The sequence below is a fragment of the Desulforamulus putei DSM 12395 genome (genome assembly GCF_900129195.1).
Lineage (GTDB): Bacteria > Bacillota > Desulfotomaculia > Desulfotomaculales > Desulfotomaculaceae > Desulfotomaculum > Desulfotomaculum putei.
This window is the reverse complement of record NZ_FQUY01000005.1, coordinates 1-57,671: the sequence shown is the minus strand read 5'-3', so window position 1 is coordinate 57,671 and position 57,671 is coordinate 1. Positions and strand designations below refer to the sequence as shown.

Sequence of the window (57,671 nt, the reverse complement as noted above, 5' to 3'; positions counted from 1 at the left end):
GAGATGTGCGACAACATTGCCATCCTGGAACAGGGGCGGCTGGTGGCCAACGGCACGGTGGAAGAGGTCACCGCCGCCCGGCAGGGAGCCAGGATCTTAAAGATCGACGTGGCGGAAAAATTAACCGAACTAATCGAGTTTCTTAACAACCGGCCCGGTGTGGCCAGCGTAGACGGAGAACCGGGCTGGGCCAGGATTTCCTTCACCGGAAATAAAACAGCCCAGGGCCAACTGCTGCGTGACATTATGGACCGGGGCTGGACTGTCCTGGAGTTTGCAGAGATCAAAGGAAACCTGGAAGACGCCTTTATGGCCATGACCGGGGAGGTGGAATAAAATGAGGGAATTAAACCCTGTATTGCTCAAGGAACTGCGGCAGAGATTTCGCTCTTATCGTTCTCCCCTGGTGGTAGTGCTTTACCTGATGGTGTTGGGCGGCTTTTCCCTGGGATTTATTTACCTGCGCTGGCGCAGCGCACCGGCCTTTTTTCAACCCGGCAGCAGTAAAGAAATCTTTACGGTATTAAGCATGGCCCAGTTGGGACTGCTGGCCTTCGTGGTGCCCGGCCTGACCGCCGGGGTGATCAGCGGGGAGAGGGAACGGCAAACCTTAAATGTTTTATTAACCACCGAACTAAGTCCCCTGAGCATTGTGGTGAGTAAGATGGTTGCCGCCTGTTCCTTTACAGCTTTACTCCTGTTTGCCAGTTTGCCCCTGTACAGCCTGGTGTTTATGTACGGCGGTCTGGCGCCCGTTCAAATCCTGGGGGTTCTGGCTTTCTTTCTGGTTTCCATGCTTTTGTACGCTGCCATTGGTGTCAGTTGCTCCACCTATTTTAAAAGAACCGGCGTCAGTACCGTAACATCCTACGGCATTGTCTTTTTCCTGGTGGTCGGCACCGGCTTCCTGGGGGGCTTTATCTACGAACTCTACCAGCACCAGGCCCGCATGGCCATGACCAACCTGCAGGAAACACCCTTCATCGTGCAGTTGCTGCAGGACACCAATCCGGTGATGGTGATGCTGAGAATCCTCGGCGAACAAGCCACCTTCGGCCCCGGCCGGGACATGTGGCTGCCCTACTGGGGAACCTATGCCGTAACCTGTATTGTTCTTAGCGTTCTCTTAATTCTCTGGAGCGGCTGGAAGCTGAATCCCATGAATCATAATCGGAAGCTGTTCAGGTAACAGCATGGCTGAGAAATAAAAAAGAGGGTCACCTAATGATCTCCAGGTGACCCTCTTGTGCTCATCTGAACTCAGGAGACAGCAGTAAAATGTACCATTGAAAAAGAACAGAAAGGTGGCGCCCGCCGGATAGGACCTTTACCGTTCCTTACCGGGGGTAAAACCTCAAGGCTTTGCCGTTTAAGTAGTCACATTTCTTGCCCTGCCAGGTGTCCCTTTCCACCAGTGTTTTCTCAACGGTCTGCTTAATTTTCCACCAACTGGTGTTCCAGTTGGAGAACAACTGGTTGTCCTGCGGGCCCTTGCCCACCAACCGCTGGATCACGATGCGGGGGTCCAGATATTCCAGGAAGGTGACCACCCGGTTGATGTATTCCTCCAAGGGGATGATGTGAAATTCTTCCCTTTGATACATGTCTGCCAGCACCGTACCCTTTACCACATAGAGGGAATGGAGTTTAACATAATGGACCCCCAGGGCCGAGAGGATTTTGGCGTTTTCAATGACGTCAAGGCTGTTATCCCAGGGTAAGTTCAAGATGATGTGAACGCAGATTTCAAAGTTTCTTTTTTGAATGCGCTGTACGGCATCAATAAATTCTGCCAGGGTATGACCGCGGTTTACCTTCACCAGCGTATGGTAATTAACGGTCTGCAGCCCCAGTTCAATGTTGATATCCAGCCCTCGCCGGGCCTGCAGTTCCTGCAGGAAGTCCAGGCAGGCGTCGTTAATGCAGTCCGGTCGGGTGGAAATCGAGATGCCCACCACATCCTCTTCATCTGCTGCGGCCAGAATATTTTCCTTAAATTGCTCTAGGGGCAAATACGTATTGGTAAAGGCCTGAAAATATATGATAAACTTTTTGGCGTTAAACCGGCGGATAAAAAACTCCCGGTTTGTTTGAATTTGCTGTTTCACACTCATGGTGTTGGGAAGGCATTCAAAGCCGGCCCCATCTTCATCACAGAAAATACAGCCGCCCCGGCCTACGGTGCCGTCCCGGTTGGGACAGGTGCCGGGAAGATTCACAGGAAGTTTATAGACCTTCTGACCAAACTTTTCCGTTAGATGATCGGAATACTGGCGGTAACGGGTTGATTTCTCAAACATGCTGCATCCCTCAACATTACACCATCTTTCAAAGGCCAATGGCCAATAGCCAATGACCAATGGCCTTTTTATTGGCTTACCTTACTTCTAACATCTCACATTTCATAATAGCACAGGTAAACTGTTCCGAACAACTTTTTAAAAAATGTCCTTTAAGGCAGGAGCTGCGTTACTTTAATAGTATATATACAAAAAGCCTTGCGGAGGAAACTATGGATCTTAAGAAAACACGTGTTGATATCCACCGTTTGCGACGCCGGTGTGATGCGGCCGAATTGGATTTTTGCTGCACCTCGGCAGATGTGCCGCCGCTGCATGATTTTATCGGTCAGGAAAGGGCGGTGCGGGCCATGCAGTTCGGCCTTACCATGAAGGCCTTCGGGTATAACATTTTTGTGGCGGGACCCGCCGGCACCGGTAAAACCACCTATACCCAAACCGTCGTGGCCCAGGCCGCAGCCAGAGAAAAAACCCCCGGGGACTGGTGCCTGCTTTATAATTTTCACAATCCCGATGTTCCCCAAGCGGTAAGCCTGCCGCCGGGATGGGGGAGCAAATTCCAAAGGGATATGGCAAATTTAACTACTGAAATGAAAAACGCCATTTCCAGGCTGTTTGAGGGAAAGGAATACAGCCAGAGAAAAAGCGCTATTCTGCAAGAGCTGCAGCAAAAATTGGATCGTGACCTGGAGCAATTGAAGGAAGATGCCAATGCGGCAGGTTTTGTTATGAAAGTGTCCGAACAGGGAATCTTTTTTATTCCCGTTAAAGAGGGCAAACCCCTTTCCAAAGAACAGTATGATGAGTTATCAACCGAAGAACGACAGGTCCTTGAAGAAAGTTTAAAGAAACTGCAAGGATGCACAGAGGAACTGGCCTTTAACGGCAAGTTGATGGAAAAAGAAGCGGACCGGGTGATAAAGGACCTGGATAAACAACTGATCCTGGAAACCATTGTTCCTTTGGTGAAAAATGTGCAGGAGCAGTACAAGGAGCATGGGAAAATTGTTGCTTACCTCAATGACCTGGTAGAAGACATAACGAACAACATTGACTGCCTTACCGGAATGGAAGGTCAGGATCAGGAGAAGCCTACGGATGACCCGTACAAAAACTACCGTGTTCACCTGCTGGTAAACAATGCTGACACCACAGGGGCGCCGGTGGTGGTGGAAACCAACCCGCATTACTATAACCTGTTTGGCAAAGTCGAATACCGCAGCCAGTTGGGTACTGTAAACACCGACTTTACCATGATTAAACCCGGCGCCATGCACCGGGCCAACGGGGGGTATCTGATCCTGCAGGCCAAGGACCTTCTAGCGGACGCCAATGCCTGGGAAACGTTAAAAAAGGCGTTAAAGAACCGACAGGTTATTGTGGAAAATATCGGGGAACATTACCGGTCTGTACCCACCATCAGCTTGAAACCGGAACCCATACCGTTGAATGTCAAGGTCATCCTGATTGGATCACAGAGGATTTACCACCTGTTACAACAGTTGGACGAAGACTTTGGCAAGCTCTTTAAGGTCATGGTGGATTTTGAAGTGGTGATGCCCCGTACCCCGGAAAATTTAAGGAATTATGTTGCCTTTGTGGGTTCGGTGTGCCGCCGTGAAAACCTGCCTCATTTTGACAAGTCAGGCCTGGGTGAGATCATTGAATACGGCTCCCGGCTGTCCGGCAACCAGAATAAGCTTTCCACTCAGTTTAATGAAGTGGTGGAAGTGATCCTGGAAGCAGCTGCCTGGGCCCAGGCGGCAGGAGCAGAACTGGTAGGGGCTGAACATGTCCGCCAGGCCATCAATGAAAAGATCTACCGCTGCCGCCGGGTGGAGGAACGGTTACAGGAGCTTATTTTGCGGGGCAAGATCCTGGTGGATACCGAGGGGGCTGTGGTGGGACAGGTGAACGGCCTGGCTGTCTTGGATGTGGGTAACTACGCCTTTGGCAAGCCCTCCCGCATTACTGCCAAAACCTACATGGGGCATGAGGGACTGGTGAATATTGAACGGGAAACCGAAATGAGCGGCAGTATTCACTCCAAGGGCGTTCTTACGCTAACCGGTTATCTGGGCAGCATGTTTGCCCAAAATAAACCCCTCACCTTATCGGCCCGCATCACCTTTGAACAGCTCTATGAAGGGGTTGAGGGGGATAGCGCTTCCAGTGCGGAACTCTACGCGCTGCTCTCCAGTTTGTCCGGGGTCCCTGTCAAACAGTGCCTGGCGGTGACCGGTTCCGTGAACCAGAACGGGGAAATTCAGCCCATTGGCGGCGTTACGGAAAAAATCGAGGGTTTCTTCGGGGTCTGCCAGGCCAGGGGCCTCACCGGGGAACAGGGGGTCATCATCCCTGTACAAAATGTTGACAACCTGATGTTAAGTCACGAGGTGGTGGAGGCTGTGGAGCAGGGAATGTTTCATATTTATGCCATCTCCAGGGTGGAAGAGGGCATTGAATTATTAACCGGGGTACCGGCCGGTGAACGTCAGGAAGACGGCGGGTACCCGGAGGGAACCATTTTTCATCTGGTGGATAAAAAACTGCAGCATTATGCCGATGGGTTATGCCACTTTGACAAATAAGAAAACGGCCTCCAAAGAGGCCGTTTTTAGTTGCCGATGACAGCCTTTTCATTTTTCACTGCGGACCTGCCAAACAAGCAGTAGGAGATAAACATCAGAGCCAGCCAGCCTGCGCCGCTGTATAAACCGACCCGGAAGAAATCATGGAAGTAGAAGGTGATCATGATGGCAACCAGCAGCGCCAAGCCAATACCCGGTAGAACGGGGTGCAGTGGCATTCTGGTGGGCAGCGGTTTGCCGCCTTCCCGTTCCCGGGCAGCCCGGAAGAAGAAGAAGGTAACAATCACCATGGCCCAGACAAACAGCGCGCCAAACAAGGCAATGCCGAAGGTATAAAGATATGCTTGTTCATCCCCTAGGGTTTGCAGCAGTACAGCTAGGGCGATACCGCCGGTGGATGCCAGCAGGGCATTGACAGGGGTACCGGCTTTGCTCAATTTACCCAGGAAGGACGGGGCGTATTGACCACGGGCCAGAGAAAACATCATCCTGGAGGTCAGATACAAGTTGGCATTCATGCTGGAAAGGGCGGCGGTTAACACTACAAAGTTCATGATGCCGGCAGCGTAAGGAATGCCGATGGCGCTAAACACTTTAACAAAGGGACTTACCTTACCGCCTGCCTCCACCCAGGGAACCACGCAGAGCATGATGACAAGGCTTAACAGGTAGAACAGAATCAGGCGAATCACCATGGTTCTCATGGCTCTGGGAACAGCCTTTTCGGGTTCCCTGGCCTCACCGGAAGTTACGGCCACCACTTCAACACCGATGAAACTGAAGATTGCCATCATGACACCCATCCAAACCCCCTTAAGGCCCAGGGGCAGGAAACCGTCGTGTTTGGTTAAATTGGAGAAGCCGATGGGCTCGGTGCCGATGCCGAACAGAACGGCGGCGCCGGTGATAATGAAGAAGACAATGGCGGTTACTTTAATTAAAGCAAACCAGTATTCAAAGGCGCCGAAATTGGCCACCGAGCGAGCGTTAATATAGACCATGGCTGCGGAAAAGGCCACCATCCAGACCCAACTGGGGACATCGGGGAACCAGTACTGCATGTAAATAGCTGCCGCTACAACCTCTCCGCCAATGGCAATGACCTGGCAGGCCCAATAGGTGTAACGAACGGACCATCCCGCAAAGGGACCGATGTACATCTCCGCATAGGCTCCAAAGGACCCGGCTGTGGGGTGCGCCACCGCCATTTCAGATAAACAGCCCATCATAATCAGGGCACAAATGGCCGCAATCACATAACTCAGGATCACACCGGGGCCGGCCAGACTGACGGCAAAGCCGCTGCCAAAGAATAGCCCGGTGCCAATGGCGCTGCCAAGGGCGATCATGGTCAGCTGTCTTTGGGAAAGCTCCCTGTGCAGCCCCTGTTCTCTTTCCACCACATCAATTTTGCTCACTTTCTCTACTCCTCTCACCTAAATATAAAAAAACCGCTCCAAGGCGGAGAATTGCCAACGCTAACTCCCCTCAGCTATTCTCAACTATCCTCAACTATGCTCATGTATTTGTTTTTATAAATAATGCCCTCTGCTCAGAAAATAAAAATTCCGTCCTCTGGCGGAGATCAGCTGACACTGCGCTTCTCTCGGCTCAACTCATCTCCTCTCTTCTACTATATTTTTTGGGAACCCTCTGCTAAACTCTTGCTAAAGCTTATTATACATGGATTTTTAAAATCCTGCCAGTAAAAAAAATCTGGAAGATTTTACATTTACAAAAGATTGGCCTTTCCGTTACCATTATAAAAGGTGGTTTTTAAAATGAATTTAAGGAGCGTTGCGAAGGTGTTTGATTTACGGGTTGTCGTGGAGGAAGTCCGTGGGTTTTGCGATTTACCCATGCGTCCCGGAGATTACTTCGAGGTTAAGGGTGGGAGAATTACCATTCCCCAGGGCAAGCATATCTGCATGTGGGCCCTGGCTGCCATGTTGCCGATGTTTCCCGCCAAGCAGAGAAAAATAGACGAGGAAAACGACTGGCTGCCCAGCACCCGGCACATGTGCTGTCCCGATCCCAACGGGATGGTGATTTATCGTATTGAGAGGATTCCTGCCGGCGATAACAGGGGTCCTAAAGTAAGCACAAAAGAGGTTGATGACAGGGAGAATAAACCCTTTCCACGCATGTTAGTTGACGAAAAGGTTTGTTCCGGTTGCCGGTCCTGTGAACTGGCCTGCAGTTTTTACAAAACAGGTTTGTTTTCTGTTGACGAGGCCAGCATCCGGGTGGCCAAAGATGAAGTGAACGGCATGGATCGCCCCCTGGTTTGCCGCCAGTGCGGCAATGCCCGTTGTGTCCAGGCTTGCCCGGCCGGGGCCTTGGACCGTCACCCGGAAACTCATGCAGTGAGGCTGTATGCTGAGGTTTGTACAGGATGCGGGGCCTGTGCCGAGGCTTGTCCCTTTGGTTCCGTCCATTTCCGGGAGGGTAAACCCCTGTTTTGTGATCTTTGCGGCGGGGACCCCCGGTGTATCGAGCGTTGCGCCACCGGCGCCCTGCGCTATGGCAGGGCCGGAGAGCCGCCCCTCAAGGGCGGCCCCAGAGCAGCCATAAAGGGGGGCAGATGAACATGACCTGTGGCTATGCAGGCAAGGTAGCAAGGGTGAATTTAACCACCGGCAAGGTTACCGTTGAGCCGTTGGAACAGCAGCTGGCCAGGAACTATTTAGGCGGCCGGGGCTTTAACATGAGAAGACTTTACGACGAAATCCCCCCTAACTTGGATGGTTTGAGTCCTGAGAATAAGCTATTTTTCTCTGTGGGGCCGCTGGTGGGCACCTTCTTTCCCGGGGCCGCCAGATTTAACGTCAGCGCCAAATCCCCCCAAACGGGAATTCTGGGGGACTCCAATGCCGGTGGTTTTTTCGGGCCGGAATTAAAATTTGCCGGTTACGATCAGTTAATTATCGAAGGCAAGGCGCCAAAACCGGTTTATCTTTTTATTTGTAATGACAGGATTGAAATAAGGGATGCGCAGCACCTATGGGGGCAGGATGTCTGGGCCACCCAATCAGCCATCCTCCAGGAATTAAGGGATGCCAGGGTTCAGGTGGCGGCTGTGGGCACCGCAGCGGAGAACGGCGTTCGTTTTGCCGGCGTATTTGCCAACCTGGTGCGGGCTGCTGCCCGAACCGGTATGGGTACGGTTATGGCATTGAAAAACCTGAAAGCCATTGCAGTGAGGGGGAATCAGCCGGTGAGGGTGGCGGACCACGCAGGGTTTGCCGGATTGATGCGGGAGATTGACCGCGCCATTTATGAACACCGTGAATATCCCGCCCGGGCCCTTATGGGTACCACCAAACTGGTGCATGCCCTCAATGAGGCCGGCTGTCTGGCCACCCGCCATTTTCAGACCGGGCGTTTTGAAGGGGCGGAAGCTGTCAGCGGCGAGGTCCTGGCCGAAACGGTAAAGGTAAAGTCCAAGTCCTGCTTTGGCTGCACCATCCCCTGCAGCCGGTTTTTCCAAATATCCCGGGGGCCCTTTGCGGGTCTTAAGAGTGAGGGTCCGGAATTTGAAGGACTGGCCGGTTTCAGTTCCCGGGTGGGGGTTGCGGACCTGGCCGCAGCCCTGAAGGGAGTCGATTTGTGCAACCGTTACGGGTTGGATGTAATTACCACTTCCGAAGTAATTTCCTTTGCCATGGAACTGTACCAGAGGGGAATCCTCTCCCGGGCTGAGGCCGACGGACTTGATTTGACCTGGGGCAATGTGGATACCGTTCTGACCCTCATAGAGAAGATTAACCGGCGGGAAGGCTTTGGCGATGTCCTGGCGGACGGGGTAAAGGCGGCAGCACAGAAGATTGGCCGCGGTTCTGAAGAATATGCTTTCCATGTCAAGGGTCTGGAGCTGTTCCAGGCAGATCCCCGGGGACTAAAGGCCTATGCTCTGGGTTACGCTGTGGCCAGCCGGGGTGGGGACCACCTTCGCTCGGAACCCTCCTTTGAGTTCAGCGGCGATGCGGCAGCCGGGCAAAGAATGTACGGTCATCCCGACGCTGCCTTCCGCTTAAAATATAAGGGTAAGGGCCGGGTGGTTAAGCATTATGAAGAGTGGTCCGCACTGGCTGATTGTTTGGAGGCCTGCAAAAATACCATCGTCAATATGGAGATCGTGGATTTTGCCATGGCAGCCAAACTGATGAGAACAGTAACCGGCTGGGATATTGACAGGGAGGAAGTGCAGGCCATTTGCGAGAGAGTGGTGAATCTGGAAAGGGCTTTTAACACCAGGGAGGGTCTCACCAGGAAGGATGATACATTACCCAGGCGCTTTACTGATGAGCCGCTGCCGCAGGATGCCGGGCCGTCCGCCGGCAGTGTGGTAGAATTACAGCCCATGCTGGATGAATATTACCAGGCCAGAGGGTGGGATACTGCCACGGGAATTCCCACCTTCAGCAAGCTCAGAGAACTGGGCCTGGAAAAAGAGGCTCGGGAATTGAAGGAGCGTGGCCTCATTCATGACGAAGCCTGACAAAGTCAGGGTTACAGTACGCTACCTGGGTGTTGTGCGCCTGATGTCCGGGCGCCGGGAAGATGTGCTGGTATTCACCGGGCCGGTTACCGTTGCGGCAATCTTATCCAGGTTAAAAGCGCTGTTACCAGGGGAAGTCTATCAAGAGATACAACGCCAGTCCTTGCTCCTCTCGCCCCGGCCGGGGGCGCCGGGTGTTGTTTTAGCGATGCCCGGCGATGAGGGGCAAATGTTGGAAGACGGCCATTGTCTAACCGTGGTAACCCCCGTCACCGGGGGATAATGCCCGGTTTTTTTGGTACATAAACAGGGAATGTGCCCTGTGATCAGGAAAAACCTTGTGGAGGGAAAATGTCTTGAAAACCTGTTCGTCCGTACTGGAAGCCATTGGCAATACCCCCTTGATCGAACTGGCAAGGATAGGCAAGGATTTGCCGGGCAAAATATTTGCCAAAGCGGAGTTTATGAACCCCAGCGGTAGTATGAAAGACAGAATTGCCCTGAAAATGATTGAGGATGCTGAAAAGGAAGGGAAACTGAAACCGGGCAGCATCGTTTTGGAAGAAACCAGCGGCAATACCGGTATTGGCCTGGCCATGGTATGCGCCATTAAGGGCTATCGTTTTGTGGCTGTCATGTCCGAGGGAAACAGTCCCGAACGGCGGCAGGTTTTACAGGCCATGGGGGCCAGGGTGGAATTGGTACCCCAGGCGGAGGGGGGCAAACCGGGGCAAGTTACCGGTGAAGACCTGGCTCTGGTGGAAGAAAGGGCCAGAGAACTGCAGAAAGAATTGGGCGCCTTTTGGGTGAATCAATTTCATAACCCCGGCAACTGTGCGGCACACTATGAGACCACCGCCCAGGAGATCTGGCGGCAGATGGATGGCAAGATCGATTATTTTCTCGATGTGGTGGGCACCTCCGGCACCTTTACCGGCATCGCCACCGCCCTCAAAGAAAAGGATCCCAACATCCAATGCTGGGCGGTGGAGCCGGCCACCGCTCCGGTGCTGGCCGGCAAGCCGGTGACCAATCCAAAGCACGTTCTGCAGGGCTCCAGCTATGCAAAAATACCGGACCTGTGGCAGCCCCGGGTGTGTGACGGCTATATAACGGTCACCGACGGGGAGGCCATCCGGGCGGCCCGCCGCTTGGCCACCGAAGAAGGACTGCTCTGCGGTTATACCTCCGGGGGCAATGTGGCCGCGGCCCTGAGACTGGCCGGCTGGTGTGACCCCGGGGCGAGGATTGTTACGATCCTTTGTGACGGCGGTATGAGATACCTGAGCACTGACCTGTTTAAATAAGGCCGTTTTGGCCATTGGCCTTTAGTCTGTGGTGCCTAAAGCTGAAGGACAAAAGCCAAGGGCCAAGGCCAATGGCCAGGTACCAATTTTGTTTTTGCATAACATAAGTGATATAATATATATTGGAAAAATAAACTAGAATTTATGGGAGGTTGTCAAATGGCTGGAGAAGTAAAATTGTCCATTGAGTACTGCACTGCTTGAGGCTACCTGCCGAAAGCGGCCGGTCTGGCCGAAACCTTGTTGCGGACGTACAAAAATAAGATTTCTTCCTTTGAGCTGATCCCTTCCGGCGGGGGAGTCTTTGAGGTAAGGAAAAACGGGGAATTGATTTTTTCCAAAAAAGAACTGGGCAGATTTCCCGAAACGGAGGAAATTACAGCCAAACTGGGGCTATAATAAAGTCCTCGGCAAATATCTTTGCCGGGGACTTTATTTTTTTACCAGGCCCTTGGTATGAACCCCGGGGCCCACGGCGATGACTTCAGGTTCCGGGTCCACAACGGTTTGGGAAATCAGGCGCCGCTCCACTTCTTTGTCATTTTCAAAAATGACTTCGTAGGTTTTCAATTGATAACCGTCCCGTCCCGGTCGGCGAACCACCACCTGACCGGGGACCAGCCCCTCCTCTTGCACATATTTTCGAGTGGGTTTGGTGATCAACCGTTCTGTTTCAATCTTAATTAACCGGGCCGAGGCCCCTTGCCGGTGGCCAAAAATGCTAACCAGGAGCTTTCCCTGCTGCACTTGACTGCTTATTAAGACGGGAAAATCGGTATTGTTAAGAAACTTAAAATCGATGAAATCACCGGCGATGGTGGCGTCCTTTCCTGCCGGAGCATAGGGAACCGGCAGGGAATGGGGGACCCGTTCCACCACCGTCAAACCTGCCAGTGACACGGCATTATACAGGGTGGTAGCCACCTGGCAGACGCCGCCGCCAAAATCGCTGGTTAACTTATTGTTTATGATCACCGGCGCCTGGAGGTAGCCCCTTTCCCGGTTACGGGGACCCAAAACCTTATTAAGAGAAAATACTTGTTTGGGTGGTACAATCACATTGTTAATTAATTTACTGGCCAGTTCAATATTATGGGAACGGGCCCTGTTGGTGGGGTCGAATTGGGTTACAAAGATGGACAATCTGGAATTAATTCCGTTAAAATCGGAGATGCGAATGTCAGGCTCAACGGTCTTGAACCGGAGTACCAACCGGTGTTCGTCAACAGGAAGGTCCATCAACTGCTTGACGGTCCCTTCAGTGTCCAGTTGTCTGCCTTTGCTGTCCTGAAATAATATGACATTATTTCCATTGAACGCAAACTGGGCGTTCCGGGCCGGGACATTGTACTTGTCCGATAATTTGTCAAGAATTCTGGTAAAGGCAACGTTATCAAAAGTTTTGACCAGAGGCAAGTCACAGCCATGGTGCATGGCGCCAAACAAGGCGCCAATATTGTTCCAGGCGGCAGTTTTTTGGCTGTGCCGCAAGGCTTCCTTTACGGTTACATGATAATCGGCCCGGTAGTCAATATCACCATAACGGATATGGGTGGGTTGTCCCTCCGGGTCCACCAGCATTAAAAGACTTTCCGGACTGGGCCAGGGCAGAGCGTCCCTTAAAACCTTCTCGGCCTCATCAGCCTTTAACCCGCCGATATCAACGCCTTGGACAGAGGTTCCCGGTAAAACGGTGTCCCGGTAATAAAAGGTGATTGCCGCACTGGACAGGCCGACGCTAACCAAAAGTTGAAGACCTAGGGCAAGGGTAACATAAAAGGTCAGCCTGGCTTTATTCACGGGTGTTCAGGGTCAGCTCCACAAACTTATCCGCAGCCACAGCCTTGTCCACCATTTCCTGGGTAACCTTTTGGCCCTGTTCAGCGATAATCTCTCCGTCATCTGACAGAATGTCGGTGGTTACGGTACGACCGATTAAATATTGTTTTTGTTTATCTTCAAAGAACTGTAAAGGATCCTGAGGACCCTGTGCCGTTGCCTTTTCCACCACAGGTTTATGTACAGCATCTGTGTGAATTTGGGAAGCGTTTTCTACCAGGGCAGCATCGAAGTCTTCCTCCACCACCAGCATTCCTTTACCAAAGGTAACCACCAGATTGGCAGGAATGAGGCCGGTTTTGGCGCCATCCCCGGCTACCCAGCGGCAGGCGGAAATTTTGCCTGTTTGCTCATCCACCAGGATCTCGTCAATGGATCCGTTCAGGCGGCCCTTTTTGGTGATAACCTGGGAGCCCACAACTTTAACTTCCTTTTTTAACAATTCAATGGCAGCCGGCACCGAGGTGATGTTGACAACATTGGTCCTGGTTTCCGTAGTCAGGGCATCTTCGCCAATACCGGCGACATCCTGAATGGCAATCAGCCTGCGTTCCATGTACCACTGTTCGGGTTCAACAATGAGAAAATCCACAGACCCGGTATCCGGGTTAATGACCAGATCCTCAACCTTTCCCAGTGAGGCTACCTCAACAATGCTTATGACAGGCAAACCTACAATTTGGCTTTTTAACTTCACGTAAATAACCCCTTCCGTTTATGAAATTAAATGTTTTATATTAAGAGAGTTGTCAAAGGCCTCTCTTCGTACTGCTTCAGGAACCTGTTCATAGGGAATATGACCGTAACGGTCCCTGCTCAGCAAATCCATCAGGCACCGGATAAATCTTGCCTTTTGCTTTAGGTTGGCCATGCCCGGATGTTCCTTGAGAGACGGGTGTTCGGCAAAGGCGTTGATGATCTCCAAGGCCATCGGGTAGAGGCCGAGATGCTGGTAGATGGAACTTAACTCGCTGATGGCCAGGTATAACAGTTCCGGGTCGGCCCCGTAAGCAACCACCTTGTTGAGGTGGCGGACGGCCTGGGCATACTGCTTGCACTTGGCCAGGCGCAAACCTTCGACCAGCAGAGATTTAGGAGATTGACTGCTTTCCCCGGTTGTCGAAGCCGCGGGCAAATCTTCCGCAAGACCGGAAGTTTGAGAAGCGTCCTCGGCAATGTCTGTCTTCAAAGAGGTATCCGGTGTGTGTTCAGTCTCTTGTAGAGTTTGTATCAGGAGACTGTCTTCCCGGGAAACATCTTCCGGATCCCGGGTATCCCCGGAAATGTAGTCCGAGGTCTGCAACGGTTCAGGAACATCCGGTTCAAGAACATCCCTTGAGGGAGCAGATTCCTCGGCAACCACCGTTGGCAGGTTATCTTCCCCACCAACCATAACAATTTCCGACGGCTCTTCTTCAGGTGAGACAACCGCTTGTTGTTTACAAGGCTTCATCTCTTCATGGGATTCCCCAGGTGCAACCGGTTCGGCCTGTTCCTCAGACTTTACTGTCAATTCGCCGGTACCGCAAACTGTTTCTCTGCCCTTGATTTCTTCCGGTACCGTTTCTTCTTGCACGACGGGGTGTTGCATGTCCGGCATCCCGCTGCCGACCCATTCATTACCCGTAGTATCCGGCGACCGGTTGGTTTGACTCGTTTCTTCAGGTTCTTCGGCGTCCCAGTATGGGTGATTTCTTGCAATGGTAACCCCTAAAAACAGCAGCAGCAATCCTATGGAAAAAAATGTTTGTGCTACCGAAAGCTTAACCTGCAGCAGGGGATAAATCATACCAATAATGAAGGTAGCAATAGAAGCCCGGAGGGCCACAGGCTTGGTAAAAAATTTTTTATAGGGAAAATAAAGTACGATGGATAAGGATCCGAGGGTAAGCCAGTAAACCCACATTGAAATCCTCCGTTTTCCGTTTATTATGTAAAATCCTCGCCAATTCATTACGAAATATTAAAATACGTCATATATTGCCTTAAATCCTCTCAAAAAACCAGGGTTTGAAAAAAATATCTGAAATTGTCAAAAGCCTGCAGAATAGAGTAAGTTTTTCGTTTTACGCATAGCTGCAGGGCATTGTTTGGCAAACTAGGTATAGATCTGACTGGAATGCTGGTTTCAAAGATGATGTGACAGCAGTATTTTTTTCTTTCGTTGGACAAACCTGACGTTCTAACAAGGTTGGAGGGAAAGCCATGTTTTATTTTCGCACTGTCACAGTAAGCCCATCTATACCGGAGAGGATTGGCAGGCTGAAGGAATTATCCTATAACCTTTGGTTCAGTTGGCATCCGGAGGCGCTGGAACTTTTCAGGCGAATGGATGAGCCAAAATGGGAAGAGTTAAATCACAATCCGGTGAAAATGCTGTTGCAAGTAAATAACGACAGCCTGCAAAGGGCCGCCGCCGACCCGGACTACCTGGCGCTGTATGATAAAGTGCTGGCGGACCTGGATCGTTATATGAATGCCGATACCTGGTTTAAAAACAAATATCCTCATTTAGCGGATAAGCCCATCGCTTATTTTTCTGCCGAATTCGGTCTTCACGAGTCTTTACCCATTTACTCCGGAGGGTTGGGTGTGCTGGCCGGGGACCACTGCAAGGCCGCCAGCGACATCGGTTTGCCTCTGGTAGGTGTTGGGCTGCTGTACAAGCAGGGCTATTTTACCCAGAGAATTAACCGGGAAGGCTGGCAGGAAGCCCATTACCCGTTCCAAAACTACAACGAAATGCCCGTGAAGCCGGCGCTTAATGAAGAAGGACGGGAAATTATTATTCCGGTGGAGTTGCCCGGCAGAACCGTTCACCTGAAGGTATGGCAGGTGCAAGTGGGCAGGATTAAAATCTACCTTATGGATGCGGACATCACTCTGAACAACGATCATGACAGGCAGTTAACCGCACAGCTCTACGGGGGAGACAAGGACACCCGGATCTCCCAGGAAATGCTGCTGGGTATCGGCGGTGTCAGGGCCCTCAGACAATTGGGCATTCACCCCGTGGCCTGGCATATCAACGAAGGACACGCGGCTTTCCTTTGTTTGGAACGTTTACAGGAACTGGTACAGGCAGGCGTACCCCTGGCCACCGCCAGGGAGGCTGTCAGGGCCAACACCTTGTTTACCACACACACGCCGGTACCGGCCGGCCATGATGTTTTTGACGCTGATAAGGTAGATTACTATCTAAACCGTTATTACGGAGCCCTGGGTGTGGATCGCAACGGCTTTATGAGTTTTGGTTGGGACTCTCGGAAAAACAACTTTAACATGACCATTCTGGCCATGAATTTTGCCGCCTACTGCAACGGTGTCAGCAAGCTGCACGGGGAAGTTTCCCGCAAAATGTTTCACTACCTCTATGAACATATCCCTATAGAAGAAGTGCCGATTTTTTCGGTGACCAACGGTATTCACACGTTAACCTGGTTGTCCAAAGAACTGGCGGAGTTATTTAATGCTTACCTGAGCCCCGGCTGGACTTCCCGTATCTGTGATGCCAACCTGTGGCAGTCCATCGACAACATTCCGGACGAAGAACTTTGGGATGTCCACAGATCCCTAAAAAAGAAAGCCATTTACTTCTTCCGCGAATCTGTAAGAAAGCACAAATACCGCAATCAGGAACCTGCTGAACACATTGCCGAAGTGGATGAGTACCTTAACCCCGAGGCCTTCACCATCGGTTTTGCCAGACGGTTTGCTACCTACAAACGGGCAACCCTGCTGTTTAGGGACATGGAGAGGCTGGCCAGGCTGTTCAGCGACCCGGAGCGGCCTGTGCAAATTATTTTCGCGGGCAAGGCTCACCCGGCGGACCGCCCGGGACAGGATTTAATCAAAAGGATTTATGAAATATCTCAACAGGAACCCTTCCGGGGAAAAATCATTTTTATTGAAAACTACGACATGAATGTGGCCAGGCATATGGTACAGGGGGTAGACATGTGGCTCAATACGCCCCGCTGGCCCATGGAGGCCAGCGGTACCAGCGGCATGAAAGCGGCAACCAACGGGGTCATTAACTGCAGTGTCCTGGATGGCTGGTGGCCGGAGGGATACAATGGTGAAAATGGTTACGCTGTCGGCCGGGAAACCGGTTATCGAAGTGATGAAGAACAGGATAGGGACGACGCCTATCACCTGTATTCCCTGTTGGAAGAACAAATCATCCCTGCCTATTATGATCAGGACAACGGTTATCCCCGCCGCTGGATTAAAATGATGAAAAACTGCATCAAGACCATTGCGCCGGCCTTCAGCACCGAACGCATGGTCAAGGAGTATACCGACCGTTTTTACAGCGAAGCTGTCCGCAGGGGTGAGCAATTTGCCTCCAATCACTTTCATGTTGCCAGCCAAGTGCAGGATTTCAAGCGGTATATGAAGGATAACTGGCACCATGTGGCAGTCAAGCACGTTGATGCAAACGCGGTTAAAGGGAAAGAATTAAAGGCAGGGGAAACTTTGGAGTTGGCTGCGGATGTTTACCTGGGGCCCATTGCCCCGGACAACGTGGTGGTAGAAGTGGTGCATGGATGTGAAGGAGACCACACCCTGGTGGGAATTAAAGCCACTCCCCTCAAGGTGGCAGGCCAAAAGGGGGAGGGAATCTATCACTACCGGGGAGGGTTTACCCTTGACCAGGGCACCTGCGGTTTTACCGTAAGGATCAGACCGGAACATCCCTTGTTTGCCACCAAGTTTGAACTGCCGCTGGCAAGCTGGGCGCATAATTTTTAAAGAACCCTTAGACCCGCCGTAACATGTTTTGACGGCGGGTTTTGAAATTTTATTTTCAAATATCTGGTGGGTATGGTATTAAAAAAACCTTACATTCGTAATTTTTCTTACAGCAACTACAGGAAAATTTGATATAATCTATATCGAGTATTTTAAGTTTTATATAAGTTAATAATGTGTTTTTGTAGTTTTCTAAAATATTAAACCAGATAGTGTGAGAGGTGATGAGTGGTGCATATTCTTGTATGCGTAAAACAAGTCCCCGATACAACCGAAGTCAGGATTGATCCGGCGACCAATACTTTGGACCGCTCCAGTGCACCGGCCATTATCAATCCCTACGACAGCCATGCCGTGGAAGAGGCGGTCAGGATTAAAGAGCAATTTGGCGGCAAAGTAACCGTCATCTCCATGGGACCTCCCAATGCGGCAGAAGTTATCAAGAGATGCATAACCATGGGCGCTGACGAGGGATACCTGTTAAGTGACAGGATGTTTGCCGGCTCCGATACCCTGGCCACCAGTTATATCCTGGCCAAGGGCATTGAGATCATTAGCCGCCGGGAACCCATTGATTTGATTTTGTGCGGCAAGCAGGCCATTGACGGTGATACTGCCCAGGTGGGGCCGGGCATTGCCAGGAGATTGGGGCTGCCCCAGTTAACCTATGTCAACAAAGTGGCGGAGGTGGAGCCGGACAAGGGAGAGATCAAGGTCCACCGTAAATTGGATGATGCTTACGAAGTGGTGATAGCGAAACTACCCTGTTTGATTACGGTGGAGAAGGAAATCAACGAACTAAGATATGCTTCCCTTCCCGACATGATTCGGGCGGCCCGTTATCAGCCCGGAGTTCTTGGGGCTGCGGACCTGGAGGCGGATGCGGCCATGATGGGTCTTAAGGGTTCTCCTACTTCCGTGACAAGGATATTTGCTCCCACCCAGCGGGGGCAAGGGGAAGTGCTTAAGGGAGATGTTTCGCAGGTGGTTAGCCAACTGATTGACAAGTTGTCAACAAAGATTTCACAGAACAATTAAGACAGGGGTGATAAGATATGGCGGTAAATGTATCCTCCACCTGTATGGGCTGCCAGGCATGTATTCCTGCCTGTCCATACGAAGCCCTTTATATAAATGAAGAAGGTTTGTGCCAGGTGTTGCCGGAAAAATGCGTAGAATGCGGCGAATGTATTGAAGTTTGTCCGGTCAGTGCCATCAATTTGCCTTCTGCACAAAAGACGGTGGATACCGGAGCAACTGCGGGTAAAACCCAGCTAAAAGAAACAGGTTTTCCGGATTCTGAAAGCAAAGGGGAAGCCCCTGTAGAAGTGGCTGCAGAGTTGACCGGAGACCTGGCCCGTTACCGGGGCGTCTGGGTGTTTATTGAGCAAAGAGAAGGGGAAATTGTCCCTGTGTCCTTGGAACTGCTGGGAGCTGGCCGTCAACTGGCGGATAAACTGGGGGTAGAGCTGGCCGGTGTGCTGCTGGGGGACAAAGTCTGCGGTTTGTCGGACAGGCTTTACGAGTACGGCGCTGATAAGGTTTACCTGGCAGATCACCCGGTGCTGCGATACTATCGCACCGAGACCTACATGAAGGTTTTTGTCAAGCTGGTTCAACAATACCTGCCGGAAATCATCTTAATGGGGGCCACCACCACCGGGCGGGATCTGGCCGGGGCTGTGGCAACCGAGTTGAGCACCGGCTTAACGGCGGATTGTACCGTCCTGGATATCGATCCCAAACAGCGTTTGCTGCTGGCCACTCGGCCTGCCTTTGGCGGCAATATCATGGCCACCATTGTCTGCAAAAACCACCGTCCCCAAATGGCAACGGTACGTCCCAAGGTGATGAAAATGGCGAAGCCTGTGCCGGGGCGTCGGGGTCAACTGGTAACCTGGCAGGTTGATCTCAAAGAAGAGGACCTGTTAACCCGGGTGGTGGAAATTGTTAAGGAGCGCGGGGAACAGGTAAATCTGCAGGAAGCGGAGATCATCGTGGCCGGCGGTCGCGGATTGGGAGACCGGGAGGGTTTTCGTAAAATATGCTTCGGGCTGGCCGAAGCCATCGGCGCCAGGGTGGGGGCCTCCCGGGCTGCCGTTGAGGCGGGCTGGATTGAACAAAAATATCAGGTGGGGCAAACAGGTGTCACTGTGGCGCCGAAAATCTATTTTGCCCTGGGGATTTCCGGCGCCATCCAGCACCTGGTAGGCATCCGGGGTTCCGATATCATCATTGCCGTCAATACAGACCCCGATGCACCCATCTTTAAAGAATGTACCTATGGCATTGTCGGGGATGTCTTTCAAGTTGTTCCGGCCTTAATTGAACCTCTCAAGGAGTTATTGTCCAAGCATAAACGTGACAGCGAAAAAATGACAGGCAAAGGGGGGATTCACTGTGCCTGAGAAATTTGATGTGATTGTGGTGGGGGCCGGCGTGGCCGGTCTGGCCGCAGCCTATAAGCTGGCCAAAGAAGGCCTGTCCGTTATAGTGATTGAGCGGGGGGACTATCCCGGCGCCAAAAACGTGATGGGCGGCGTCCTTTACCGGGCCATGATGGAAGAGATCATCCCTGAATTCTGGAAGGAAGCGCCCTTGCAAAGACCGGTGGTGGAGCAAAGGTTCTGGCTGATGGACGAAGAATCGGTGGTCACCACCGGCTATAAGGGACAGCAGTGGGCCCGGGAGCCATATAACTGTTTTACGGTTTTCCGGGGGCAGTTTGACCAGTGGTTTGCCCGCAAGTGTACCGAAGCCGGGGCCGTCATTATCAATGAAACGGTGGTTGAGTCCTGCATCGTGGAGAATGAAAGGGTTGTCGGCGTCAGAACCAACCGCCCGGACGGCGACCTGTATGCCAACGTAGTGGTGCTGGCCGACGGGGTCAACTCCCTTTTAAGCAAGCAGTTGGGTTTTCATGATGAGTGGAAGCCCCAGCAGGTGGCCCTGGCGGTGATGGAAGAACTCAAATTGCCCTCCGAGGTCATTGAAGAACGGTTTAATTTGGAGCCGGGTATGGGAGCCACCATTGAAATCTTCGGCAGCGGCACCCTGGGCCTGGTGGGTACCGCCTTCATTTACACCAACAAGGAGCATATCTCCATTGGTGTGGGCGCCTTGCTGTCCCAGATCAGGCAGATGAAAGTACGTCCCTACGACCTGCTGGAAAACCTGAAAAACCACCCCATGGTTCGCCCGCTGATTCGCCAAGGGGAACCGGTGGAATATTACGCCCATTTAATTCCCGAAGGAGGGTACAATGCCATCCCCAGGTTGGTGGGCAACGGTGTGGTGGTGGTAGGGGATGCGGCCCAACTGGTGAACGGGATTCACCGGGAAGGCAGTAACCTGGCCATGACCTCCGGCCGGCTGGCCGCGGAAGCCATTATCCGGGCACACCGGATGGGTGAATTCAATGAAAGGTCCCTGTCCCATTACGAAGAACAATTACGGAACAGTTTTGTCATCGAAGACTTGAAAAAATACAAGAATACCTCTCACCTGTTTGAGGTGAATCCTCAATACTTTAACAAGTACATTCCGGCCACCAATATGGCCCTGCACGAAATGCTGACGGTGGACGGTGTCAGCAAGAAAGACAAGCAAAAACTTATCCTGCAAAGGCTGTTAAACGGCAGTTCTCTGTACTCTCTGGGCAAAGACCTCTATCAGGCTTGGAGGGCGGTGAAATAATGGAAAACAAGTTGGATAAACGAATGAAATATGTGAAAACCGAAGTTAATATCGACGATAAACTATATTTAAACCGCTGGAAACCGGACCACCAATCTCACCTGGAAATCATCGACCCTGCCGTATGCGCGGAAAAATGTGAAGGGAAGGACTGCACCGTCTTTTGTCCCGCCAGGGTCTATGAATGGAGGGATGGCCGCATTGCCGTAGGCTATGAGGGCTGCCTGGAATGCGGCGCTTGCCGCATCGGCTGCCCGCACGGCAACATCCGCTGGCGCTATCCCCGGGGCGGTTACGGGGTTCAGTTTAGATTGGCCTAAGGATTAAGAAAAAACACCCACTTTGCCGGTTATGCCGGGGAGTGGGTGTTTCATTTTTAAAGCTCAGGATTTATTTCCATTAGGTTCTTTATGCTTAATACTGATAAAAAAAACTTTCCTGAACCCATTTTATTTGATGAGGTTATTATATGCCCTCTTTTGGCAAAATAACTTTGAATGTGAGGTGAGCATGTGGTATTACGGGTGATGTTTCTTTTGCTTTGGCTGCTTTGTCCTAAAATTTCCTGGGCTGGTGATACATTGGGAAAGGTTGTGATTGACCCTGGACACGGTGGCTATGATCCTGGCGCCATCCGCAAGGGGGTAATGGAGAAACATATCAACCTGGCCATTGCTCAGGAGATAGGTAAAATACTGAAAGAAAACCATGTCCAGGTTCGGTTGACCAGAGATGGCGATTACAACCTTGCGGTTCCCGGTCTACACGGTCGGGATGCCAAAAGGTACGACATTGAGCGGCGCATCGAACTGGCCCAAAAATTTGGTGCTGATGCAGTGGTCAGTATTCATGTTAATGTGGGACGCCGAAAGTGTTCCGGCGCTGAGACTTTCTATCACAGACAATCGCTCCGGGGCAAATTGCTGGCGGAGAGCATCCAAAGGGAGCTTTCAGGTATACCGTATATTAATAAGCGGGTGGTAAAGACGGGCAGCTATTATATCTTAAGGCGTACCGAGATGCCCTGTGTCATCGTGGAAACAGGTTTTCTCAACAACCCCCAAGAAAGGGAAAAGCTCCTGGATAAAAAATATCAGCAGATGTTGGCCCGGGCCATTGCCAAAGGGGTAATCAATTACTTGCAGGTGAAGGATAAGGAGTCTGAAAAAATATAAATGTTTTTGAAAAATCCCATATATTGGGAAAATTTACCGCAAAGGGTGAGTTAACATGCAGCGTAAGCGATGGACCTTTATGATTGTCCTGATCAGTATGATAACAATTTTAAGCTATCTAACCCTGGGGAACGCTGTTTTTACATCTAAGCCTGCGACAATCCCGGCCCAGCCCATACTGGCCATTGTCATTGATGATTTCGGAGGTCCCGACAATTGTGGGGTAGCGGAATTTATGGCCCTTGACCGACCCATTACAGCAGCGGTGATGCCAAATTTAATTTATTCCACCGCCCACGCCGAAGAAGCCCATCGGCGGGGACATGAGGTGATTTTGCATCAACCAATGGAGCCCATACACGGCAAGGCTTCTTGGTTGGGACCCGGAGCCATTTTTTCCTATATGAGCGCCCAGGAAATTCAGGATACCTTTACCCAAAACCTGAAATCCGTCCCCCATGCCACTGGTTTTAATAATCATACCGGCTCGAAAATAACCAGCAGTAAAGAAAAAATTACGCCCATGCTGGCAGTGGCCAAAAGCAAGGGGCTATATGTACTGGATAGTTGTACCTCTTATAAATCCCATATTGTGCCGGTGGCAAAAAATATGCACATACCCTGGGTGAAACGGGATGTATTTTTGGATGATGTAAAAAGCAAGAAGCATATTACCAAACAAATTAAGAAAGCCTGCCAGGTGGCGAAGCAACAGGGCTACGCCGTGGCCATAGGCCACGTGGGACAGGGGGGCAATGTTACGGCCCAGACGGTTAAAGAGGCCATTCCTTACATTGAGCAAGAGGGTATTAAGCTAGTGCCTCTATCCGAGGTTGTTAAAGTAAATAATGGTAATAGTAAAGGGAAAGTATAATGGGCACCCCGGCCTAACAGAGTGCCCCATCGGGACTTGGGTTTTACAACTGATTTTCCTTTACATAATTCATGCCCACTTCCAGAGCCTGCCTGTTAATGGCCAGCATTTCCGGGCGCTTGGAGGCCACCACTTCCTTCAGGGCAGCTACAACATCGTCCAGGGTCAAGACATCCGTTTTCGCCAGCATAGCTCCCAGGACCACCACGTTGGCCAGGTTTGCTTTGCCCACCTTTTCGGCGGCCAGTTCCTGGGCAGGTATTTTCAGGACCCGCACGTCGTCCCTGGTAACATCATTTTTTACAATGGAGCTGTTGACCACCAGCAGACCTCCCGGAATCAAGGCAGGGAGAAACTTTTCCAGGGAGGGGCCGTTCATGGCTACCACCAGGCTGGGTTTATTGACCACCGGGCAGTTGATTTCTTCGTCGGAGACGATTACCGAGCAGTTGGCGGTGCCGCCCCGCATCTCCGGACCGTAGGAAGGGATCCAACTGACTTCTTTATTAGTAAGCATACCGGCATAGGCCAGAATTTTACCCATAAACATAACACCCTGGCCGCCAAAACCCGAAATGATCATTTTTTCAGTCATTGCCATTTCTCCTTTACTGGGCAGCAGCATCTTTCAGCACGCCCAGGGTGTAATTTTTCATCATGTTTTCCCGCAGCCACTCCAGCGCCTTCACCGGGGACATCCCCCAGTTGGTGGGACAGGTGGAGAGAACACTGACAAAGGTGAAACCGCGGCCGGCCAACTGATACTCAAAGGCCTGGCGTATGGCTTTTTTGGCCTGCAGGACATTTTTGGGACTGTCCACCGAAACCGAAGCCACGTAGGCAGCTCCCTGGATCTGGGCAATGATTTTGGGCATGTCCAGCGGGTAACCGGCCACACTGGGTTCACGGCCGAAGGGTGAAGTGGAGGTCTTCTGGCCGGGCAGGGTGGTGGGAGCCATCTGGCCGCCGGTCATACCGTAAATGGCGTTATTGACAAAGATGGTGGTGATATTTTCACCCCTGGCGGCGGCATGCATCACTTCCGCAATGCCAATGGAAGCCAGGTCACCGTCCCCTTGATAGGTAAAGACAAATCTGTCCGGCAGGGCCCTTTTGATGCCGGTGGCCACCGCCGGAGCCCGGCCGTGGGCGGCGCCCTGCATGTCGATATTAAAATACTGCTGGCAGAAACCGGCGCAGCCCACAGGTGTTACGCCAATGGCTTTGCCCAGCAAATTCAGTTCTTCCAGATTTTCTGCAACCAACCGGTGAATGATGCCGTGGGTGCAGCCAGGGCAGTAGTGAAAAGGTGCATCGGTCAGCGCACCGGTACGCTTAAATACTTCTTTCAATGCTAACACACCTCCTTAAACGGCGGCCGCTGCGGCCGGAAAGACTTCTTTAAAACGCTCCAGCACTTCTTCCGGTGCGGGAACCATACCGCCCTGACGGTTGCATAAATGCACCGGAGCGCTGCAATTTGTGGCCAGGCGCACATCCTCAATCATCTGGCCGGCGCTCAGTTCCACCGACAGGTAACCCTTGATTTGGCCCTGCAGGGACTTGAAGCCGTCCACCGGGAAGGGCCACAGGGTGATGGGACGCAGCAGGCCCACCTTGATGCCTTCCTTGCGGGCCATCTGGACGGCGGCTTTGGCAATACGGGCGGTGGTGCCGTAAGCCACCATTAAATATGCCGCATCGTCGGTCATATACTGTTCCCAGCGCTGCTCGGCGGCGGCAATGGACCTGTACTTGGCTTCCCAGCGCAGGCAGTTGGCCTCGCCGATCTCGTTTTGCAGGGAGTAGCTGGTGATGGTATTGCGGGGACGACCCTCCGCACCGGTGGTGGCCCAGTCCTTGGCAGGCAGCTGCCGGGTTTCCCGCTCCTGAAAGACCACCGGTTCCATCATTTGACCCAGAATACCGTCCGCCATAATCATCACCGGGTTGCGGTAGAGGTCTGCCAGGTCAAAGGCGTCCTGGGTAAGGTTCACCAGTTCCTGCACGGTGCTGGGTGCCAGCACGATCAAGCGGTAATCGCCGTGGCCGCCACCCTTGGTGGCCTGGAAATAGTCCGCCTGGGAGGGACCAAGGCCGCCCAGGCCCGGGCCGGCACGCACGATGTTGACAACCACCACGGGCAGTTCATTGGCCGCGATATAGGAAAGTCCTTCCTGCATCAGGCTGATGCCGGGGCTGGAGGAGGCGGTCATCACCCTGACACCGGCCCCCGCAGCGCCAAAGCACATGTTGATGGCGCTCACTTCACTTTCGGCCTGGACAAAGGTGCCGTTCACCGCCGGCAGGTGCTTGGCCATGTACTCAATAATCTCGGTGGAAGGGGTAATGGGATAACCGAAAAACAACCGGCAGCCGGCCCTGACGGCTGCCTCGGCAATAGCTTCGTTTCCTTTGAGTAAATATTTTTTCAAAGCAACCACTCGCTTTCTAGTTTATTAACAAATTCAAGTCGAATTCAAGTTGAATTGTTAATTTCCGGAGGCCTGGCGCCATATCCGAATGGCCACATCGGGGCACATCAGGGCGCACATGGCACAACCGGTGCAATTGTCCGGGTCTGCCTGCCGGGCATAATAGTAGCCTTTGGGGTTGGGCTCTTTGGAAAGGTTTAACACTTTTTGGGGGCACACTTCTACACAGATGCTGCAGCCTTTGCAGCGCAGCTTGTCAACTTCAACGGTTCCCTTAGCCATGCTTGTCTACCTCCTGTTAAGTCTGCGCCCACTGCAGGCGCATCATGATATCTATGGGGAAAACCTGCCGGTGGGGAAAATGTTCTTTCACTTGTTCGTACAGGGATCGTTCCACCACGATAAAATCGATGGGCAAGCCGGTCTGTAAAGACACCTGTTCCAGTATTTTCTGACCCTGTTGTACCAGTTCCAGGTCGGTTTCCCAGGCCAGATTTGTGTTGCTGACCAGAGCGGTCACGGACAGGCCGCCGGCGGCCTCGATACTGTGCATAACAGTAATAATTCCTGCCGGAGAAGCGGTATCGGGCCGGTTGGTGTTGACCACCATCAACATGCGGTAGCCGGTATTTTTGATTAAATCAGCAAACCGGCCCAGGGCGGTGGCCCCGGTATTGTCGCCACCCACATCGATTACCACGTGGTAATCCTTATTAGCGATGAAGCCCGCGACCTCCGGCGGCATGGCGGGAACCTCCGACATCACGTACTCCGCCGGTGGCAGGACCACATGGACCCCCTGGCTTTCCAGCAGATCAGCCTTTTCCCGACTGCGAAAATAAGGGTTGATGATATCCAGATCCACCAACGCCACCTGTTGGCCCTGCCGGGCCAGGTCTAGGGCATAATTTATGGATAATTCTGTTTTACCGCTGCCGTAGTTGCCGACAAAAACGGTTACCCGGTTATTTGTTCCCATCGAAAGTTTTGGTCCTTTCTGTTCATGCCGTGTCCTGCCAGGCAGGCTAGGGCCAGAGACATCAGTTTGCCCTGGGGTGTGTCCGCCCGGGAGGGCAGTACCACCGGAGCCGCAGCGCCCAAAACAAGTCCCGCCATCACGCCGCCGGCAAAGTACAAGATGGACTTACCCAGAATATTGCCTGCTTCAATATTGGGCACCAGCAGGATATCCGCCTGACCCGCCACCGGGCTTTTGATTCCCTTATGTTCGGCAGCATCCTTGTTAATGGCGATATCCAGGGCCAGGGGGCCGTCCACCAGGGCGCCGGTGATTTCTCCTTTTTTGGCCATCTGGGCCAACTGCTGGGCCTCCAGGGTCACCGGCATTTTGGGGCTCACCTGCTCATTGGCAGACAGTACGGCAACTTTCGGCAGGGTAATGCCCAGGGAATGGGCAAAGTCAATGGCATTCTGGCAAATTTGTTTCTTCATTTCAATATCGGGAGCAATATTGAGGCCTCCGTCGGTTAAAAAGATGAGGCGGTCGTAGCCTGGTACTTCGTAAACAGCGATGTGACTGAGAATTTTACCTGTGCGCAGGCCCCATTCCCCGTTCAGCACCGCCTTCAGGAAGGTGCTGCTGTTTACCAGGCCCTTCATAAGCACCTGGCAGTTGCCGCCCATTACCAGCTTGATAGCCAGTTCGGGGGCTGCCAGTGCATCGGCCTCGAAAATTTCCACTCCGTTCAGATCAAAGTCAACATCCCAGGCCACCCGCTCGATTTCGCTGCGGGAGCCCACCAGAACAGGTTCCACAAAGCCCTCCTGCATCGCTTTTTTAAGGGCCAGCAGAACCTTTTCGTCCTGGGCATTGGCCACACTGACCCGCACCTTGGGCAGCCCTTTTACCACTTCTAAAACCTGAGCAAAGTTCTTAAACTGCATAATGAACACTCCTCGCGTCAAAATTGAGTGTTTTGTAGCCATCTTGTACCTTCTGTATTCTCTCCGTATTCGGCATCGGGTTACTTTAACGATATATAAGCGCTTGCTCCTCTTGTCTTAATACCCTGAGCGCCCCCAGGGCCAGGGATTCCATTTCTTCTTCACCGGGAATCAGTGCCACCGGTGCAATGAAGGAAACACGCCGGGTAATTTCCCCGGTTATAAAGGCGGAATGTGCCAGGCCGCCTGTTAAGACAATGCGGTCCACTTCCCCACACAGCACTGTGGACATGGCCCCAATTTCTTTGGCCACCTGATAGCACATGGCTTCCAGCACAAGCCTTGCCTGTTCATCTCCCTCGTTCATTCTTCTTTCCGCTTCCCTGGCATCCTTGGTACCCAGGTAAGCATACATACCACCTTCCTTAAGGATGCCGGTGAGCATTTCCTTTTCAGTATACTTGCCGGAATAACACAGTTTCACCAACTGGGCCGACGGCAGCGTACCGCAGCGTTCCGGTGAGAAGGGGCCTTCATTGTTGGCGTTATTGACATCAATCATTTTTCCCCTGCGGTGAGGAGCCACCGAAATGCCGCCTCCAAGGTGGGCAATTACCAGGTTGACTTCCTGATAGGTCTTACCCAAGTCCCGGGCCACCTTGCGGGCCACCGCTTTCATATTTAAGGCGTGGGACAGGCTGATCCTCGGCAGTTCCGGGTGACCGGACAGGCGGGCCACCGGTTCCATTTCGTCCACCGCCACCGGGTCTACAATATAGGCCGGAATATTGACCCTTTGGGCCAGGTGATAGGCGATGATGGCGCCCAGGTTGGAAGCATGTTCCCCGCCGGGGGCATTATGAGATTCCTGCACCAGGTATTCATCCACCAGATAGGTACCGCCGGACAGGGGCTTCAGTAAGCCTCCCCGGCCCACAATAGCGCTGAATTGTTCCAGCTGGCAGCCCTTTTCCTGCAGGGTATTTAAAATGGTATCCATACGGTAACTGTACTGGTCGCCGATTTTGGCAAAGGCTCGGATGTCTTGATCGGGGTGGTTGATAACCTCCTTCCAGAGGCAGGTCTCATCTTGAAATACTGCGATCTTTGTGGAAGTTGAACCAGGGTTAATGGCCAGAATTTGCATTGTAGATCACTCCGTTTATGGCTTACTCTAAACCGGGGTAGGGGATGATTTTTTTACCTAGTTTATTATACCAGGGATTTACGACAAAAACCGATTTGATTTTTATTCCTGAATTTCAATATTCCGCTGCGTTTTTATCAATCGCCCTAGGAGCAATCCTCGCCTTTACTAAAAGAAAAAGTACGGTATCAAATGCAGTTAATGGCATAACAAAACCAGCATCAATATTAAGACCCCCGGCCCTGGCATCCCACATGTGATCGGAATTTTTTATTTCGATAAGGCAAATGGATCAAATCTCTAATCAAGCTATGTCCGCTACTCAAAATGTAGCCGCCGCCATTGAAGAGACAAACGCAACAGTACAACAGTTTGGAAGCTCTGCACAATCATTGGCCTCTCTTGCTGGTGATTTGCAGGTAGCTATTGAAAAGTTTAAATTATAATTAATCGAGTAGGAGGGGGTGTCTAACTACCGTCCTCTCACACCTATTTAGGGTCTGCTGAACGAATCCTTATTTTATCCAAGAGAACATAATGCAGCCTCAGAAAAAGCCAGATTAGACCGAAACAGGTGTCATAGAAATATTGGAGCCAGACTGTCCGAGGCAGCAAGAAAGACCAAAGGCCCCGTAGACTAGGCAGTGCATGTTCCTTTGTCCAATAACGGGCGTTTATTACAAAGTGACCTTTTTTCACCTCTTGTGTGATATAGGTCACTTTTTTTATATGGGCTTCACTGTACAATACAAGTATGGCAAAGACAACTATTACAGCTATAATGTCGTATTGCAGGAAGTTAATAGAAATGCAAGAAAATTCATTCTTTTTTAAACGGGAGTGTACGCCAAACCTAAGAATACAAACACTGATTCTCAATTCAAGTCACTTTTGGCCAGTGGTTTTATGCCAGAGGTACATAAACCGATTATTTAGTTAAAAATCTAAAGGAGGTCATGATGAATGTTTTGTAACCAGTGTGAACAAACAGCAAAAGGAACCGGTTGTACAGTGGTAGGTGTGTGCGGTAAGAAGCCCGAAGTGGCAGCTTTGCAGGATTTGTTGCTGCACGCCTTGAAGGGGCTGTCCCTCTATGCCAGTGAAGGTCGTAAAGTGGGTGTGGCGGACCCGGAAATCGACCGCTTTACTGTAGGCGCCATGTTTACCACCCTGACCAACGTAAACTTCGACGCCGCCCGGTTTGTTTCCCTCATTAACCAGTGCGTACAATACAGGGAAGCATTAAAAGACAAGGTGGCAGCAGCCGGCGGCAATGTTTCTTTCTCTGACCCCTCTGCCGGCTTCCAACCGGCTGCGGACCTGGCAGGCCTGATTAAGCAGGGTGAGGAAGTGGGGATGGTGAACGACCATACCGCCGATGCCGATATCCAATCCCTGCAGCAGATTTTGGTTTACGGCCTTAAAGGGATCTCTGCCTATGCCGACCATGCCGCCATCCTTGGCCAGGAAGACGACAAGGTCTATGGCTTTATTTACGAGGGAATGGCAGCCCTGACCAATAAAGACCTTGGTCTGAATGACTGGGTCGCTCTTGTTCTCAAGTGCGGTGAAGTAAACCTCCGCGTAATGGAATTGCTGGATGCCGCCAATACCGGTAAGTTCGGCCACCCGGTCCCCACCGAGGTTCCCCTGGGTCATAAGGCCGGCAAATGCATCCTGGTATCCGGTCACGACCTGCAAGACCTGGCAGATTTACTGGAACAAACCGAGGGCAAGGGTATTTACGTTTACACCCACGGTGAAATGCTGCCGGCCCACGGTTATCCCGAACTGAAAAAGTACAAACATTTCTACGGACATTACGGTACAGCCTGGCAAAACCAGAAGAAAGAATTTGCCGCTTTCCCCGGCGCCATTCTCATGACCACCAACTGCATTCAGGATCCCCAGGCCTATATGGACAACATCTTTACCACCGGACGGGTTGGTTGGCCCGGCGTGCAGCATGTTCAGAACGGAGATTTTGGCCCCGTAATCGAAAGGGCCCTGGCCATGCCCGGATTTGAGGCTGACGAAGACAAGGGCAGCGTCATAGTGGGATTTGCCCGTAACACTGTTATGAGTGTGGCCGATAAGGTGATAGAAGGCGTTAAGAACGGCGACATCAAGCACTTCTTCCTGGTGGCAGGCTGCGACGGCGCAAAAACCGGCCGTAACTACTACACTGAGTTTGTGGAGAAGGCCCCCGGGGATACCGTTATCTTAACCCTGGCCTGCGGTAAGTTCCGTTTCTTTGACAAGAAACTGGGTGATATCGGCGGCATCCCGCGGTTGCTGGACATCGGCCAGTGCAACGACGCTTACTCCGCCATCCAGATTGCCGTAGCCCTGGCCAATGCCTTCCAATGCGGTGTCAATGATCTGCCACTCTCCATGGTGCTGTCCTGGTACGAGCAAAAGGCGGTGGCCATCCTGCTTACCCTGCTGCACCTGGGAATTAAAAACATCCGCCTAGGTCCCAGCCTGCCCGCCTTTGTATCGCCCAATGTGCTGGAGGTGCTGGTGAAAACCTTTGATATTAAACCCATTACCACCCCCGATGAAGACCTGGCTGCCATCTTAAACAAATAGGAATCCCAAAGGGAGGAGATCGGTTAATGCCGCTCTCCTCCTTCATCTTTTAAACTGGCATTACATACCCAATAGACTCGGCTTTTTATAACAACCTTTCTTTTTTCTATTTATCCAAGCTAATGGAGATTAAAATTTTTTTGTAATAAGTACTAAAAAATTTTAATAAACAAAGAGGTGATTTTTGTTTGATGTCGAAAAGTATAATCCAGACCGGGTTACCGCCTGTTGTTCCATTGTTGAGACAATAAATTTATATCTGGGAGGGTTTTACTTTGGACAAGACGATCATTTGTACCGAAAAGGCTCCTGCAGCCATCGGGCCTTACTCACAGGCTGTAAAGGTCGGCAATTTCATGTTTATTTCAGGGCAAATTCCCATTGATCCCGCCACCGGCAATGTGGTGGAAGGAGATATTCAGGAACAGACCCGGCAGTGCATTAAAAACCTGCAGGCCATTTGCGAAGCCGCCGGGGCAAGCCTGAGAGATATTGTTAAAACTTCTGTTTTCATCAAAGACATGAACCAGTTTGCCAGGGTCAATGAAGTCTATGCGCAATTTTTCAACGCGGAACCACCGGCCCGGGCCTGTGTGGAAGTATCTTGCTTACCGAAAAATGTTCTGGTTGAAATCGAAGCAATTGTATTCGTTAAATAATCTCTGTTTCGGTAGCCAGCCACCAAATAAACGGAAGATCACATAAAGGGACTCTTCACAGGAGTCCTTATTTTTTTAAGTGATGTTTAGCAGGGGAAGAGAAGGGATAATCTGAAAAATTGTCGAACAACACCATAAAAGAAACAATGCGAGGTTGTTCTATGGCCAAAATAACCTTTGATGAAAACAATGCCGTATTTGCTTTAGACATAGGAACCAGGACGGTCATCGGCACCGTGGTCTCCACCGCCGGAGGACATATGAAAGTTTTGGCCCAGGCCATGGTGGAACATCAAAGCAGGGCCATGCTGGACGGGCAGATCCACGATATTCCCCGGGTGGCTGAGGCGGTACAAAGGGTAAAGGCGGAGTTGGAGAAAAAGCTTAAAACACCCCTGAAAAAAGTGGCCATCGCTGCAGCGGGCCGTTCACTGAAAACCCGCCGGTGCCGGGTGGACCAGGAACTGATTGAAGATTTGGAAATCGATCCTATGATGATTCACACCCTGGAACTGCTGGGTGTGCAAAGGGCCCAGGAACTTCTGGAACAGGAAACCCGGCAGGGGGAAGAAAAGGAAAAATTCTTTTGTGTCGGCCACAGTGTAGTGGGGTATTATTTAAATGATTATCCCATCGCCAACCTGGAAGGCCACCGGGGTAAAAAAATCGGTGCCGAAGTGCTGGCTACCTTTTTGCCGGCATCGGTGGTTAACAGCCTGCATGCCGTACTGGCCAGGGTTGGCCTGGAACCCCTTTACTTAACCCTTGAGCCCATTGCTGCCAGTGAAGTCATTATCCCTGAACAATTACGGTTACTGAACCTGGCACTGGTGGATGTGGGGGCAGGAACCTCCGACATTGCCATTTCCCGGGACGGTACCATCACTGCCTACGGCATGGTACCTACAGCGGGTGATGAAATCACTGAGTTGATTGTGGAAGCCCTGATGGTGGACTTTATGACGGCCGAGCAAATTAAACGCAGTCTTTGCCGGGGCCGGGACATCCGGTATCAGGATGTCCTGGGAATGGAAGTTACTGTTACCTGTGAAGAAATCATGCAGATCATTGAGCCCGCCGTGGAAAACCTGGCCAATGAAATTGTTCGGCACATCCTGGAATTGAACGGTCAAGTGCCGCCCAAGTCTGTTATGTGTGTGGGTGGAGGTTCCCAAGTGCCCTCCCTGGTGGACAGAATCGCACAAAAGCTGGGGCTGCTGCAACAGCGAGTGGTCATCCGCAACCGGTCCAACATCAACAATCTGGCGGATGCCAGGAAAAAGGACCTGGCAGGTCCCGAGGGAGTAACGGTGGTGGGAATTGCTGCTGTGGCTGCCAAAAAGCGGGGGCAAAATTTTATTACGGTAACGGTGAACGGGCAGCCCTTTACTTTGTTTAACACCCAGCAGCTCACTGTGCTGCAGGCCCTCGGCCTGCTGGATTTTAATCCCAGAGAATTATTGGGGCGCAACGGTAAAGACCTGCATTTTACTTTAAACGGAAAACCCAAAACTGTCTATGGCGAACTGGCCAAACCGGCGGTGATCACCGTAAACGGTCGCCCTGCCAATTTAAAGACCGTGATTCAAGACGGTGACATTATCCGGGTGGAAAAAGCCGTCAACGGCAAAGATGCCGTTGCCAAAGTAGGGGACTTCCTGGAGAATGTTACGATGAATTCCCACCCCCTTTGTCTCCTCAACGGTAAACCGGCGGACTTGGAACAGCCTGTCTCGTCGGGGGATGTGCTGGAGATAATTATTTCCCCGTCGGAGGACAACCGTCCTGAAGCAATCTCCCCGGAGGATGATTCAGCAAAGGGAGACCTACCGGGAACACCGCTGTCAGGGACATCCGCAGCCAATCCTTCCCCGGGGCCCGGTCCGGCAGTGCAGGCCATTGCAGTGATTGTGAACGGCCAATCCATTATAATGGAAGGGAAAAATGAATATATTTTAATCGATATCTTTAACTACTATGATCTTGATATAACCCAATCGAAGGGTATGGTTAGCATTAAGAGAAACGGCCATGATGCAGAGTATACGGAAGTTCTGCAGGACGGCGATGTCATTGAGATTTCCTGGTAAGTACATTTAATAATTTAATATATAGAAGGATTGGAGAACCCCTTGCAAACAACACAGGCTTATCCCGCCCTTGCGGCCATGATGCCGGAAAGTCCTGTTCAAAGGGCCATTAGACAGAAAGGTATGAGAAGAACGTATGCCGGCCAAAATCCTCATAGATGCGGACGCCTGTCCCAAAACAGTGTTATCCATTGCCACCAGGATTTGTGACGAGTTCTTACTGGAACTGTGGACGGTTGCCAGCTTTGAACACAATATTTCTTCGCAGCGTCATATTGTCGTGGGCAACGCCGCGCAGGAAGCGGACATTCAGATTATGAATCTGACCCGGCGGGGCGATATTGTTATTACACAGGATTGGGGCTTGGCCGCCATCATACTCTCCAAAGGGGCGGGGGCCATCTCCCCCTGGGGCAAGATCTTCCGGGAGAGTACCATCGATTTTATGCTGGAAGAAAGAGAAATGAAAGCCAGGCACCGCAGGGCCGGCGGACGAACCAGGGGTCCCCGCAAGCGTACCATAGAGGACGACCTTCGCTTTGAGGCCCAGTTAAGAAAACTTATTGAAGAAATGAACAACAAACCGGGCGGCTGTCCTTAGCAATATTTACATCTATTTACATTTTTTGAAACTGGTTTTTTATGTTCCGGCATGCTAACATAATTCTGAAAATAGCAAAGATTAAGGCAACCAAGAAATAATTATAATAGTTAATTATTTCGCAAAAAAATTTTTAGCCTAAATACGAAACTCAGAAGGGAATTCAGAAATTTTTGTCGAACTATTGTCTCGCAATGTCGAATTTTTTAATGATTGCGCCGGTCTGACCACCATACCGCGAAGGTGGGGGGTGAGAGTTGATGGCATCAAATAATTTAGTAAATGATACCCAAATATAAATATACAACAATGGAGGGATCTTAAATGTCCAAGGCACAAGCAATTGAAGCACTAATCAAGGCAATCGGCAAAGAGAACGTTATTACCGAGCATGAGGAATTGGTTTGTTATTCCTTTGATGCTACCGCGGATATGCCCAGTCAGTTGCCTGATGTTGTGGTAACACCCCGGAGCACCGATGATGTGGTAGAAATTATGAAGGTGGCAAATCAGTATAAGATGCCTGTATATCCCAGGGGTTCCGGCACCAACCTGTGTGGAGACACCATCCCTTTGAAGGGCGGCATTGTCTTAAGAACCCAAAAAATGAACAAAATTATTGAGATAGACGCAGATAACCTGGTGGCTGTGGTACAGCCCGGTGTTGTCATTAACGATTTAAATACTGCCGTGGCTCCCTTTGGTTTGATTTACCCACCGGACCCTGGTACCGTTGCCACCGCAACCATGGGCGGCAGTGTTTCCGAATGCTCCGGCGGTCTGAGAGGCCTTAAATACGGTGTAACCAAACACTACGTCATGGGTCTGGAAGTGGTGATGGTTGATGGTACCGTGGCCAGCTTTGGCGGCAAAACCGTTAAAAATGTTACCGCCTATGACATGGTTAAGCTGTTCACCGGCGCAGAAGGTACCCTAGGCATCATTACTGAAATCACTGTTAAACTGATCCCCGCTCCGGAAGCCAAAAAGTCCATGCTGGCTGTTTTCAACAAACTGGAAGATGCCGGCAATACCGTTACTGAGATCGTTCGCAGCAAGGTGATTCCCGCCACCATGGAAATCATGGACCAGGTAACCATCCGTACCGTAGAAAATTTTGCCAAAGTGGGCCTGCCCACCGATGCGGAAGCAGTATTGCTGATTGAAGTAGACGGCATCCCCGAAGTGGTAGAGCGTGAAGCGGCCACTGTGGTTAAGGTGGTGGAAAAGAATAACGGTAATATTAAAGTGGCCAAGGATGATAAAGAGCGTGACGGCCTGTGGGCTGCCCGCCGTGCCGCACTGCCTGCCCTGGCCCAGATGAAACCCACTACCGTTCTGGAAGACGCCACGGTTCCCCGCAGCAGGCTGACCGATATGCTGGTGGCCCTGCAGAACATTGCCAAGAAATATGATTTAATGATTGGTACCTTCGGTCACGCCGGAGACGGTAACCTGCACCCCACCATCCTGACGGATGAACGCAACACCGAAGAAATGAAGAGGGTACACCAGGCAGTGGATGAAATCTTTAAGACTGCTCTGGAACTGGGCGGCACCATTAGTGGCGAGCATGGTATCGGTATGGCCAAGGCCAAGTACCTGCCCATGGAGTTTGGTGAGCAGGGTGTTGAAATTATGCGTAAAATAAAGAGGGCACTGGATCCCGAAAACTTACTGAACCCCGGAAAAATGATGGGCTAAAGGAGGGCAGTTTTCATGGCTGTTTACGATAACATTAAGGGAATTGAAGAAGAAATTATCAAATGTATGAAATGCGGTAACTGCCAGGCTGTATGCCCCGTTTATAAAGAGACCCTTTCAGAGTCCGGGGTCGCCAGGGGTAAAATCCAGCTGGCCGCGAAAATTCTAAAAGGGGAAGCCAAATACACCCCGGAACTTTATAAAAAGTTTGACCTTTGCCTGCAGTGCCAGGCCTGTAGCGCCAACTGTCCCTGCGGTGTGAAGGCCCATAAGATTATTATGGCAGCGAGGGCAGAGTTAGCCAGACAAAATATGCTGCCCTTTGCGAAAAAAGCAGCTTTTAATATCCTGAAGAAACCTGGTTTGTTTGATTTTGGTCTCCGTTTGGGGAGTACCTTCCAGGGCCTGGCATTCCGGAAAAATGCCTCCGGCATGAGCCCCCGTTTCCCCATCGGTTTGGAAATGCGCCGGGTTGTGCCTGCTCTGGCGGACAAACCCCTGCGTTCCGAACTGCCGGAGGTAAACAAGGCGCCGAACTCCCGTAAGAAAGTAGCTTTCTTTACCGGTTGTGTAACCAACTATATTTATACCTCCGTCGGCAAAGCCGTGGTGGATGTACTGAACCATAACGGTGTAGATGTCATTATTCCGAAGGAACAGCACTGCTGCGGCGCCCCGGCCATCATTAACGGGGATATTGAAACCGGTAAAGCAATGGCCAAATCTCACGTAGATATTTTCAGCAAATATGATGTTGATGCCATTATTACCGTATGCGGCACCTGTGGCGGCACCTTTGAACAAAAATATGTGGAACTGCTGGCTGACGACCCGGTCTATGAGGCGAAGGCCAGGGCGGTAGCCCGGAAGATCCGCGATATTTCCGAATATCTGGTGGATGACCTGAAGGTAAATTTCGCCAAGCTGGGCAGTGTTCCCATCTCCTTCACCTACCACGAACCCTGCCACATCGGCAGGGGCATGGGCTTAACCCGCCAGCCCCTGGAAATGCTTACCAAGATTCCGGGCATTACCTACAAGCCCATGAAACAGCCCAACCGCTGCTGTGGTGGCGCCGGTTCATTTAGTTTAACTAACTATGACGTATCTTACCAAATCCTTAAGAAAAAAATGGCTGATATCCAGGGCACCAATACCAACGTGGTGGTAACCGGCTGCGGTTCCTGCCGGATGCAGTTGGAAGACGGGCTGGCCCAGGAAAAAATGCCGCACAAGGTTATGCACGTGATTGAAGTGGTACAAATGGCATATCAAAATGCCAAAGAAAAGCCTGCGGCTACTGCTAATAAAGAACAGACCAAAGCTTCCCAAAAGAGCGGAAAGACCAAAAAAGCCAGTTAAAAAGATCAATACAGTACGGCACCCGGGGTCTTGCCGCGGGTGCCTTGTAAACTGTTAACAACGTATCGGGCAGATATTGGTCCTTCTGACTATACATAATAACTTGAAATTTAGTACCCGGCCTTATGTTATTTCATTATTATCCGCCCGGATGGGCATATTTGTTCTGGCCTGAGACTGGCAGACGTGTTTTTCGCTAACTTTATTTTACTATTTCTTTGCAATATGTATATTATATTAGCAGAATAGTTCGAAATTATTGATTTAACTAAACCTTTTGTCTATACTATATGTGAACGAGTAAATAATACCGAAAGAATGTGAGTTTTCTATGGCTTCTGGTCATACCACAAGATCATCATATCAATTGGCCATTAATACATTAGCTGATTATATGATTGCATATTATATAAAGTGTTTTTGCATAAAAAATACTCAGGAGGTGCAAAATTTTGAACATTGTTGTGCTCATCAAACAAGTTCCCGGCACAGACAACGTCAAAATGGATCCCGAGACCGGTGTCATGATTCGCAGCGGCAAAGACACCATCATTAATCCCCTGGATGAAAATGCACTGGCAGAAGCGGTCCGCATCAAAAATTCCAGGGATGATGTGAAGCTTACGGCAATCAGTATGGGTCCCGAATCCGCTATGAAAGCGCTGAAAGAAGCCGTGGCCATGGGCGCCGATGCGGGGATCTTGCTTTCCGGCAGGGTGTTTGCGGGCTCAGATACCATTGCCACCGGGCGAGCGCTGTCCGCCGCCATTAAAAAGTTAGGACAGGTGGATTTGATCATTTGCGGCGAGCGTGCCACGGACGGCGAAACAGGGCAGACCGGCGCCATGATTGCCGAGTTCCTGGACATCCCCGTACAGACCTATGTATCAGCTCTGGAAGTTAAAGATAACAGTGTCATTGTAAAACGTACTGTTGAAGGCGGGTTTGAATATGTAGAGGTACCCTTCCCGGTTTTGGTAACGGTAAACAAAGACATCAATGAACCGGGATTTCCGACCCTTGACGGTAAACTAAAGGCCAAGCAGGTGGAGATTCCTGTCTGGGGAAATGAAGAACTGGGTTTGGATAAAAGCGTATTAGGTTTAGGCGGTTCCCCTACCAGAGTGGTGAAAGTATTCAGCCCGAAACTTTCCCGGGACACCATTATGAGAAAAGCGGACGGCACTACCGGACCGGTGGATGAACTAATTCAGTTCCTGACCGGTAAAGAAGTTTTATAGGAAGGGGGAATTCCAGGTGCCAACGATGGACCTGTCCAACTATAAAGGAGTTTTTGTCATCGGTGAACAAAGGGATGGCAAAATACATTCAGTGACCTATGAATTACTTACCAGGGGACGTGCCCTGGCCGATGACCTGGGCTGCCAGTTGAGTTGTGTGTTACTGGGCGATGAAATTGAAAATGTACAGGAAGTCATTTACCGGGGAGCGGATAAAGTCTTCCATATTAAGAGCCCTGCTCTTAAGAATTTTCTTCCCCGCCCTTACCGAAACGCCATTTGCCGGTTAGTTGAAGAAGAAAAACCCGAGATCATTGTTGCGGCAGCCACCACCACAGGACGCACCATTATGCCCCTGGTGGCAGCCCGGCTGAATACCGGTTTAACGGCTGACTGCACCGAGCTAACCATTGACCCGGAGACCAGGATCCTGTTGCAGACCCGTCCGGCCATTGGCGGCAACATTATGGCTACCATTAAGACACCCAACCACCGTCCCCAAATGGCCACAGTACGTCCCAAATCGGCCAAGCCGGCTCCGGCGGACCCCACCCGTACAGGTGAAATCATTGTGAAGGAATACGATGGGGCAGTCTTTATGACCCCTGAAAAGTTCCTCCGGTTCGTCAAGGATACCACCCAACAGGTCAATATTGAAGATGCTGATATTATCGTAGCCGGCGGCAAAGGGATGAAAAGCGCCGAAGGGTTTAGACTGGTTGAAGAACTGGCCGAAGTACTGGGGGCCGGTGTGGGAGCCACCCGGGATGCCGTTGAACTGGGATGGACCACCTACCCGCATCAGATCGGGCTTTCCGGCAAAACCGTCTCCCCCAAGCTCTACATTGCCCTGGGATTATCCGGAAAAATTCAGCATATGGCAGGCATGCAGACCTCCGAGGTTATCGTAGCCATCAATAAAGACCCCGAAGCCCAAATTTTTAAAGTGGCGGACTTTGGTATCGTGGGAGATGTATTTGAAGTTGTTCCCATGCTGATTGAAGCTATTAAGAAAATAAAGGCCACTGCATAAGGGGGGAAGAGGAATGCAATATAATAAAGTGAATGATGGAATTATTGAAGAATTAAAAACCATTGTAGGGGCAGCCAATGTTCTCACCGAGCATGAGAAGATGGAGATGTACGCCAGAGACGAAGTATCTGACCAGTTGTGGGAAAAGATGCCCGAAGTGGTGGTAAAACCTGAAAATGCTCTGCAAATAAGTGAGATTGTTAAACTGGCCAACCGCGAGCTGGTGCCCATAACCCCTAGGGGCGGCGGCACCGGTTTGGCTGCGGGCGCTGTGCCAATGATCGGTGGCATCGTTTTATCCCTGGAGAAAATGAACCGGATCCTGGAAGTGGATACGGAAAATTTGTTCATGGTTGTTGAACCGGGAGTCACCACGGGAGAGGTGCAAAAGACTGCACGGGAACATGGGTTGCTTTATGCCGGGGATCCATGTTCTGCCGATAGTTCCTTTATCGGCGGAAACGTGGCAACCAATGCCGGAGGTAACAAAGCGGTTAAGTACGGCGTAACCACCCGTCATATTTACGGACTGGAAATTGTTATGCCCAATGGCGACATTGTAACCTTCGGCGGTAAAAACGTGAAGGACGTAACCGGTTATGATATCGTGCACCTGATAGTCGGTTCCGAGGGTACACTTGGCATCGTAACGAAAATATGGCTCAAATTAATGCCCCTGCCTAAATATGTGGCGGATTTGCTGATTCCCTTTGCTGATATGCAGACCGCAATAAAGGTTGTACCGAAAATCATGACAGCCGGCATTATACCGACTTGCCTGGAATTTATGGACAGCCTGTCTATCAAAGCAGCCGAGATGTACCTGAACAAAAAACTTCCTTACAGTGATGCCGGGGCTTATATTATCTGCGAGGTGGACGGAACATCGGAAACCCAGGTGCAGGACGACTACGAAACAATAGGCAAATTGTGCCAGGAAAACGGCGCTCTGGAAGTATTTGTGGCAGACAACAAGTCAACCCAGGAAAGGATCTGGAAAGCGCGGAAGAGTTATGCAGAAGCCATTCGCATGCTCAGCCCGGTTTATTGTATGGAAGACATTGTTGTGCCGGTGTCTGAAATACCCAAGTGCCTGGAGGCCATTGAGCGCATCTCTAAAAAATATGACTGCAAGATCCCCAGCTGCGGGCATGCCGGTGACGGCAACATTCACGCAACCATTCTCCGGGAAGGGCGTGATGACCACGCCTGGCATGAACTGAAGGACAATGTTTTAAGGGAACTGTATGAAGTTGTCTATCAATTGGGCGGCAACCTGTCAGGGGAGCATGGCATCGGGGCCAAGCGGGCAGAGGCCATGCATAAACATATGACTGAAGCCCAGCTTAATGTTTTGAGATCCATTAAAAAAGCCCTGGACCCCAACAACATTATGAACCCCGGTAAAGTACTGGTTCTTCAATAGTTTTAACGGGTAGGAGTTAAAAAGTATAAGAGTAGATTGTATTAAACAAGTAAGTGAGGCCTTAGCCTTGAAAAATCAAGGTATAAGGCCTTTTTTAGTTTACATCCGAATTAATACCAGTAAATCCCCCTTTTATAGGACTTTCTTATTGGCATACACCTTGCATATCTATTTGGCACAAGCAACTCCAAAAATAATAAGGAAGAAGGACCGTCAATCCAAAGAACCCCACAAGGATTTAACGGTGCGGTTGGTGGAAGAGTGTTACAAACAGGGCTTGGTGGTACTGGCTGCGGGTATTTTCAGCAATGTTCTGAGATTTTTGCCTCCTCTGGTGATTACTGACGGCCAGTTAAATGAAGCCCTGGATATTCTGGAAGAAGCCTTCGAAGCATCCGTCAACTAGAGGTAAAAGTGGAAAGTGAATCGAGAAGTAAGAGGTTAGAAGTGAGAAGGTGAGATTAGGAGGTAACAGCGTGAAGGGGTTTTACGGCAAACTGCTACGCATTGATTTAACAAACCGGCGGTATCAGCTGCCGAGGCCATTAAAGCCACCGGCTATGATGCCATCGTTCTTGAAGGATGTTCCGCTACGCCGGTATACTTGGAGATTTCAGACCGGGGTGTTGCCTTTAAGGAGGCAGCCCATATCTGGGGCCGGGATACCTTCCAGACCGAGGACACCCTGTTAAAGGAAGTGAATGAGCCCGGCGCCCAGGCAGTGGTCATCGGGCCGGCGGGGGAGAAGCAGGTGCGCTTTGCCTGCCTGGGCGGCCTGTGCTGCATTACTGATATGGATGAGATCATCTACCTCAATGACCTGTGTGACCGCCTGGGCATCGACACCATCACCGCCGGCAACCTGGTGGCCCTGGCCATGGATGCAGCGGCCCGGGGTAAAGCAGATCTTTCTGTTTCTTACGGAGATGCCTCCGGAGCCGCCCGGCTGCTGAAAGAAATGGCTCTCCGGGAAGGGGCCGGGGCTGCCTTATCGGATGGTATTGTCCCGGCGGCTGCCAAACTGGGCATGGCGCAGGAGGCTGTCCATGTCAAGGGGATGGAACCTGCTGGTTATGATCCCCGTATTTTAAAGGGTGTTGGACTCGGTTATGCCACTTCGGCCCGGGGCGCCTGCCACATGAGCGCCTGGCCGGTGGCCGAGGAAGCCTACGGGGACCGGGATGCTTTCACTATTGAAAGCAAAGCGGAGTTTGTCATCGGACTGCAGCATTATAATGCCTTAAAATTTTCCCTCATCCTATGCGACTTCTGGGCCCTGTCCTTTGACCGCATGGCGGAACTGCTCAGCTTTGCCACCGGGGAACAGGTGACAGCCTCCCAACTGGAAAAGGCCGGCGAAGCCATTTTCAACATGGCACGACTTTTTAATCTTAGAGAGGGCTTCTCCAAGCAGGAGGATACGCTGCCGCGTCGAATATTTAACGATTGTTTGCCCTCCGGGGTCTCCGAGGGCAAGCGGTTGTCCGAGGAAAAATTTAAAAAAATGCTGTATCAATATTACCAGTTGAGAGATTGGGATAACAACGGCGTTCCCACCGCTGCCAAACTGGCAGAACTGGGGTTGGCCTGAGCCTATGAAAGGAACGGTGAAGGTGGAATTGCGGGGGCCGCTCACCCGTTATGCACCGGACCACCATCAGGGCGGGCCAATTTGGTTTAACCTTTCGGAACATGCCACCGTTGGAAGTATACTTTGCTCATTGGGAATTGCCAGGGAGTATATAAGTATGATGGTTGTAAACGGTAAAAAGGCAGAACCGTCTACCCCGCTGGGGGAGGGAGATCATGTTATTCTCTTTCCTCCGGTGGCCGGCGGGTAAAATTCGGGGGTGTTATATCGAAAAATTAAGATCTGCCTGACAAAGGGGTCAGGCCACGGAAGGAGAATGAACGATGTCAGTAAAAGAGAGCGAATTATTGCCGGGGGGTACGGCTACCGGGGAAGGACTGCAAAGGGGACTTAAGTCAAGGCACCTGCAGCTAATCGCCCTGGGAGGGATTATCGGCAGCGGTTATTTTCTGGGTACCGGTTATGTCATTGACTCGGCGGGTCCGGCGGCCTGTTTGGCTTACCTGCTGGGCGGTTTAATCGTCCTTTGTGTGATGCTCTGCATGGGTGAGCTGGCGGTGGCCATACCCATTTCCAGTTCCTTTGTGACCTACGCCAACGACTTTATCTCGCCAGCCTGGGCCTGCGGTGTCGGCTGGTCCTACTGGCTCACCTGGGTTTTCTATGTGCCGGCGGAAATGATAGCTGCGGGTATTATCATGAACAACTTTTTCCCCGCTGTGGATACCGTGTGGTGGGCCATCGGGTTTGGGTTGATTATTACCGTCATTAATCTGTCCTATGTGGGAACCTTTGGCGAACTGGAATTTTGGCTGGCCATCATCAAGATTCTGGCCATTATCATGTTTGTGGTTTTGGCTGTCCTGATCTTCTTTGGCATTATCGGAGGAGAAGGGTTTAAGGGCACAGCCGTCTTGCTGGGCGACGGCGGGTTCACACCCAAGGGATCCTGGGCCATCCTTTTAACCATGGTCATTATCCTGGTAAATTTCCAGGGTTCGGAAATTATCGGGCTGGCCGCCGGGGAAAGTAAAGAACCGGAAAAGACCATTCCCGTGGCCATTAAGAATGTGACCTGGCGTATCATTGCTCTCTATATCATCCCTTTGTTTTTGTTGGTGTGTATCTTCCCGTGGCGAGAGGCAGGCCTGCAGGAAAGCGCTTTTGCCGCTGCCCTCAATTCCTACGGGTTTCACTGGGCCGGCGGTTTGTTCTCCTTTGTGGTGCTGACGGCGGCCATTTCCTGTTCCAACTCCGGCCTTTACGGCTGCACCAGGGCGGTCTATGCCTTGGCCCGTGAGGGGATGGCGCCAAGATTTTTGGGCAAGCTGAACAAAAAGGGTGTCCCCCAAAACGCCACCCTGCTTTCCATTGCCGGTTGTTGGATCTGCGTACTGGCCTATACCTTTGATACCAGTGAAACCATTTATACCTACCTGCTGGCCCTGTCCGGCTTTGCGGGGGCCATCGCCTGGATTTCCATCTGCTGGTCCCAGCTTAATTTCCGCCGCAAGCTGGAAAGGGAGGGTTTCGACACCAGCAAACTGAAATACCGTACCCCTTTGTTCCCTTACTTAACCCATTTTGCCATCTGGGTGCAGGTGGCCTGCCTGGGAATTATCGCTTTTAACGAAGATCTCCGGATCTCGTTATACATCGGCCTGCCCCTGCTGCTCCTGCCCATTATCTGGTATAAACTCTGGGGTTATAAACTGAAGCCCACAGATGTCAGTCGTGTAAAATACGAGGACGTATTCGTAAAATACTGAAGAATAAGGAATATTAACAGCCGTGGCAGGCCATAGGGGCCGGGCCACGGCTTTGTTTTCAGGTATATTCCCTGAAGAGATCCCTGCAGCCCTGAAAACAGGTACTGTCCCGGCAGAATAACCGTAGAAAGCCGCCAAGTTGTGAGACTGGCGGCTTTTATAGTGGCTGTTCAAAATAAGTTAATAACTCAGGCGCCTGGTACCGGTTGCGCCAGTCTCGAAAATTTTCCATTTGTAAGTTATTTGGCATAAAGAGAATTATTTTATAACTATCTCAAGTTCATTGGATGACAACCTTGATCAGATAGTATTTGTTTAGTTGTCATTCTGACTTAAAAATACTACTATAAGTAGCGTAACTAATCAGTGATCATCATCACACAAAAACAGGAGAAGGGGAATCTTATGAAAACTGCATTAAAAATGTTCGCTGGTCTGGTCCTTGGCGCCTTTGTCTTTATGCTGGCAATGGTTGTACTAGGCACGGGTTCCGCCGAAGCCTACACTTACTATAATTATGGCACATATAACTCTGTGAACTACACAAAATATACCAATTATTACAATTATTACAAATATTACAAACCGGCGCCAACTCAACCGGCACCGACCCAACCAGCACCACCGACTCAGCCCGCACCCCAACCCGGCACTCCGCCCGCTATCCAACCTTCCAATGTGAGTGTTGCGGACGAGCAGGCCATGCTGGATTTGATTAACAAGGAGCGGGCTGCCGCAGGGTTGCAACCCCTGGCCTATGATGCCAAACTGACTGAACTGGCCCGTTTAAAGGCCCAGGATATGATTACAAACAACTATTTCAGTCATACTTCACCCACCTATGGTTCACCCTTCGATATGATGAAAAACGCCGGCGTAACGTACCGTTATGCAGGGGAGAACCTGGCTGGAGCGCCGGATGTCAATACAGCTCACAAGAATTTAATGAACTCTCCCGGCCACAAAGCCAATATTTTGAAACCTGAATATACCAAAGTCGGTATCGGCGTAGTCAACGGCGGACCCTATGGTAAGATGTTTGTCCAGATGTTTAACGGTTAAAACTTAAATGACACCTGCCTGCACGGGGCGGGTGTCTTGGTTTTTTGGACGCGGAAAAGAAACCCTGGGTCTGTTGTTTTGGGAATGGTTGAATTTCAGGCGTTATGCAACTATTATACAAAACATAAAACCTTCTAAAGAAAAGCTATACCATACGCCGGTTTAGAAGGTACTTACTGTCTTACTCTTTTAAGCCCCTGCAAGTCTGCTTCTTGACGGATTGAACGGGCTGCCAGCAAGTCCAAGATTTCCGAATGGTCTTTCTGAATCACGGAACTTGCTTGAGTTTTGTATCCAGGCGATCAAATTTGATATTTAACAAGTCAACCTTTTCGGCCATATCAATGAATTTATCTTCGTGCTCCTGCCAACCGTCAAAGAGAGCACGGATTCTATCAATAACTTCACTTTCCATGCGAAGTTCTAATTTATCCACTTTTGATTCTAGCTTATCAACTTTAGATTCCAGCGTATTAACTTTAGATTCTAACTTATCCACTTTAGATTCCAAACGGGTTTGGTTTTCCTCTAACCTTCCCTGACCTTCTTCTATTTTTCCGACACGTTTGTTGAGGGTCTTAAGTTCACCAAGGATTTCTTTTAAAATCTCCTCCACTGCTCAACTTCCTTTCAAAAATATTCACAAGTAATTCTATATGATCATTGTCTATTCCTTCATTAAAATCTTTTTCATCTTACCTCTTACTTCTCATGAAGTCGGTGCTGTTTCATTGAGGCTACCAGAGCCAGCACGCCGATAATTTCCTCTCTCAACCGGATGGCGCAACAGATTTCACCGATTTCTCCCAAGTCCCGGGGACCGTAGAGATGGTCACAGGCGGCATCTTCAATAACAAAGGTCTGACCGGTTTTTAATACCCTGGCATAAAGGTACTGGGAATCATGATAACGGGCCTCATCACATCTTTTTATTCAATCATGTAACCAAATCCAGGATGGTTATTCCCTGCGAATAAGGACAAAAAACCCTATCCAACCTGTGGATAGGGTACTTTTTCGTAGCCTCTTAAAACACTGCTTAAAAATTCCCTGGTCCTAGGGTGCCTGGGAGTGGTGAAAATTTGCTCCGGCGTCCCCGTTTCAATGATTTTGCCTTCATCCATAAACACCACCCGGTCTGCCACCTCCCTGGCAAAGCCCATCTCGTGGGTTACGATGATCATGGTCATGCCTTCGGACGCCAGGTTTTTGATGACCGAGAGAACTTCACCGACCAGCTCCGGGTCTAGGGCGCTGGTGGGTTCGTCGAACAGCATGAGCTTCGGTTTCATGGCCAGGGCCCGGGCGATGGCCACCCGTTGCTGCTGGCCCCCGGAGAGCTGACTGGGGAAACTCTCTGCTTTATCAGCCAGGCCAACTTTGGCCAGCAGTTCTTCCGCCAAATGTCTGGCCTCCTCCTTGGACTTGCCCAAAACCGTCACAGGCCCTTCCATGACATTACCCAGGGCCGTCATATGGGGGAACAGGTTAAACCGTTGAAAAACCATACCGATCCGGCTTCTCAACTGACACAGTTCCTTGCCTTTGACCGGCATCACCTTGCCGTTGGCTAACTGCTTAAATCCTACCGGTTGTCCGTCAAAAATAACATTTCCGCTGTCTATGGATTCCAGATGGTTGATGCAGCGAAGAAAGGTGCTCTTGCCGGAACCGCTGGGGCCGATGATAACAACAACTTCCCCTTGCTTGACCTCCAGGCTGACTCCTTTCAGAACCTGCAGTTTACCAAAGCTCTTGCGCACATTTTCCGCCTTTACCACAGGAATCCCTCCTTAATCACCATCCGAAATGGCCAGTCTTCTTTCCAACCGGTCAAATATGGTTGTAAAGACCGTGGTCATCATCAGGTACATCAACCCGGCGGTGACAAAAATTTCCACCGGCCTGAAAGTGGCATTCTGCAGCAGCATGGCTGCCCGCATCAATTCAGTCATGCAAATCACCGACACCAAGGCACTGTCCTTCATCAGGGTGATGAATTCATTGCCCATGGGGGGGAGCAGCCTGCGGTAAGCCTGGGGTAGAATCACCCGGCGCATGGCCTGACTGTACGTCATACCCATGGACAAGGCGGCTTCCATTTGACCCTTGTCAATGGAAAGAATACCGGCCCGGATAATCTCCGCGATATAGGCGCCGCCGCACACCGAAAGGCCGATGACCGCCACGGTAAACTCTTCCAGTACGATACCGGCAAAGGCCAGACCGTAATAAAGAAACATTAGCTGGAGGAGCAGGGGGACCCCCCGGATGACCCAGGTATAAAGCCCCCCCAACCACCTCAGGATCTTGATACCGGAAATTTTGGCCAGGGCGACAAACAAGCCAATTAGTGTCCCAAAGACAATGGCGAAGAAAGTGAGTTTTATAGTCATGACCGCTCCCAACAGTAAATTGGGCAGTATCTGCAAAATAAAGTTTATGTCCAGTGGGCCCAATTGCATGTTGTCACCAACCTTAGCAAATTCTCTGTTTCTTGTGGGTTAATAAATTTATTCAGCCTTTGTTGTGATATCTTTCTGGAACCACTTCATGGAGATCCTGGTTAAGGTGCCGTCTTTTTGCATTTCGGCAATGGCCTTGTCAATGGCTTCTTTCAGCTCCACATCGGTCTTACGGATACCGATGGCCATTGGCTCTTTGGTTAATTGTTCGCCAACCACTTCAAAGACACCGGGACGCTTGCTAAGGTAGTGCCCGGCGGTCATGGCGTCTACCACCACCACGGGGATACGGCCAATCTGCAAATCGTTAAAGGCATCCGGAAAGGTCTTATAGAGTTTGGTTTCCTTGAGGCCCTGCATTTTCTTTAAAGCCTCTTCACCGGAACTGCCGGCCTGGGTACCCACCACTTTGCCCTTGAGGTCTTCTGCAGTATTAAAACCGGTGGTTCCCTTTTTGACAACCATGACCAAACCGTCGTTAATATAAGGGATAGAGAAATTAATGGACTTTTTACGTTCTTCCGTTACAGTCATACCGGAGATGATAACATCAAACCGCTTGGAATCCAGGGCCAGAATAACACCGTCCCACTGGGTGGGTTGCCATTGTATTTTAACGCCCAGGCGCTTGCCCAGTTCTTCCGCCATATCAATGTCAAAGCCGATTAATTCATTGGTTTTTTCATCCCGGTATCCCATGGGGGCAAAGGTGTCATCCAGGCCTGCCACCAGCACACCCTTTTCTTTCACCAGTTCCCAGGTATTTTTCTCAGCTTGCTTGGCCGGTTCCGGTGTTGCTGCCGGTTTTTCTTTTTCTGCGCTGCCGCATCCCACTGCCAACAGGGCGATGGACAGCATGAGAACCACCAGCCATAAATTTTTCTTTTTCACTTCACCATTCTCCTCCCATTATGCATTAATTTAACACTTCTTTGATATTTTAACTAACTAAAGTAAAAACGTCAATATGAAAATATTTTTGTACAAATGTATAAATATACATTCATCAAAGGAAATCCTCATAGTAAAAAATATTGTTCAGTACCCCATTGATTTGTTAATCCCGGAAATTAAGAACCCCGTTTTATGTGACAAAACGGGGGTTAAAAATTTTTTCATCTTATTTCCGTTTTCGAAAATTTTCAATGTTACGGTCTGAGCAAAATATTTCTTACGGCTTCATCAATTTTATCCTTGTCGGTTACCCCTTTGTGCAGTACCGGGCGTTTATCCAGGTTACGCAGCCCCTTTGGAATGGGCCAACCGGTAAAGGCGGATAGGTCATTTAGCAGCTCAAATTCACTTTTGCCGGCAATACCCTCATCCCCTAAAAGGGCTTTGGCCACACTGCCGTTAAATTTAAAGGGGCTGGCGGTAGAAGCAACCACGCTATAGGTGGTGTCTCCGGTGGCCTGACGGTATTTGCCCAATACCCGGACGGCCACGGCGGTATGGGTATCCAGCAGGTATCGGTGTTGCTCCCAGGTTTCTTTGATGGTGTCCAGAGTCTCCCGGTCGTCGGCAAAGTCTGACCAGAAGTGGGCGCGTACTTTCTCCCGGGTGTCTTGATCAACGGTGTAGGCCCCCCTGGTTTTCAGTTCGGTCATCCAGCGGTTGATTTTATCCGCCTGCCGTCCGGTTAATTCGTATAGCAGTCGCTCCAGGTTGCTGGAAATTAAAATGTCCATGGAGGGAGACAGGGTCTTGAAAAACTTCCGGTTGCGATCGTAGTGGCCGGTTTGGATAAAATCCGTCAGCACATTGTTGGCATTGGCGGCACAGATCAGGCGGTTGACGGGTAATCCCATTGCTTTGGCATAAAAACCAGCCAAAATATTGCCGAAATTACCGGTGGGAACCACAAAGTTAATCTTTTCTCCCGCCTGGATCGTTCCCGCCTTGACCAAATCCGCATAGGCGGAGAAATAGTAAACTATTTGAGGAACCAGTCGACCCCAGTTGATGGAGTTGGCGGAGGAGAGGCGGTAGCCCTTTTCCGCTAAAACCAGCGAGAGATCTTTGTCCCCGAAGACCTGCTTGACGCCGCTCTGGGCATCGTCAAAGTTGCCGCGGACACCTATGACATGGACATTTTTTCCCTTCTGGGTGACCATTTGCAATCTTTGTACTTCACTGACCCCTTGTTCAGGGAAGAAAACGATAATGCTGGTGCCGGGCACGTCCGCAAAACCGTCCAGGGCGGCCTTGCCGGTATCACCGGAGGTGGCCACCAGGATGACAATCTCGGAAATCTCCCCGGTCTTCTGCATGGCCCTGACCAGGAACTGAGGTAAAATCTGCAGGGCCATATCCTTAAAGGCACAGGTGGGGCCGTGCCACAGTTCCAGCACGGCAGTATCCGGCGTAAGGGACTTGACCGGGGCCACCCCGGGTGCGTCAAACTTGTCTCCGCCGTAGGCAGCTTCCACACAACGGGTTAATTCTTCTAAGGTAAAGTCGGTGAGGAAAGACTTCAGAATCGATACCGCCCTTTGGGTATAAGAGAGGGAAGTCAGGCTTTGCAGTTGCCCGTCCGTAAAGATCACTTTTTCCAGGGGCACAAACAGGCCGCCATCGGGAGCGATACCCATTTTAATTGCTTCGGAGGAAAAAACGGCAGGGGAATTTCCACGTGTACTTTCATACTTCATAAAAATGGCCTCCTAGTATATTAACATTATGTCCTTATGAATAATTACATTAAACTACAAATTTACCTCTTAGTAAAGATAAACCCCGGCAGAAGATATAACCCGCTGTGCCTCTTTGCACAGCTGTTGAACTTCCGGGGAAAGTTTGGAGATAAATTCATCCACTGTGCAGACGTCATTGCCGTTTTCTTTCCGTCCGGATAAAACCTTAATGAAAAAATTGGCTGTTACTCGCTTATCACCGATTGATGGCCAGCCCAATAGAATGTTAGCAACGATTATTGTTGTCTTATTAGCTAACGAGTTTTGGAGGTAAGTAACAGTTACAGATTAATTAAACAAAAGTAAATAAAAAACAATAATCCATTGACATCGAACAAGCGTTCTAATTAGAATAATGGTAAGTGGTGGTGTCAATGGAAAAGATGCTAACATCTCATCAGGTAGCAAAGCTATTAAACGTATGGCCTCACACGTTGCGCCGCTGGGAAAGAGAAGGGAAATTAAAACCATTGCGCACACCCGGCGGTCACAGGCGTTATAAAGAAATAAATTACCACAAGAAGAACTGGTAGAAGACATGATAGCCATAGTAACCAGTTTTTCAGCCAGACTTTACGGGAAACGCGGCGGCAGAGTGGCAAAAAAGCTGGTGCAGGTCATTGAAAGCGAGGTGGCTGCCGGTGAAAACGACAGTGATGGGAATAATCCTTGAACTCACCGAAACCCAGCAAGCCTACCTCGATAATCTCATGGCCCGTTACTGTGCAGCAGTCAGGTGGAGCTTTAAAAGATTGCTGGAAGGCAGAGGAATCCAGGACATCCGCCAAAGCGTACAGGTTAAGTTTAACCTCAACTCCCGGCAGGCTAACGATGCGGTGTATGATGCCCAAAGCACCATCAAAAGCCAACATGAATTGGTAAAGTTACACTACGCCAATACTCTGGCCAAAGTAGAATTTACCCAAAAGCGCATAGCCAAAGCCAAATCGTCCAGGAAAAAAGCCAACCTGCAAAAACGGCTGGAGAAAGAACAAAGAAAGCTGTCATACTGGCAAAAACACCTGGAAGCCAAGACCTTTCCGGCAGTTGTTTTCGGCGGCAAGAAACTGTTTCTGGAAAGATGTAAAGGCAATATCACCCGGAAAGAGTGGCAGGAAGCAAGAAACAACCGTTACCTGTCCCGGGGAGACAAGACCAAGGGCGGCAACTTGAACACTCGCTTATACGAAGTTGATGGTCAAATCTATCTTGATATAGCAGCGGAACAGGTGCAGACGGAGAAATCTGTCAGATATAACCGGATTACAGCGCCGGTCTACTTGGCCCATAAACCCTCAAAAAAGACGGGTAAGATTAACGGACGGAACTACCGGCAGATGGTAGTGGATTATCTTAAAACAGGCGCTGCCTATCAAGTAGAAATAATCCGTAAGGACGGCAGGTACTATATTCATGTCACCATCGAAGAAGATATTCCGGTTCCCTATCATGCCCACAGTGTTGTTGGGGTAGATAGCAACCCTGACGGCTTAGGGGTGGCTCTGGTGGACTACCTGGGGCAGTACCGTGGCAGTCAGTGGTTAAGACAGGGGGAATGGACTTATGCCAGAAGCAACCGGAGGGATAACCTTATTGGAGAAACGGTAAAGAAAGTAGTAGCTCTGGTAAAGGAAACAGGCAGCGCCCTGGTGATAGAGGACTTAAAGTTTAAACACGACAAGTCCGTAACGGCTAAATTTAACCGTATGAGTCACGGTTTTGTCTGGTCAAAGTTTTTGGCAGATGCAGAACGGAGGGCTTTAAGGGAAGGGGTGCCGGTGTTCAAAGTAAAGCCGGCCTTTACCTCGGTAATAGGAATTCTGAAATACCAGCACCAGTACGGGTTATCAAACCACCAGGCAGCAGCCTTGGTGATAGCCCGGAGGGGTCTGGGTCATGTTTCTGAAAGAGTTCCCAAATTACTGGTAGACAGGTTTATCAAAGCAAAAGAAGGCTTTAGTAAGATAAATAACTGGCAGCAGTGGTCTGCTATCAAGAAAGCAATATTAAAACATCTAAAGAAGAAAGGGGTGAACAGCCTGGTTTCCTGGCATGTTCACCGGAAAGAACTGTTAGGTGTAGGGTAAAACCCTATTCTCATAAGACTTTATTTTATGGCAGCAGTACACGCTGTGAAAGGCTGCTGTCATAAGTTAACTACCGAGGCAAGGGTAACACCCTTTCCGGGCAGGACGGACAGCATAAGCTGACGGTGGTGAACCGCAAGGTAAACCACCCGGAACATAAGCGAGAGCTTATGGCCCAGCAGTTGAATCCTGTGACACTGCCTCTCGTTAGTCGGCGGGAGAGAAAGCTAAATGAATCTGGATTATCCTGTATAAATCAGATATGTTTAGCTTTTAGAAACCAGGTGATACTTTGGAAGGGATCATTAAAGATCTTTGTGAAATGGTTAATGAGGCGGTAGACGAAAAAACAGACACTGTCTTGGAGGATGAAGCCGTAGGTGTTCAGTCGGTTGATTGCCTCGGGAAGCAAGGGCTGGAAGAGGGGCAGGATGAAGGGCAAAATGAGGTTGAGACAGACTCTGGTATTGGGATAGACTCCAACAGGGACGAGGAAAACCTGGAGGAGGATCTGGCGTGGGACACGGACAGAGATGGTATGGGCTACTGGATGCAAGAATTTGATAATATACTGAAAGAATACGAACCAGTAACGAAAAAAATGTCTAAATTAAAGAAAAAACTGGGTAAACCAAAGACTTTACTGGTGGCAGGCGGCGGCGTGGCGGCCTTTGGCCTTGCCCTGGCGGGAGTGGTTGCCGGGAAAAAGAGCAGAAGCCGTTCGGTTATCCGCACATTACCCGTCAAAAGCCAACCTGAAAGAAATGAAGAACCATCACCGGCACCTGTAGCCCAGGAAAAGAGGAATCCCCCTCCGGTACCCTGGCCGTTCTTCTATTTTAGGTAAACAGCGGTACATGCTGATTATGTCAATAAACAGATATGGGAAGCCCCTGAGATGAGCAGGGTAGAAACCCACTTCAGCATTATTAACAGCTACTGGATGGGTCTAAGGTCACATTGAACTAGGAATTTTGTCGTATTGTGTTAGAAAGTGTCGGAAAAATATGTTACTATTTTGCAGGTTTTTTTTTTTTTTTTAAAATATTTTTTTAAATAATTTACTTAGGAAACATTTCAAAACGTTTGCTGCAAATATATGCATAAGACGATGTTAAATATCTAAACATAAAACAGGAGGAAAATGTTACATCATGGAAGAATGTATTAGCTGTGAACCAAATGAAAACCTGCTGCTGGGAGAACAACGTTGTATTTGTAAAAAGCTAATCTGTGAAATCAAAAACAACGTAATAGAAATAAAGTGTAACAAATGTAAGAGGTTTATCAGGATTATTACCAAAGGAATAGATGATATACAAATCACATAATACAGCTTCTAGTCAACTAAAGCCCATAGAGGCAATTGAAGGGAGCAACCAAGTTTATTCATGGTTGTGCTCCCTTTTTTTATTGCCGTGAATTTAGAAACGGGGACTAAGTAAATGAAATCCATCTTAAAGAAGTTATTAAATATAGGTAAAGATGACGGGCAGATAGACCAATTTAAAGAAATAGCCTGGTTAGTTGATAAACATTCTGAACAAACCCAGCAGTTAAAAGATGAAGATTTAAAAAATAAAACACTAGAGTTTAAGGATAGGATTCAGCGGGGGGAAAGCCTGGATTCTGTTTTGCCGGAAGCCTTTTCGGTTGTTCGGGAGGCAGCCGCACGGGTACTGGGCTTAAGACCATTTTTTGTTCAAGTACTTGGTGGCATAGCTCTGCACCGGGGCAATTTTATCGAAATGAAAACCGGGGAAGGGAAAACCCTTACCGCAACCATGCCTGTTTATCTCAATGCACTTACCGGTGAAGGGGTTCATGTGGTTACAACAAACGAATACCTGGCCCGGCGGGACAGTGGGGAAATGGGTGAAGTTTACAGGTTTTTGGGCCTGTCAGTGGGCTGTATACAAAGCCGTATGAACCAACTGCAAAGACAGCGGGCTTATCAATGTGATATTACTTACGGAACCAATAGCGAATTTGGTTTTGATTACCTTAGAGATAACCTGGTGAACCGGATTAATAAAAAGGTTCAGCGCGGTCTTTGTTTTGCTGTAATTGACGAAGTGGACAGCATCCTTATCGACGAGGCCCGGACTCCTTTGATTATTGCCGATGATACCTTATCCAACATAAACCTTTACTTAAAGGCAGATAGGGCAGTACGCCGGCTGAAAGAAAAGCTTCATTTTGAAGTTGACCCAAAAGAGAAAAACGTAGTTCTTACCGAAGAAGGTATTGCTGCCTGTGAGGAAATCTTTGGACTAGATAATCTGGCCACCGTTAAAAACATGGAAATCTACCACCACCTTATCCAGGCCCTCAAAGCCCACTGGGTCTTTAAAAAAGACGTGGATTACGTTGTTATCTCCGGTAAAAACGGTCCGGAGGTAGTTATCGTTGACCAATTTACAGGACGCCTTATGCACGGGCGCCGTTATGTCAACGGCCTGCACCAGGCCATTGAGGCTAAAGAAGGGGTGGAGATTCGTAAAGAGAGCAAGGTGGTGGCCACCATCACCTTCCAGAACTATTTCCGTAAATACCGGAAACTGGCAGGTATGTCCGGCACCCTTGTACATGAAACAAAGGAGTTCCGGGAGATTTACGGTGTGGATGTGGTAGAAATCCCCACTAACAAACCGATAATCCGCCGGGATTTAGAGGATCAGGTTTTTATCACCGAACAGGCTAAGTGGAAGGCCATAGTAAAAGACGTAAAGGAAAAATACAGCCTGGGACGCCCGGTTCTGGTGGGCACAATTAATATCTGGAAGTCCGAAGAAATGAGCCAACTGCTGCAAAAGGAAGGAATTCCCCATGTGGTTCTTAACGCCAAAAGCCTGGAACAGGAAGCAGAGATCATTGCCCGGGCCGGGCAGCGGGGAGCGGTGACCGTGGCCACCAACATGGCCGGCCGGGGTACAGACATCAAGCTGGGGGACGGGGTAGCCGAACTGGGCGGTCTGCACGTCATCGGCACCACCCGCCACGATGCCCGGCGCATCGACGACCAGCTCCGGGGCCGGGCAGGCCGCCAGGGTGACCCCGGTTCTTCCTGTTTTTACATCTCTATGGAAGACGATCTGATTCGTAACCATACACCCGAACATTTGCTGGCTGAACTGGATCAAGCGGGACTTTCCGGTGAGGAAACCGTTGCAGATAAGAAACTAACCTTGCTGGTGGAAAAAGCCCAGAAAAGGATAGAAAATAAAAATTTTACCATTCGCAAATGGTTATTGGAATTTGATGATGTGATGAACCGGCAGCGGGATTTTATTTATGCCGAACGGGACAAAATCCTGGCCGGTGAAAACCTCCGGGAATATATTCACGCCATGATTAAAGAAACAGTAGAAGATTTGGTGGGTAAGCACACATCCCCTGATACCCAACCAGGTGAGTGGGACCTGATCGGGTTAATGCTGAACATGCACCGCTATTTCCGCATGGCGAAAAAATTTGCCTTGACGAATTTGTCTAACATGACCCCACTGGCGCTAACCGAGGAACTGCTGGAGCAGGTTTTGGCTGTTTACCGGGAAAAAGAAACCATGGCCGGAGATGAAGCCATGCGTGAAAGGGAGCGGCAGGTAATGCTTAAAATCATCGACAGTAAGTGGACAGACCATATCGATGCCATGGATCAACTGCGCCAAGGCATCGGTATGCGGGCCTACGGCCAGATCAAGCCCATCTACGCCTTTTTGCGTGAAAGCCGGGAGTTATTTGAACAAATGCTTGGGGAAGTGCGACTGGAAACCGTGACGACCCTGTTTACATTAAAGAGTTAGCTAATTAATCAGCTTTTTTGGAGGTGATGGTTTTAAATAAATAAAAACTTTTGGGTAAGGAGTTGTGTTTTAAACTTATTTTTCCGATTTATCTTCGATGTAAGTTTTGGTTAATTACTTAGGTCATACAAAGGAGGGTATTAAGTGAATTTAAACGATAAGAAAACCAAAAAGGTTGTTGCAGGTATTGTGGCCGGAGCCATGGGCATGAATATTGTTCCTGCCATGATGCCGGTGGTGGACAGTGATCTGGCAGGGATGTTTGGGGTTAGAGCGGCGGAGGCGGCTGTACCGACAGAACTGGCCCGGAACGTAGCATTTACAGATACGGACACCAATGGTGGGCAGATTGCCGGTAATGTAACCTGGGAGGCTGCAGCAAATGAAAGCAATATCACTGATTACGTAGTATATTACTTGAATGCCAGTGACCAAAAAGTAGGTGAAGCTATTGGTACAGTGGCTAAAGGGGGCACCTACTCCGTAACCATAAATGTTGATACAGCCATTCCGACAGGAGCAACCCAAATTGGCGTATTCTCCAAGAATACTGAAGGAGAAAGCGCAACTGCTGCTAAAGTGGCCATTGTGGATGATAAATCTGGGGATGCAAACAACGCACCGACCGTAACTAACCCAATAAATGACATCACAGGAACAGCCGGCGGTGAAGCTGTAACAATAGATGCCAGTGGAACCTTTGAGGATCAAGATGGGGACAGCCTGACTCTAACCGCCGCCTCTTCTGACGAAAGCATTGCGACTGTAACAGTAAACGGAACCGACATAGTTGTTACCCCCGTGGCAGAAGGTACAGCAACGATTACAGTAACAGCTGATGATGGAAATGGCGGTAAAGTTAATACAACCTTTGATATTGTAGTAAGTGCTGCTCCTGCTCCTGCAAACAACGCACCGACCGTAGCTAACCCAATAAATGACATCACAGGAACAGCCGGCGGTGA

Annotated in this window: 51 protein-coding genes and 1 pseudogene (1 of these 52 running past the window's edge); 35 read left to right on the top strand and 17 right to left on the bottom strand. The window is 50.2% G+C overall.

Translation table 11 applies throughout. The features are described from left to right. Both BUB67_RS05020 and BUB67_RS05015 read left to right on the top strand, forming a co-directional pair. A protein-coding gene (locus BUB67_RS05020; RefSeq protein ID WP_073236732.1) for an ABC transporter ATP-binding protein crosses the window boundary here: on the top strand, positions 1-336 show its final stretch. Its footprint begins 594 nt before the window's first position; only the last 336 of its 930 coding nucleotides appear in the window; the start codon falls outside the window, past its left edge; the stop codon is at positions 334-336. A gap of 1 nt (position 337) precedes the next feature. Continuing rightward, complete coding sequence (locus BUB67_RS05015) at positions 338-1,189, top strand: ABC transporter permease (protein WP_073236729.1); 852 nt, start codon at positions 338-340, stop codon at positions 1,187-1,189. A gap of 148 nt (positions 1,190-1,337) precedes the next feature. Here the strand turns inward: BUB67_RS05015 and mnmL are convergent, their stop codons facing one another. Continuing rightward, the gene (gene mnmL / locus BUB67_RS05010) at positions 1,338-2,300 is read right to left on the bottom strand and encodes a tRNA modification radical SAM protein MnmL/YtqA (protein WP_073236726.1); all 963 of its coding nucleotides are present in this window, start codon (positions 2,298-2,300) and stop codon (positions 1,338-1,340) included. A gap of 212 nt (positions 2,301-2,512) precedes the next feature. Between mnmL and BUB67_RS05005 the strand changes: the two genes are divergently transcribed. Beyond that, positions 2,513-4,891: an ATP-binding protein gene (locus BUB67_RS05005; protein ID WP_073236723.1), complete on the top strand. Its 2,379-nt coding sequence runs from the start codon at positions 2,513-2,515 to the stop codon at positions 4,889-4,891. Between the two features lie 26 nt (positions 4,892-4,917). On the opposite strand, the gene BUB67_RS05000 is transcribed toward BUB67_RS05005, so the two are convergent. Then, positions 4,918-6,309 carry an amino acid permease gene (locus BUB67_RS05000; protein WP_073236720.1) on the bottom strand — a complete coding sequence of 464 codons (1,392 nt, stop codon included), beginning with the start codon at positions 6,307-6,309 and terminating at the stop codon, positions 4,918-4,920. Positions 6,310-6,672: 363 nt separating this feature from the next. Between BUB67_RS05000 and BUB67_RS04995 the strand changes: the two genes are divergently transcribed. The 5 genes from BUB67_RS04995 (at position 6,673) to BUB67_RS04975 (ending at position 11,098) form a co-directional block, all read left to right on the top strand. After that, complete coding sequence (locus BUB67_RS04995; RefSeq protein ID WP_238456963.1) at positions 6,673-7,479, top strand: TIGR04076 family protein; 807 nt, start codon at positions 6,673-6,675, stop codon at positions 7,477-7,479. 2 nt (positions 7,480-7,481) lie between these two features. Then, positions 7,482-9,392 (top strand): aldehyde ferredoxin oxidoreductase family protein, encoded by a 1,911-nt coding sequence (locus tag BUB67_RS04990; RefSeq protein ID WP_073236716.1) that lies wholly within the window; start codon positions 7,482-7,484, stop codon positions 9,390-9,392. Continuing rightward, positions 9,379-9,675, top strand: coding sequence for a hypothetical protein (locus BUB67_RS04985; RefSeq protein WP_073236709.1), 297 nt, complete (start codon positions 9,379-9,381; stop codon positions 9,673-9,675). Before BUB67_RS04990 ends, BUB67_RS04985 begins: the two co-directional genes overlap by 14 nt. A 73-nt stretch (positions 9,676-9,748) precedes the next feature. Beyond that, positions 9,749-10,699: a PLP-dependent cysteine synthase family protein gene (locus tag BUB67_RS04980; RefSeq protein ID WP_084127647.1), complete on the top strand. Its 951-nt coding sequence runs from the start codon at positions 9,749-9,751 to the stop codon at positions 10,697-10,699. 159 nt (positions 10,700-10,858) lie between these two features. Next, complete coding sequence (locus BUB67_RS04975; protein ID WP_143157006.1) at positions 10,859-11,098, top strand: SelT/SelW/SelH family (seleno)protein; 240 nt, start codon at positions 10,859-10,861, stop codon at positions 11,096-11,098. Between the two features lie 33 nt (positions 11,099-11,131). On the opposite strand, the gene BUB67_RS04970 is transcribed toward BUB67_RS04975, so the two are convergent. The 3 genes from BUB67_RS04970 to BUB67_RS04960 are packed head-to-tail and all read right to left on the bottom strand — an operon-like array spanning position 11,132 to position 14,444. Next, complete coding sequence (locus BUB67_RS04970) at positions 11,132-12,499, bottom strand: VanW family protein (protein ID WP_238456962.1); 1,368 nt, start codon at positions 12,497-12,499, stop codon at positions 11,132-11,134. Then, a complete protein-coding gene (locus BUB67_RS04965; protein ID WP_073236694.1) occupies positions 12,492-13,235 on the bottom strand; it encodes a PRC-barrel domain-containing protein in 744 nt (247 codons plus the stop codon). The genes BUB67_RS04970 and BUB67_RS04965 overlap by 8 nt, the downstream gene beginning before the upstream one ends. 18 nt (positions 13,236-13,253) lie before the next feature. Continuing rightward, positions 13,254-14,444 carry a tetratricopeptide repeat protein gene (locus BUB67_RS04960; RefSeq protein WP_073236691.1) on the bottom strand — a complete coding sequence of 397 codons (1,191 nt, stop codon included), beginning with the start codon at positions 14,442-14,444 and terminating at the stop codon, positions 13,254-13,256. Positions 14,445-14,743: 299 nt separating this feature from the next. Between BUB67_RS04960 and glgP the strand changes: the two genes are divergently transcribed. The 7 genes from glgP (at position 14,744) to BUB67_RS04925 (ending at position 23,038) form a co-directional block, all read left to right on the top strand. After that, complete coding sequence (glgP, locus tag BUB67_RS04955; RefSeq protein WP_073236687.1) at positions 14,744-17,293, top strand: alpha-glucan family phosphorylase; 2,550 nt, start codon at positions 14,744-14,746, stop codon at positions 17,291-17,293. Positions 17,294-17,524: 231 nt separating this feature from the next. Next, positions 17,525-18,331: an electron transfer flavoprotein subunit beta/FixA family protein gene (locus tag BUB67_RS04950; RefSeq protein WP_084127645.1), complete on the top strand. Its 807-nt coding sequence runs from the start codon at positions 17,525-17,527 to the stop codon at positions 18,329-18,331. Positions 18,332-18,348: 17 nt separating this feature from the next. Further along, positions 18,349-19,701: an electron transfer flavoprotein subunit alpha gene (locus tag BUB67_RS04945; protein WP_073236681.1), complete on the top strand. Its 1,353-nt coding sequence runs from the start codon at positions 18,349-18,351 to the stop codon at positions 19,699-19,701. Then, positions 19,694-20,989 (top strand): FAD-dependent oxidoreductase, encoded by a 1,296-nt coding sequence (locus BUB67_RS04940; RefSeq protein ID WP_073236679.1) that lies wholly within the window; start codon positions 19,694-19,696, stop codon positions 20,987-20,989. The genes BUB67_RS04945 and BUB67_RS04940 overlap by 8 nt, the downstream gene beginning before the upstream one ends. Continuing rightward, positions 20,989-21,309 carry a ferredoxin family protein gene (locus BUB67_RS04935; RefSeq protein ID WP_200798128.1) on the top strand — a complete coding sequence of 107 codons (321 nt, stop codon included), beginning with the start codon at positions 20,989-20,991 and terminating at the stop codon, positions 21,307-21,309. Before BUB67_RS04940 ends, BUB67_RS04935 begins: the two co-directional genes overlap by 1 nt. 261 nt (positions 21,310-21,570) lie before the next feature. Then, positions 21,571-22,164 carry an N-acetylmuramoyl-L-alanine amidase family protein gene (locus BUB67_RS04930; protein ID WP_238456961.1) on the top strand — a complete coding sequence of 198 codons (594 nt, stop codon included), beginning with the start codon at positions 21,571-21,573 and terminating at the stop codon, positions 22,162-22,164. A gap of 55 nt (positions 22,165-22,219) precedes the next feature. Further along, complete coding sequence (locus tag BUB67_RS04925) at positions 22,220-23,038, top strand: divergent polysaccharide deacetylase family protein (protein ID WP_073236673.1); 819 nt, start codon at positions 22,220-22,222, stop codon at positions 23,036-23,038. A 43-nt stretch (positions 23,039-23,081) separates the two neighbouring features. On the opposite strand, the gene BUB67_RS04920 is transcribed toward BUB67_RS04925, so the two are convergent. From BUB67_RS04920 to buk, 7 genes are all read right to left on the bottom strand, one after another. Further along, positions 23,082-23,633, bottom strand: coding sequence for a 2-oxoacid:acceptor oxidoreductase family protein (locus BUB67_RS04920; RefSeq protein ID WP_073236926.1), 552 nt, complete (start codon positions 23,631-23,633; stop codon positions 23,082-23,084). A gap of 13 nt (positions 23,634-23,646) precedes the next feature. After that, positions 23,647-24,390, bottom strand: a complete 744-nt coding sequence (locus tag BUB67_RS04915; protein ID WP_073236670.1) for a thiamine pyrophosphate-dependent enzyme — start codon at positions 24,388-24,390, stop codon at positions 23,647-23,649. A gap of 15 nt (positions 24,391-24,405) precedes the next feature. After that, the gene (locus BUB67_RS04910; RefSeq protein ID WP_073236667.1) at positions 24,406-25,473 is read right to left on the bottom strand and encodes a 3-methyl-2-oxobutanoate dehydrogenase subunit VorB; all 1,068 of its coding nucleotides are present in this window, start codon (positions 25,471-25,473) and stop codon (positions 24,406-24,408) included. 57 nt (positions 25,474-25,530) lie between these two features. Beyond that, on the bottom strand, positions 25,531-25,755 hold the full coding sequence (locus tag BUB67_RS04905) for a 4Fe-4S binding protein (RefSeq protein WP_073236664.1): 225 nt from the start codon (positions 25,753-25,755) through the stop codon (positions 25,531-25,533). Between the two features lie 16 nt (positions 25,756-25,771). After that, entirely contained in the window at positions 25,772-26,452 is a 681-nt protein-coding gene (locus BUB67_RS04900) for a hypothetical protein (RefSeq protein ID WP_073236659.1), read from the bottom strand. Beyond that, positions 26,431-27,378 carry a bifunctional enoyl-CoA hydratase/phosphate acetyltransferase gene (locus BUB67_RS04895; RefSeq protein ID WP_073236656.1) on the bottom strand — a complete coding sequence of 316 codons (948 nt, stop codon included), beginning with the start codon at positions 27,376-27,378 and terminating at the stop codon, positions 26,431-26,433. The genes BUB67_RS04900 and BUB67_RS04895 overlap by 22 nt, the downstream gene beginning before the upstream one ends. Before the next feature lie 85 nt (positions 27,379-27,463). After that, a complete protein-coding gene (gene buk, locus BUB67_RS04890) occupies positions 27,464-28,525 on the bottom strand; it encodes a butyrate kinase (protein ID WP_073236652.1) in 1,062 nt (353 codons plus the stop codon). Between the two features lie 963 nt (positions 28,526-29,488). Here buk and hcp point away from each other — a divergent pair. The 14 genes from hcp (at position 29,489) to BUB67_RS16830 (ending at position 45,655) form a co-directional block, all read left to right on the top strand. Beyond that, positions 29,489-31,117: a hydroxylamine reductase gene (gene hcp, locus BUB67_RS04880; protein WP_073236646.1), complete on the top strand. Its 1,629-nt coding sequence runs from the start codon at positions 29,489-29,491 to the stop codon at positions 31,115-31,117. A gap of 275 nt (positions 31,118-31,392) precedes the next feature. Beyond that, positions 31,393-31,776 (top strand): RidA family protein, encoded by a 384-nt coding sequence (locus BUB67_RS04875; RefSeq protein ID WP_073236643.1) that lies wholly within the window; start codon positions 31,393-31,395, stop codon positions 31,774-31,776. Between the two features lie 161 nt (positions 31,777-31,937). Beyond that, on the top strand, positions 31,938-33,866 hold the full coding sequence (locus BUB67_RS04870) for a cell division protein FtsA (protein WP_073236640.1): 1,929 nt from the start codon (positions 31,938-31,940) through the stop codon (positions 33,864-33,866). Positions 33,867-34,002: 136 nt separating this feature from the next. After that, entirely contained in the window at positions 34,003-34,467 is a 465-nt protein-coding gene (locus BUB67_RS04865; protein WP_073236637.1) for a YaiI/YqxD family protein, read from the top strand. A gap of 324 nt (positions 34,468-34,791) precedes the next feature. Then, positions 34,792-36,171: an FAD-binding oxidoreductase gene (locus BUB67_RS04860; protein ID WP_073236634.1), complete on the top strand. Its 1,380-nt coding sequence runs from the start codon at positions 34,792-34,794 to the stop codon at positions 36,169-36,171. Positions 36,172-36,186: 15 nt separating this feature from the next. After that, positions 36,187-37,533: a (Fe-S)-binding protein gene (locus tag BUB67_RS04855; RefSeq protein WP_073236630.1), complete on the top strand. Its 1,347-nt coding sequence runs from the start codon at positions 36,187-36,189 to the stop codon at positions 37,531-37,533. Between the two features lie 452 nt (positions 37,534-37,985). Then, on the top strand, positions 37,986-38,774 hold the full coding sequence (locus BUB67_RS04850) for an electron transfer flavoprotein subunit beta/FixA family protein (RefSeq protein WP_073236627.1): 789 nt from the start codon (positions 37,986-37,988) through the stop codon (positions 38,772-38,774). A 25-nt stretch (positions 38,775-38,799) separates the two neighbouring features. Beyond that, positions 38,800-39,807: an electron transfer flavoprotein subunit alpha/FixB family protein gene (locus tag BUB67_RS04845; protein WP_073236625.1), complete on the top strand. Its 1,008-nt coding sequence runs from the start codon at positions 38,800-38,802 to the stop codon at positions 39,805-39,807. Between the two features lie 13 nt (positions 39,808-39,820). Next, entirely contained in the window at positions 39,821-41,233 is a 1,413-nt protein-coding gene (locus tag BUB67_RS04840; protein ID WP_073236622.1) for an FAD-binding oxidoreductase, read from the top strand. A gap of 148 nt (positions 41,234-41,381) precedes the next feature. Then, on the top strand, positions 41,382-41,639 hold the full coding sequence (locus BUB67_RS16350) for a hypothetical protein (RefSeq protein WP_200798127.1): 258 nt from the start codon (positions 41,382-41,384) through the stop codon (positions 41,637-41,639). A gap of 138 nt (positions 41,640-41,777) precedes the next feature. After that, positions 41,778-42,824: an aldehyde ferredoxin oxidoreductase C-terminal domain-containing protein gene (locus BUB67_RS04830; protein WP_084127644.1), complete on the top strand. Its 1,047-nt coding sequence runs from the start codon at positions 41,778-41,780 to the stop codon at positions 42,822-42,824. Between the two features lie 4 nt (positions 42,825-42,828). Beyond that, complete coding sequence (locus BUB67_RS04825; RefSeq protein ID WP_084127643.1) at positions 42,829-43,074, top strand: MoaD/ThiS family protein; 246 nt, start codon at positions 42,829-42,831, stop codon at positions 43,072-43,074. A 73-nt stretch (positions 43,075-43,147) separates the two neighbouring features. Beyond that, a complete protein-coding gene (locus tag BUB67_RS04820) occupies positions 43,148-44,593 on the top strand; it encodes an amino acid permease (protein WP_073236616.1) in 1,446 nt (481 codons plus the stop codon). 405 nt (positions 44,594-44,998) lie between these two features. After that, a complete protein-coding gene (locus tag BUB67_RS16830) occupies positions 44,999-45,655 on the top strand; it encodes a CAP domain-containing protein (RefSeq protein ID WP_073236613.1) in 657 nt (218 codons plus the stop codon). A gap of 268 nt (positions 45,656-45,923) precedes the next feature. Here BUB67_RS16830 and BUB67_RS04810 read toward each other — a convergent pair whose 3' ends face one another. The 5 genes from BUB67_RS04810 to thrC all read right to left on the bottom strand — a co-directional run bounded on the left by BUB67_RS04810 (position 45,924) and on the right by thrC (position 50,771). Then, positions 45,924-46,271: a hypothetical protein gene (locus tag BUB67_RS04810; RefSeq protein WP_073236610.1), complete on the bottom strand. Its 348-nt coding sequence runs from the start codon at positions 46,269-46,271 to the stop codon at positions 45,924-45,926. Between the two features lie 373 nt (positions 46,272-46,644). After that, positions 46,645-47,436, bottom strand: a complete 792-nt coding sequence (gene ehuA, locus BUB67_RS04800; protein ID WP_073236607.1) for an ectoine/hydroxyectoine ABC transporter ATP-binding protein EhuA — start codon at positions 47,434-47,436, stop codon at positions 46,645-46,647. A 12-nt stretch (positions 47,437-47,448) separates the two neighbouring features. Then, positions 47,449-48,120, bottom strand: a complete 672-nt coding sequence (locus BUB67_RS04795) for an amino acid ABC transporter permease (protein ID WP_073236604.1) — start codon at positions 48,118-48,120, stop codon at positions 47,449-47,451. A gap of 48 nt (positions 48,121-48,168) precedes the next feature. Continuing rightward, on the bottom strand, positions 48,169-49,011 hold the full coding sequence (locus BUB67_RS04790; RefSeq protein WP_073236601.1) for an amino acid ABC transporter substrate-binding protein: 843 nt from the start codon (positions 49,009-49,011) through the stop codon (positions 48,169-48,171). A 257-nt stretch (positions 49,012-49,268) separates the two neighbouring features. Then, on the bottom strand, positions 49,269-50,771 hold the full coding sequence (thrC, locus tag BUB67_RS04785) for a threonine synthase (protein ID WP_073236599.1): 1,503 nt from the start codon (positions 50,769-50,771) through the stop codon (positions 49,269-49,271). 425 nt (positions 50,772-51,196) lie between these two features. On the opposite strand from thrC, the pseudogene BUB67_RS16145 reads away from it, so the two are divergent. The 6 genes and pseudogenes from BUB67_RS16145 to BUB67_RS04750 all read left to right on the top strand — a co-directional run. Continuing rightward, a pseudogene (locus BUB67_RS16145) lies at positions 51,197-51,313 on the top strand (MerR family DNA-binding transcriptional regulator); the annotation flags it as partial. A 38-nt stretch (positions 51,314-51,351) separates the two neighbouring features. Beyond that, positions 51,352-51,486 carry a hypothetical protein gene (locus BUB67_RS17150; protein WP_274377221.1) on the top strand — a complete coding sequence of 45 codons (135 nt, stop codon included), beginning with the start codon at positions 51,352-51,354 and terminating at the stop codon, positions 51,484-51,486. Next, a complete protein-coding gene (locus BUB67_RS04765) occupies positions 51,455-52,900 on the top strand; it encodes an IS200/IS605 family accessory protein TnpB-related protein (RefSeq protein ID WP_073236590.1) in 1,446 nt (481 codons plus the stop codon). Before BUB67_RS17150 ends, BUB67_RS04765 begins: the two co-directional genes overlap by 32 nt. Positions 52,901-53,192: 292 nt before the next feature. Continuing rightward, positions 53,193-53,747, top strand: coding sequence for a hypothetical protein (locus BUB67_RS04760; RefSeq protein ID WP_073236588.1), 555 nt, complete (start codon positions 53,193-53,195; stop codon positions 53,745-53,747). 598 nt (positions 53,748-54,345) lie between these two features. Next, the gene (gene secA, locus BUB67_RS04755; RefSeq protein WP_073236585.1) at positions 54,346-56,706 is read left to right on the top strand and encodes a preprotein translocase subunit SecA; all 2,361 of its coding nucleotides are present in this window, start codon (positions 54,346-54,348) and stop codon (positions 56,704-56,706) included. Between the two features lie 144 nt (positions 56,707-56,850). Continuing rightward, a partial coding sequence (locus tag BUB67_RS04750) for an Ig-like domain-containing protein (protein ID WP_200798126.1) occupies positions 56,851-57,671 on the top strand: 821 nt, incomplete at its 3' end.

What these genes read in the sequence shown, in the direction of transcription:
- BUB67_RS04990 (WP_073236716.1), top strand. Translation starts at nt 7,482, where the DNA reads ATGACCTGTGGCTATGCAGGCAAGGTAGCAAGGGTGAATTTAACCACC.
- BUB67_RS04855 (WP_073236630.1), top strand. Translation starts at nt 36,187, where the DNA reads ATGGCTGTTTACGATAACATTAAGGGAATTGAAGAAGAAATTATCAAA.
- glgP (WP_073236687.1), top strand. Translation starts at nt 14,744, where the DNA reads ATGTTTTATTTTCGCACTGTCACAGTAAGCCCATCTATACCGGAGAGG.
- BUB67_RS17150 (WP_274377221.1), top strand. Translation starts at nt 51,352, where the DNA reads ATGATAGCCATAGTAACCAGTTTTTCAGCCAGACTTTACGGGAAACGC.
- BUB67_RS04985 (WP_073236709.1), top strand. Translation starts at nt 9,379, where the DNA reads ATGACGAAGCCTGACAAAGTCAGGGTTACAGTACGCTACCTGGGTGTT.
- buk (WP_073236652.1), bottom strand. Translation starts at nt 28,525, where the DNA reads ATGCAAATTCTGGCCATTAACCCTGGTTCAACTTCCACAAAGATCGCA.
- BUB67_RS04845 (WP_073236625.1), top strand. Translation starts at nt 38,800, where the DNA reads ATGGACCTGTCCAACTATAAAGGAGTTTTTGTCATCGGTGAACAAAGG.
- BUB67_RS04820 (WP_073236616.1), top strand. Translation starts at nt 43,148, where the DNA reads ATGTCAGTAAAAGAGAGCGAATTATTGCCGGGGGGTACGGCTACCGGG.
- BUB67_RS04865 (WP_073236637.1), top strand. Translation starts at nt 34,003, where the DNA reads ATGCCGGCCAAAATCCTCATAGATGCGGACGCCTGTCCCAAAACAGTG.
- BUB67_RS04870 (WP_073236640.1), top strand. Translation starts at nt 31,938, where the DNA reads ATGGCCAAAATAACCTTTGATGAAAACAATGCCGTATTTGCTTTAGAC.
- mnmL (WP_073236726.1), bottom strand. Translation starts at nt 2,300, where the DNA reads ATGTTTGAGAAATCAACCCGTTACCGCCAGTATTCCGATCATCTAACG.
- hcp (WP_073236646.1), top strand. Translation starts at nt 29,489, where the DNA reads ATGTTTTGTAACCAGTGTGAACAAACAGCAAAAGGAACCGGTTGTACA.
- BUB67_RS04945 (WP_073236681.1), top strand. Translation starts at nt 18,349, where the DNA reads ATGGCGGTAAATGTATCCTCCACCTGTATGGGCTGCCAGGCATGTATT.
- secA (WP_073236585.1), top strand. Translation starts at nt 54,346, where the DNA reads ATGAAATCCATCTTAAAGAAGTTATTAAATATAGGTAAAGATGACGGG.
- thrC (WP_073236599.1), bottom strand. Translation starts at nt 50,771, where the DNA reads ATGAAGTATGAAAGTACACGTGGAAATTCCCCTGCCGTTTTTTCCTCC.
- BUB67_RS05005 (WP_073236723.1), top strand. Translation starts at nt 2,513, where the DNA reads ATGGATCTTAAGAAAACACGTGTTGATATCCACCGTTTGCGACGCCGG.
- BUB67_RS04905 (WP_073236664.1), bottom strand. Translation starts at nt 25,755, where the DNA reads ATGGCTAAGGGAACCGTTGAAGTTGACAAGCTGCGCTGCAAAGGCTGC.
- BUB67_RS05015 (WP_073236729.1), top strand. Translation starts at nt 338, where the DNA reads ATGAGGGAATTAAACCCTGTATTGCTCAAGGAACTGCGGCAGAGATTT.
- BUB67_RS04995 (WP_238456963.1), top strand. Translation starts at nt 6,673, where the DNA reads ATGAATTTAAGGAGCGTTGCGAAGGTGTTTGATTTACGGGTTGTCGTG.
- BUB67_RS04960 (WP_073236691.1), bottom strand. Translation starts at nt 14,444, where the DNA reads ATGTGGGTTTACTGGCTTACCCTCGGATCCTTATCCATCGTACTTTAT.
- BUB67_RS04840 (WP_073236622.1), top strand. Translation starts at nt 39,821, where the DNA reads ATGCAATATAATAAAGTGAATGATGGAATTATTGAAGAATTAAAAACC.
- BUB67_RS04920 (WP_073236926.1), bottom strand. Translation starts at nt 23,633, where the DNA reads ATGACTGAAAAAATGATCATTTCGGGTTTTGGCGGCCAGGGTGTTATG.
- BUB67_RS04860 (WP_073236634.1), top strand. Translation starts at nt 34,792, where the DNA reads ATGTCCAAGGCACAAGCAATTGAAGCACTAATCAAGGCAATCGGCAAA.
- BUB67_RS04935 (WP_200798128.1), top strand. Translation starts at nt 20,989, where the DNA reads ATGGAAAACAAGTTGGATAAACGAATGAAATATGTGAAAACCGAAGTT.
- BUB67_RS04900 (WP_073236659.1), bottom strand. Translation starts at nt 26,452, where the DNA reads ATGGGAACAAATAACCGGGTAACCGTTTTTGTCGGCAACTACGGCAGC.
- BUB67_RS04925 (WP_073236673.1), top strand. Translation starts at nt 22,220, where the DNA reads ATGCAGCGTAAGCGATGGACCTTTATGATTGTCCTGATCAGTATGATA.
- BUB67_RS04895 (WP_073236656.1), bottom strand. Translation starts at nt 27,378, where the DNA reads ATGCAGTTTAAGAACTTTGCTCAGGTTTTAGAAGTGGTAAAAGGGCTG.
- BUB67_RS04825 (WP_084127643.1), top strand. Translation starts at nt 42,829, where the DNA reads ATGAAAGGAACGGTGAAGGTGGAATTGCGGGGGCCGCTCACCCGTTAT.
- BUB67_RS16830 (WP_073236613.1), top strand. Translation starts at nt 44,999, where the DNA reads ATGAAAACTGCATTAAAAATGTTCGCTGGTCTGGTCCTTGGCGCCTTT.
- BUB67_RS04795 (WP_073236604.1), bottom strand. Translation starts at nt 48,120, where the DNA reads ATGCAATTGGGCCCACTGGACATAAACTTTATTTTGCAGATACTGCCC.